Source organism: Bradyrhizobium sp. ma5 (assembly GCF_042258955.1).
Lineage (GTDB): Bacteria > Pseudomonadota > Alphaproteobacteria > Rhizobiales > Xanthobacteraceae > Bradyrhizobium.
Genome location: NZ_CP170156.1, coordinates 6,961,179 through 7,014,094, shown reverse-complemented (window position 1 = coordinate 7,014,094; position 52,916 = coordinate 6,961,179). Strand labels below are relative to the sequence as shown.

General features: G+C 64.4%; 61 protein-coding genes and 2 tRNA genes (2 of these 63 cut by a window edge). 30 read left to right on the top strand and 33 right to left on the bottom strand.

Features of this window, described 5'->3' with window-relative positions:
• Nucleotides 1–88 carry the 5' end (the start) of a hypothetical protein gene (locus ACE103_RS33095; protein ID WP_223969337.1) on the bottom strand. Its footprint begins 155 nt before the window's first position, so 88 of the gene's 243 nt are visible here — the first part of the coding sequence; the start codon lies at nucleotides 86–88; its stop codon lies beyond the left edge, outside the window.
• A gap of 273 nt (nucleotides 89–361) precedes the next feature.
• Between ACE103_RS33095 and ettA the strand changes: the two genes are divergently transcribed.
• Together ettA and ACE103_RS33085 are read left to right on the top strand one after the other, a co-directional pair.
• The gene (gene ettA, locus ACE103_RS33090; protein WP_223969335.1) at nucleotides 362–2,011 is read left to right on the top strand and encodes an energy-dependent translational throttle protein EttA; all 1,650 of its coding nucleotides are present in this window, start codon (nucleotides 362–364) and stop codon (nucleotides 2,009–2,011) included.
• A gap of 166 nt (nucleotides 2,012–2,177) precedes the next feature.
• Nucleotides 2,178–2,762 carry a TIGR00645 family protein gene (locus tag ACE103_RS33085; RefSeq protein ID WP_375776449.1) on the top strand — a complete coding sequence of 195 codons (585 nt, stop codon included), beginning with the start codon at nucleotides 2,178–2,180 and terminating at the stop codon, nucleotides 2,760–2,762.
• A gap of 30 nt (nucleotides 2,763–2,792) precedes the next feature.
• Here the strand turns inward: ACE103_RS33085 and ACE103_RS33080 are convergent, their stop codons facing one another.
• Nucleotides 2,793–3,884 (bottom strand): toll/interleukin-1 receptor domain-containing protein, encoded by a 1,092-nt coding sequence (locus tag ACE103_RS33080; RefSeq protein ID WP_375776448.1) that lies wholly within the window; start codon nucleotides 3,882–3,884, stop codon nucleotides 2,793–2,795.
• Nucleotides 3,885–3,966: 82 nt separating this feature from the next.
• On the opposite strand from ACE103_RS33080, the gene ACE103_RS33075 reads away from it, so the two are divergent.
• Nucleotides 3,967–5,199, top strand: coding sequence for a lytic murein transglycosylase (locus ACE103_RS33075; protein ID WP_375776447.1), 1,233 nt, complete (start codon nucleotides 3,967–3,969; stop codon nucleotides 5,197–5,199).
• Between the two features lie 82 nt (nucleotides 5,200–5,281).
• Here ACE103_RS33075 and ACE103_RS33070 read toward each other — a convergent pair whose 3' ends face one another.
• Both ACE103_RS33070 and ACE103_RS33065 read right to left on the bottom strand, forming a co-directional pair.
• Complete coding sequence (locus tag ACE103_RS33070) at nucleotides 5,282–5,566, bottom strand: hypothetical protein (RefSeq protein WP_212311628.1); 285 nt, start codon at nucleotides 5,564–5,566, stop codon at nucleotides 5,282–5,284.
• 236 nt (nucleotides 5,567–5,802) lie between these two features.
• Nucleotides 5,803–6,108: a hypothetical protein gene (locus ACE103_RS33065; RefSeq protein WP_050422015.1), complete on the bottom strand. Its 306-nt coding sequence runs from the start codon at nucleotides 6,106–6,108 to the stop codon at nucleotides 5,803–5,805.
• A 385-nt stretch (nucleotides 6,109–6,493) separates the two neighbouring features.
• Here ACE103_RS33065 and ACE103_RS33060 point away from each other — a divergent pair, with 385 nt between their 5' ends.
• Together ACE103_RS33060 and bfr are read left to right on the top strand one after the other, a co-directional pair.
• Nucleotides 6,494–6,766 (top strand): bacterioferritin-associated ferredoxin, encoded by a 273-nt coding sequence (locus ACE103_RS33060; protein ID WP_223969799.1) that lies wholly within the window; start codon nucleotides 6,494–6,496, stop codon nucleotides 6,764–6,766.
• A gap of 225 nt (nucleotides 6,767–6,991) precedes the next feature.
• Nucleotides 6,992–7,480 carry a bacterioferritin gene (bfr, locus tag ACE103_RS33055; protein WP_163155403.1) on the top strand — a complete coding sequence of 163 codons (489 nt, stop codon included), beginning with the start codon at nucleotides 6,992–6,994 and terminating at the stop codon, nucleotides 7,478–7,480.
• Nucleotides 7,481–7,576: 96 nt separating this feature from the next.
• Here the strand turns inward: bfr and ACE103_RS33050 are convergent, their stop codons facing one another.
• From ACE103_RS33050 to ACE103_RS33030, 5 genes are all read right to left on the bottom strand, one after another.
• On the bottom strand, nucleotides 7,577–7,987 hold the full coding sequence (locus ACE103_RS33050; RefSeq protein WP_375776446.1) for a hypothetical protein: 411 nt from the start codon (nucleotides 7,985–7,987) through the stop codon (nucleotides 7,577–7,579).
• Between the two features lie 147 nt (nucleotides 7,988–8,134).
• Complete coding sequence (locus ACE103_RS33045) at nucleotides 8,135–8,488, bottom strand: hypothetical protein (RefSeq protein ID WP_375776445.1); 354 nt, start codon at nucleotides 8,486–8,488, stop codon at nucleotides 8,135–8,137.
• Nucleotides 8,489–8,646: 158 nt separating this feature from the next.
• Nucleotides 8,647–8,994 (bottom strand): MmcQ/YjbR family DNA-binding protein, encoded by a 348-nt coding sequence (locus tag ACE103_RS33040; protein WP_375776444.1) that lies wholly within the window; start codon nucleotides 8,992–8,994, stop codon nucleotides 8,647–8,649.
• A 17-nt stretch (nucleotides 8,995–9,011) separates the two neighbouring features.
• On the bottom strand, nucleotides 9,012–10,073 hold the full coding sequence (locus tag ACE103_RS33035) for an alpha/beta fold hydrolase (protein WP_375781233.1): 1,062 nt from the start codon (nucleotides 10,071–10,073) through the stop codon (nucleotides 9,012–9,014).
• A 107-nt stretch (nucleotides 10,074–10,180) separates the two neighbouring features.
• Nucleotides 10,181–10,582 carry a nuclear transport factor 2 family protein gene (locus ACE103_RS33030; RefSeq protein ID WP_375776443.1) on the bottom strand — a complete coding sequence of 134 codons (402 nt, stop codon included), beginning with the start codon at nucleotides 10,580–10,582 and terminating at the stop codon, nucleotides 10,181–10,183.
• Between the two features lie 136 nt (nucleotides 10,583–10,718).
• Here ACE103_RS33030 and ACE103_RS33025 point away from each other — a divergent pair, with 136 nt between their 5' ends.
• A complete protein-coding gene (locus tag ACE103_RS33025; protein WP_375776442.1) occupies nucleotides 10,719–11,408 on the top strand; it encodes an ArsR/SmtB family transcription factor in 690 nt (229 codons plus the stop codon).
• 14 nt (nucleotides 11,409–11,422) lie between these two features.
• Here ACE103_RS33025 and ACE103_RS33020 read toward each other — a convergent pair whose 3' ends face one another.
• The gene (locus tag ACE103_RS33020; RefSeq protein ID WP_016840968.1) at nucleotides 11,423–11,668 is read right to left on the bottom strand and encodes a DUF2188 domain-containing protein; all 246 of its coding nucleotides are present in this window, start codon (nucleotides 11,666–11,668) and stop codon (nucleotides 11,423–11,425) included.
• 119 nt (nucleotides 11,669–11,787) lie between these two features.
• Between ACE103_RS33020 and ACE103_RS33015 the strand changes: the two genes are divergently transcribed.
• Entirely contained in the window at nucleotides 11,788–12,054 is a 267-nt protein-coding gene (locus ACE103_RS33015; RefSeq protein WP_375776441.1) for a DUF2277 domain-containing protein, read from the top strand.
• Between the two features lie 86 nt (nucleotides 12,055–12,140).
• On the top strand, nucleotides 12,141–12,368 hold the full coding sequence (locus tag ACE103_RS33010) for a hypothetical protein (protein ID WP_375776440.1): 228 nt from the start codon (nucleotides 12,141–12,143) through the stop codon (nucleotides 12,366–12,368).
• A gap of 72 nt (nucleotides 12,369–12,440) precedes the next feature.
• On the opposite strand, the gene ACE103_RS33005 is transcribed toward ACE103_RS33010, so the two are convergent.
• A complete protein-coding gene (locus tag ACE103_RS33005; RefSeq protein ID WP_375776439.1) occupies nucleotides 12,441–12,968 on the bottom strand; it encodes a collagen-like protein in 528 nt (175 codons plus the stop codon).
• A 129-nt stretch (nucleotides 12,969–13,097) separates the two neighbouring features.
• Between ACE103_RS33005 and ACE103_RS33000 the strand changes: the two genes are divergently transcribed.
• Nucleotides 13,098–14,084 (top strand): hypothetical protein, encoded by a 987-nt coding sequence (locus ACE103_RS33000; protein WP_375776438.1) that lies wholly within the window; start codon nucleotides 13,098–13,100, stop codon nucleotides 14,082–14,084.
• 3 nt (nucleotides 14,085–14,087) lie between these two features.
• Here the strand turns inward: ACE103_RS33000 and ACE103_RS32995 are convergent, their stop codons facing one another.
• Entirely contained in the window at nucleotides 14,088–14,348 is a 261-nt protein-coding gene (locus tag ACE103_RS32995) for a helix-turn-helix domain-containing protein (protein ID WP_021076090.1), read from the bottom strand.
• A 170-nt stretch (nucleotides 14,349–14,518) separates the two neighbouring features.
• On the bottom strand, nucleotides 14,519–15,286 hold the full coding sequence (locus tag ACE103_RS32990; RefSeq protein WP_223969313.1) for an SDR family NAD(P)-dependent oxidoreductase: 768 nt from the start codon (nucleotides 15,284–15,286) through the stop codon (nucleotides 14,519–14,521).
• A gap of 124 nt (nucleotides 15,287–15,410) precedes the next feature.
• Between ACE103_RS32990 and ACE103_RS32985 the strand changes: the two genes are divergently transcribed.
• On the top strand, nucleotides 15,411–15,884 hold the full coding sequence (locus ACE103_RS32985; protein WP_375776437.1) for a hypothetical protein: 474 nt from the start codon (nucleotides 15,411–15,413) through the stop codon (nucleotides 15,882–15,884).
• An 84-nt stretch (nucleotides 15,885–15,968) separates the two neighbouring features.
• Here the strand turns inward: ACE103_RS32985 and ACE103_RS32980 are convergent, their stop codons facing one another.
• Nucleotides 15,969–16,223: a hypothetical protein gene (locus ACE103_RS32980; RefSeq protein WP_097672846.1), complete on the bottom strand. Its 255-nt coding sequence runs from the start codon at nucleotides 16,221–16,223 to the stop codon at nucleotides 15,969–15,971.
• 258 nt (nucleotides 16,224–16,481) lie between these two features.
• Here ACE103_RS32980 and ACE103_RS32975 point away from each other — a divergent pair, with 258 nt between their 5' ends.
• Complete coding sequence (locus tag ACE103_RS32975) at nucleotides 16,482–16,922, top strand: hypothetical protein (RefSeq protein WP_375776436.1); 441 nt, start codon at nucleotides 16,482–16,484, stop codon at nucleotides 16,920–16,922.
• 388 nt (nucleotides 16,923–17,310) lie between these two features.
• Here ACE103_RS32975 and ACE103_RS32970 read toward each other — a convergent pair whose 3' ends face one another.
• The 4 genes from ACE103_RS32970 to ACE103_RS32955 form a co-directional block, all read right to left on the bottom strand.
• Entirely contained in the window at nucleotides 17,311–17,892 is a 582-nt protein-coding gene (locus ACE103_RS32970; protein ID WP_375776435.1) for a GDP-mannose pyrophosphatase, read from the bottom strand.
• A gap of 19 nt (nucleotides 17,893–17,911) precedes the next feature.
• On the bottom strand, nucleotides 17,912–18,352 hold the full coding sequence (locus ACE103_RS32965) for a GNAT family acetyltransferase (RefSeq protein ID WP_375776434.1): 441 nt from the start codon (nucleotides 18,350–18,352) through the stop codon (nucleotides 17,912–17,914).
• 14 nt (nucleotides 18,353–18,366) lie between these two features.
• Nucleotides 18,367–19,794: an FAD-binding oxidoreductase gene (locus ACE103_RS32960; RefSeq protein WP_375776433.1), complete on the bottom strand. Its 1,428-nt coding sequence runs from the start codon at nucleotides 19,792–19,794 to the stop codon at nucleotides 18,367–18,369.
• A gap of 110 nt (nucleotides 19,795–19,904) precedes the next feature.
• On the bottom strand, nucleotides 19,905–20,891 hold the full coding sequence (locus ACE103_RS32955) for an L-threonylcarbamoyladenylate synthase (protein ID WP_375776432.1): 987 nt from the start codon (nucleotides 20,889–20,891) through the stop codon (nucleotides 19,905–19,907).
• 78 nt (nucleotides 20,892–20,969) lie between these two features.
• Here ACE103_RS32955 and ACE103_RS32950 point away from each other — a divergent pair.
• A tRNA-Pro gene (locus tag ACE103_RS32950) sits at nucleotides 20,970–21,046 on the top strand.
• 308 nt (nucleotides 21,047–21,354) lie between these two features.
• Here ACE103_RS32950 and ACE103_RS32945 read toward each other — a convergent pair.
• On the bottom strand, nucleotides 21,355–22,611 hold the full coding sequence (locus tag ACE103_RS32945; RefSeq protein ID WP_375776431.1) for a hypothetical protein: 1,257 nt from the start codon (nucleotides 22,609–22,611) through the stop codon (nucleotides 21,355–21,357).
• Between the two features lie 1,047 nt (nucleotides 22,612–23,658).
• Here ACE103_RS32945 and ACE103_RS32940 point away from each other — a divergent pair.
• Both ACE103_RS32940 and ACE103_RS32935 read left to right on the top strand, forming a co-directional pair.
• Nucleotides 23,659–23,952 (top strand): multiprotein-bridging factor 1 family protein, encoded by a 294-nt coding sequence (locus ACE103_RS32940; protein WP_375776430.1) that lies wholly within the window; start codon nucleotides 23,659–23,661, stop codon nucleotides 23,950–23,952.
• Nucleotides 23,949–25,259 carry a type II toxin-antitoxin system HipA family toxin gene (locus ACE103_RS32935; RefSeq protein WP_375776429.1) on the top strand — a complete coding sequence of 437 codons (1,311 nt, stop codon included), beginning with the start codon at nucleotides 23,949–23,951 and terminating at the stop codon, nucleotides 25,257–25,259. Before ACE103_RS32940 ends, ACE103_RS32935 begins: the two co-directional genes overlap by 4 nt.
• Nucleotides 25,260–25,516: 257 nt before the next feature.
• Here ACE103_RS32935 and ACE103_RS32930 read toward each other — a convergent pair.
• The 3 genes from ACE103_RS32930 to ACE103_RS32920 form a co-directional block, all read right to left on the bottom strand.
• Nucleotides 25,517–25,591 (bottom strand) — tRNA-Val (locus ACE103_RS32930).
• 110 nt (nucleotides 25,592–25,701) lie between these two features.
• Complete coding sequence (locus tag ACE103_RS32925) at nucleotides 25,702–26,997, bottom strand: hypothetical protein (RefSeq protein ID WP_375776428.1); 1,296 nt, start codon at nucleotides 26,995–26,997, stop codon at nucleotides 25,702–25,704.
• 152 nt (nucleotides 26,998–27,149) lie between these two features.
• Nucleotides 27,150–27,755: a DUF1134 domain-containing protein gene (locus tag ACE103_RS32920; protein WP_223977581.1), complete on the bottom strand. Its 606-nt coding sequence runs from the start codon at nucleotides 27,753–27,755 to the stop codon at nucleotides 27,150–27,152.
• A 153-nt stretch (nucleotides 27,756–27,908) separates the two neighbouring features.
• On the opposite strand from ACE103_RS32920, the gene ACE103_RS32915 reads away from it, so the two are divergent.
• A complete protein-coding gene (locus ACE103_RS32915) occupies nucleotides 27,909–28,373 on the top strand; it encodes a YHS domain-containing (seleno)protein (protein WP_097677238.1) in 465 nt (154 codons plus the stop codon).
• Here the strand turns inward: ACE103_RS32915 and cysQ are convergent, their stop codons facing one another.
• Nucleotides 28,374–29,201, bottom strand: a complete 828-nt coding sequence (gene cysQ, locus ACE103_RS32910) for a 3'(2'),5'-bisphosphate nucleotidase CysQ (RefSeq protein ID WP_375776427.1) — start codon at nucleotides 29,199–29,201, stop codon at nucleotides 28,374–28,376.
• A gap of 240 nt (nucleotides 29,202–29,441) precedes the next feature.
• On the opposite strand from cysQ, the gene chpT reads away from it, so the two are divergent.
• The 6 genes from chpT to ACE103_RS32880 all read left to right on the top strand — a co-directional run bounded on the left by chpT (nucleotide 29,442) and on the right by ACE103_RS32880 (nucleotide 36,047).
• The gene (gene chpT / locus ACE103_RS32905) at nucleotides 29,442–30,089 is read left to right on the top strand and encodes a histidine phosphotransferase ChpT (RefSeq protein ID WP_223977585.1); all 648 of its coding nucleotides are present in this window, start codon (nucleotides 29,442–29,444) and stop codon (nucleotides 30,087–30,089) included.
• A 201-nt stretch (nucleotides 30,090–30,290) separates the two neighbouring features.
• Nucleotides 30,291–33,014, top strand: a complete 2,724-nt coding sequence (locus ACE103_RS32900) for a chemotaxis protein CheW (protein WP_375776426.1) — start codon at nucleotides 30,291–30,293, stop codon at nucleotides 33,012–33,014.
• 22 nt (nucleotides 33,015–33,036) lie between these two features.
• Nucleotides 33,037–33,507 (top strand): chemotaxis protein CheW, encoded by a 471-nt coding sequence (locus tag ACE103_RS32895; RefSeq protein ID WP_375776425.1) that lies wholly within the window; start codon nucleotides 33,037–33,039, stop codon nucleotides 33,505–33,507.
• Nucleotides 33,508–33,570: 63 nt separating this feature from the next.
• Nucleotides 33,571–33,936: a PleD family two-component system response regulator gene (locus ACE103_RS32890; RefSeq protein ID WP_018273268.1), complete on the top strand. Its 366-nt coding sequence runs from the start codon at nucleotides 33,571–33,573 to the stop codon at nucleotides 33,934–33,936.
• Nucleotides 33,937–34,011: 75 nt separating this feature from the next.
• The gene (locus ACE103_RS32885) at nucleotides 34,012–35,181 is read left to right on the top strand and encodes a chemotaxis response regulator protein-glutamate methylesterase (protein WP_375776424.1); all 1,170 of its coding nucleotides are present in this window, start codon (nucleotides 34,012–34,014) and stop codon (nucleotides 35,179–35,181) included.
• Nucleotides 35,178–36,047 (top strand): CheR family methyltransferase, encoded by an 870-nt coding sequence (locus ACE103_RS32880; protein ID WP_375776423.1) that lies wholly within the window; start codon nucleotides 35,178–35,180, stop codon nucleotides 36,045–36,047. Before ACE103_RS32885 ends, ACE103_RS32880 begins: the two co-directional genes overlap by 4 nt.
• Nucleotides 36,048–36,220: 173 nt before the next feature.
• On the opposite strand, the gene ACE103_RS32875 is transcribed toward ACE103_RS32880, so the two are convergent.
• The 4 genes from ACE103_RS32875 to ACE103_RS32860 form a co-directional block, all read right to left on the bottom strand.
• Nucleotides 36,221–37,378: a glutathionylspermidine synthase family protein gene (locus ACE103_RS32875; RefSeq protein ID WP_375776422.1), complete on the bottom strand. Its 1,158-nt coding sequence runs from the start codon at nucleotides 37,376–37,378 to the stop codon at nucleotides 36,221–36,223.
• 42 nt (nucleotides 37,379–37,420) lie between these two features.
• A complete protein-coding gene (locus ACE103_RS32870; protein WP_223976697.1) occupies nucleotides 37,421–37,630 on the bottom strand; it encodes a hypothetical protein in 210 nt (69 codons plus the stop codon).
• Between the two features lie 96 nt (nucleotides 37,631–37,726).
• Complete coding sequence (locus ACE103_RS32865) at nucleotides 37,727–38,146, bottom strand: hypothetical protein (RefSeq protein WP_223976699.1); 420 nt, start codon at nucleotides 38,144–38,146, stop codon at nucleotides 37,727–37,729.
• A 16-nt stretch (nucleotides 38,147–38,162) separates the two neighbouring features.
• The gene (locus ACE103_RS32860) at nucleotides 38,163–38,567 is read right to left on the bottom strand and encodes a DUF350 domain-containing protein (protein WP_024583958.1); all 405 of its coding nucleotides are present in this window, start codon (nucleotides 38,565–38,567) and stop codon (nucleotides 38,163–38,165) included.
• A gap of 217 nt (nucleotides 38,568–38,784) precedes the next feature.
• On the opposite strand from ACE103_RS32860, the gene ACE103_RS32855 reads away from it, so the two are divergent.
• Genes ACE103_RS32855 through ACE103_RS32845 form a run of 3 tightly spaced genes read left to right on the top strand, consistent with a single transcriptional unit; the run spans nucleotide 38,785 to nucleotide 41,859 of the window.
• Nucleotides 38,785–39,042, top strand: coding sequence for a hypothetical protein (locus ACE103_RS32855; protein WP_223976701.1), 258 nt, complete (start codon nucleotides 38,785–38,787; stop codon nucleotides 39,040–39,042).
• 32 nt (nucleotides 39,043–39,074) lie between these two features.
• Entirely contained in the window at nucleotides 39,075–40,262 is a 1,188-nt protein-coding gene (locus ACE103_RS32850; RefSeq protein WP_375776421.1) for a hypothetical protein, read from the top strand.
• Between the two features lie 10 nt (nucleotides 40,263–40,272).
• Complete coding sequence (locus tag ACE103_RS32845) at nucleotides 40,273–41,859, top strand: S8 family serine peptidase (protein WP_375776420.1); 1,587 nt, start codon at nucleotides 40,273–40,275, stop codon at nucleotides 41,857–41,859.
• A 64-nt stretch (nucleotides 41,860–41,923) separates the two neighbouring features.
• On the opposite strand, the gene ctrA is transcribed toward ACE103_RS32845, so the two are convergent.
• Entirely contained in the window at nucleotides 41,924–42,625 is a 702-nt protein-coding gene (ctrA, locus tag ACE103_RS32840) for a response regulator transcription factor CtrA (protein ID WP_016848562.1), read from the bottom strand.
• Nucleotides 42,626–42,990: 365 nt separating this feature from the next.
• On the opposite strand from ctrA, the gene fliI reads away from it, so the two are divergent.
• The 4 genes from fliI (at nucleotide 42,991) to ACE103_RS32820 (ending at nucleotide 46,573) form a co-directional block, all read left to right on the top strand.
• Nucleotides 42,991–44,316 carry a flagellar protein export ATPase FliI gene (gene fliI, locus ACE103_RS32835; protein ID WP_375776419.1) on the top strand — a complete coding sequence of 442 codons (1,326 nt, stop codon included), beginning with the start codon at nucleotides 42,991–42,993 and terminating at the stop codon, nucleotides 44,314–44,316.
• A gap of 108 nt (nucleotides 44,317–44,424) precedes the next feature.
• A complete protein-coding gene (fliJ, locus tag ACE103_RS32830) occupies nucleotides 44,425–44,844 on the top strand; it encodes a flagellar export protein FliJ (RefSeq protein ID WP_021081901.1) in 420 nt (139 codons plus the stop codon).
• Between the two features lie 205 nt (nucleotides 44,845–45,049).
• The gene (locus ACE103_RS32825) at nucleotides 45,050–45,595 is read left to right on the top strand and encodes a sigma-70 family RNA polymerase sigma factor (RefSeq protein ID WP_212316404.1); all 546 of its coding nucleotides are present in this window, start codon (nucleotides 45,050–45,052) and stop codon (nucleotides 45,593–45,595) included.
• 3 nt (nucleotides 45,596–45,598) lie between these two features.
• On the top strand, nucleotides 45,599–46,573 hold the full coding sequence (locus ACE103_RS32820) for an anti-sigma factor domain-containing protein (RefSeq protein WP_375776418.1): 975 nt from the start codon (nucleotides 45,599–45,601) through the stop codon (nucleotides 46,571–46,573).
• Nucleotides 46,574–46,855: 282 nt separating this feature from the next.
• Here the strand turns inward: ACE103_RS32820 and ACE103_RS32815 are convergent, their stop codons facing one another.
• The 4 genes from ACE103_RS32815 to ACE103_RS32800 form a co-directional block, all read right to left on the bottom strand.
• Nucleotides 46,856–47,056: a hypothetical protein gene (locus ACE103_RS32815; protein ID WP_375776417.1), complete on the bottom strand. Its 201-nt coding sequence runs from the start codon at nucleotides 47,054–47,056 to the stop codon at nucleotides 46,856–46,858.
• 404 nt (nucleotides 47,057–47,460) lie between these two features.
• Nucleotides 47,461–49,593 (bottom strand): flagellar biosynthesis protein FlhA, encoded by a 2,133-nt coding sequence (gene flhA / locus ACE103_RS32810; protein WP_223976712.1) that lies wholly within the window; start codon nucleotides 49,591–49,593, stop codon nucleotides 47,461–47,463.
• A 299-nt stretch (nucleotides 49,594–49,892) separates the two neighbouring features.
• Nucleotides 49,893–50,189, bottom strand: a complete 297-nt coding sequence (locus ACE103_RS32805; RefSeq protein WP_223976714.1) for a hypothetical protein — start codon at nucleotides 50,187–50,189, stop codon at nucleotides 49,893–49,895.
• Nucleotides 50,190–50,293: 104 nt separating this feature from the next.
• Nucleotides 50,294–50,503, bottom strand: a complete 210-nt coding sequence (locus tag ACE103_RS32800; RefSeq protein WP_223976716.1) for a hypothetical protein — start codon at nucleotides 50,501–50,503, stop codon at nucleotides 50,294–50,296.
• 293 nt (nucleotides 50,504–50,796) lie between these two features.
• On the opposite strand from ACE103_RS32800, the gene ACE103_RS32795 reads away from it, so the two are divergent.
• Complete coding sequence (locus ACE103_RS32795; protein WP_223976718.1) at nucleotides 50,797–51,216, top strand: hypothetical protein; 420 nt, start codon at nucleotides 50,797–50,799, stop codon at nucleotides 51,214–51,216.
• A gap of 145 nt (nucleotides 51,217–51,361) precedes the next feature.
• Nucleotides 51,362–52,561: an MFS transporter gene (locus tag ACE103_RS32790; protein ID WP_375776416.1), complete on the top strand. Its 1,200-nt coding sequence runs from the start codon at nucleotides 51,362–51,364 to the stop codon at nucleotides 52,559–52,561.
• Nucleotides 52,562–52,568: 7 nt separating this feature from the next.
• On the opposite strand, the gene ACE103_RS32785 is transcribed toward ACE103_RS32790, so the two are convergent.
• Nucleotides 52,569–52,916, bottom strand: partial view of a DUF4864 domain-containing protein gene (locus tag ACE103_RS32785; protein WP_375776415.1) — the 3' portion only. It continues 57 nt past the right edge of the window; only the last 348 of its 405 coding nucleotides appear in the window; its start codon lies off the right edge, out of view — the gene reads right to left on this strand; the stop codon is at nucleotides 52,569–52,571.

Here is a 52,916-nt window from a genome sequence, read left to right as displayed (position 1 = left end):
CCCGCCAGAAGGCGCTGAATTCGGCGAACAGCGTCGCCTCGCGTTTGGTCGTGGAGCGCGAAAGAGGTGCTGAAATGATGGTAGCCATGACGTGGCCTCAACTGTTTGGTCGCGGTTCTGCCGCGAAAATCGCCGTTTTTCGGCGTTGGAGACGAGTTTTGGCCTGATTTATTAAAAGATGGTTTCAATTGTCGTGATTCGGCGCGCACATGGTGTCGAACCCGTAATCACCCGTGGCGAATGGACGGAACGTGGTGAACGGATGGAAAACAACCGCCCTGCGGTTGCGCTTTCGGGGGCCGGCCGTTACATCGGCGGCAGCAAAATTTCCTTTAAATCGGATCAATTCCAGGGACAGCGGATGGCTCGCCAGTTCATCTATTTCATGCAGGGTCTGACCAAGGCGTATCCGACCCGCAAGGTGCTCGATAACATCCATCTGAGCTTCTATCCGGACGCCAAGATCGGCGTGCTCGGCGTCAACGGCTCGGGCAAGTCGACGCTGCTCAAGATCATGGCCGGCCTCGACAAGGAATATAACGGCGAGGCCTGGGTCGCCGAGGGCGCCCGCGTCGGCTATCTCGAGCAGGAGCCGCACCTTGATCCCGCACTCAACGTCCGTGAGAACGTCATGCTCGGCGTCGCCAAGCAGAAGGCGATCCTCGACCGCTACAACGAGCTTGCGGTCAACTATTCGGACGAGACGGCCGACGAGATGACCAAGCTGCAGGACGAGATCGAGGCGCAGGGCCTGTGGGATCTCGACAGCAAGGTCGACCAGGCGATGGACGCGTTGCGCTGCCCGCCGGACGATGCCGATGTCACAAAACTGTCGGGCGGTGAACGCCGCCGCGTCGCGCTGTGCCGCCTGTTGCTCGACCAGCCGGAATTGCTGCTGCTGGACGAACCGACCAACCATCTCGACGCTGAGTCGGTGTCATGGCTCGAAGGCCATCTGCGCAACTATCCCGGCGCGATCCTGATCGTCACCCACGATCGCTACTTCCTCGACAATGTCACGAGCTGGATCCTCGAGCTCGATCGCGGCCGCGGCATTCCTTACGAGGGCAACTACTCGTCCTGGCTGGTGCAGAAGCAGAAGCGGCTCGAGCAGGAGGGCCGCGAAGACGCCGCCCACCAGAAGACGCTGGCCCGCGAGCAGGAGTGGATTGCGTCGTCTCCGAAGGCACGCCAGGCCAAGTCGAAGGCGCGCTATCAGCGCTATGAGGACCTGCTGAAGCAGGCCAGCGAAAAGCAGACCCAGACCGCGCAGATCACGATTCCGGTCGCCGAGCGTCTCGGCCAGAACGTGGTGGACTTCGAAGGCCTCAGCAAGGGTTTTGGCGACCGCATGCTGATCGACGATCTCACCTTCAAGCTGCCGCCGGGCGGCATCGTCGGCGTGATCGGTGCCAACGGCGCCGGCAAGACCACGCTGTTCAGGATGATCACCAAGCAGGAGGAACCCGACAAGGGCTCCATCACCGTCGGCGAGAGCGTGCATCTTGGCTATGTCGACCAGTCGCGCGACGCGCTCGACGGCAAGAAGACGGTGTGGGAGGAGATCTCAGGCAACAACGAGCTGATCCTGCTCGGCAAGAAGGAAGTCAACTCGCGCGGCTATTGCTCGTCGTTCAACTTCAAGGGCGCCGACCAGCAGAAGAAGGTCGGCGCGCTGTCGGGCGGTGAACGCAACCGCGTGCATCTCGCCAAGATGCTGAAGTCGGGCGCCAACGTGCTGCTGCTCGACGAACCGACCAACGACCTCGACGTCGACACGCTGCGTGCGCTGGAAGAGGCGCTGGAGGATTTCGCCGGTTGCGCCGTCATCATCAGCCATGATCGCTGGTTCCTCGACCGCATCGCGACCCACATCCTGGCCTTCGAGGGCGACAGCCATGTCGAATGGTTCGAAGGCAACTTCCAGGATTACGAAAAGGACAAGATGCGCCGCCTCGGCCAGGACAGCATCATCCCGCACCGCGTGAAATACAAGAAGCTCACGCGCTGATAGGTCAAAGCAGTCGAACGCGGCCATCGCGCCGCGTTCGGCTGTTCCTCTTTGCAGGATCATGACGGCATCGCGGCGCAAATCTGCGGCCAGTTGTCGCTTTTCAAGCGCGCGGGATTGCGTAGATAGAGCGCTCCGCAATTCTCAATTCCGCGAGCACCCCGACATGTCCGCACTATCAGACGCGCCCGCCCGCTCCAAGGGCCGGTCGCTGCGTCCCGTTCCCATGCTGATCTTCGGATCGCGCTGGCTGCAATTGCCGCTCTATGTCGGCCTGATCATCGCCCAGGGCGTCTATGTCGTGCTGTTCCTGAAGGAGCTGTGGCACCTGTTCGCCCATGCCTTCGATTTCAGCGAGCAGCAGATCATGCTGGCCGTCCTCGGCCTGATCGACGTCGTCATGATCTCGAACCTGCTGGTGATGGTGATCGTCGGCGGCTATGAGACCTTCGTGTCGCGCCTCAATCTGCAGGGACATCCGGACGAGCCGGAATGGCTCAGCCACGTCAACGCCAGCGTGCTGAAGATCAAGCTGGCGATGGCGATCATCGGCATCTCCTCGATCCACCTGCTGCGCACCTTCATCGAGGCCGGCGCGCTGTCGTCCGGCAAGAGCACGTACACCGAGACCGGCGTGATGTGGCAGACCATCATCCACTGCGTCTTCATCCTGTCGGCCATCGGCATCGCCCTCGTCGACAAGCTGTCGAACGACTCGATCGAGGGCGCCAAGCAGCAGGGTGGGCACTAGCCGGGACAACGACTAATGGCTGGCGCGGCGTCATCGCGCGGCGCGCTGGCCAAACAATGCCGGCGCGGATCTGCCGAGCCATTCGGGGATCTGCGCCGCGCCGCGCGGAAATCCGCGGGCCATGGCAAGGATGAACGCGGTCTGCCAGACGCCGAACAGCACCAGCCAGCCCAGCAAGGTCGGCAGCCTGACGATTGCACCGTAAATGGTTCCGGCCGCGATGGCTGCGATCCAGGTCACCACGACGCTGTCGATCCGCCTAAACGCGGGGTTGGTCAGGAGCACGCCGAGAATGGTGATCGCTCCGCCCACCGCGCCGCCGATGCCGCCGATCAGATAACCCATCAATGGGTTGTTGCCGAGCGTCTCGGTGATCTGGGCCGGGCTCGCGGCATTGCCGTCGACCGGGACGGTCTTCGCGTACTGGCCGAGCGCCTGAAGCGTGACGGCGCTGGCATCATAGGCCGCGATCCATGCCGCGGTCGTGATGGCGACCACCAGCGCCAGCTGAAACCGGTCCTTGGCGCCGAACACGACATTGCAGGCGGCGATCGCCGCGCCGAAGATCACCCCTGGCAGGATCGTGATCCCGCCCGCGTCTGAGACGACGAACGAATATTGCAGAACGTTGAGCGCATAGGTCGCGACCAGGCTGCACACGACGGCGGACGCAAGCGCCAGCACGAGGAACGGCAAAATGGACCGGCCGCCCGACTGCGCGCGCTCCGCCGCCAGCATGCGGTCCACCGCGGCCCGCGTCTCGGCGGCAGCACTGCCCTGCGGCTCCAGGATCGTGACCGCCTTGAGATAGGCCGGGACCTGGTCGAGCGGGGTCGGCGCCATCATCACCGGCAGCACGCGGTTGCTCGGGTTCGGCCATCTGGCTCGGGCGAAGGCGAGCTCGCTCAAAGTGTAGCGTCCCTTGGTCACCGATTCCGGGCTGATCAGGAACACCATAAAATCGCTGCTTTCGATGGCTTTTTCGACGCGCGCATCGAAACTGTCGCCCGGCGGGAGATCGTCGTGCGAAAAGAAAACGTCATGGTCGCAATTGCGCAGGGACTGAGCGATGTTGTCAGCCTGCGATTCCAGTTCGGAGGGAAATGACAAAAATATGCGCATGGCAAAACTTACCACCCAGAATTGAATTCTGACATTGCCGAATCCACGTTGCAATGCCTGTTTCCGCAAGGTGAGACCGATCATGAAATGGCCTGCCACCATCGTCGCATGCGCGGTGCTGCTGTGTGCGCCGCTGCAACGGCCCGCATACGCCGCCGACGCCGCGTTCACCCAGTTCATCGCCTCGCTGTGGCCGGAAGCCAAGGCGGCCGGCGTGTCGCGCGAAACCTTCGATCGCGAGACGCGCGGGCTTGAACCGGACTACAAGCTGCCCGACCTGATTCTGCCGGGACGTCCGAAGACCGGCGCGCCGGCGCAGGCCGAGTTCGTGCAGGTGCCGGCCGACTACATCAAGGAAGCCTCGATCGCGCGGCTCGCCACCGAGGGGCAGCGGCTGTTGCAGAAGTATCGTCCGTCGCTCGACGCGATCGAGAAACGGTTCGGCGTTCCCCCCACCATCGTGCTGGCGATCTGGGGCCGCGAGACCGACTACGGCCGCTATTCGCTGCCCTACGACACACTGCGCGTGGTGGCGACGCAGGCCTATGTCGGCCGCCGCAAGGATCAGTACCGCACCGAGTTCATCCTCGCGCTGAAGATCCTCGGCGAGGGCGCCGTGACGCGCAAGGAGCTGCGCTCGTCGTGGGCGGGGGCGACCGGCTACACCCAGTTCCTGCCGTCGGAATATTACAAGCACGGCGTCGACCTCGACGGCGACGGCAAGGTGGACATCTGGCACTCGGTGCCCGACGCGCTCGCCTCCGCCGCGCAACAGCTCGTCAACAAGGGCTGGCAGCCGGGCGTGCGCTGGGCCTACGAGGTTGCGGCACCCGCCAATGCCGATTGCACGATCGGTGTGCCCGAAGTGACAAAACCGATCAGCCAGTGGTTGCGGGCAGGCTTCGTGCCGGTGCGCGGCGCGAGGCTCAGCGCCACCGAGCAGGCGCAGTCGGCCTCGCTGCTGCAGCCCGAAGGCATCTACGGTCCGGCCTTCCTGACCACGCCGAACTACTTCGTGATCAAGGAATACAATTTCTCCGATCTCTACGTGCTTTTCGTCGGCCATCTCGCCGACCGCATGACAAGCCCGCAGCCGTTCGCGACGCCATGGTCGGCGTCGAAGCAGCTGCGCTCCGCCGATGTCGAGGCGATGCAGCAGCAGCTCACGAAGATCGGGCTGTACAAGGACAAGCTCGACGGCAAGGCCGGGATGCAGACCCGTGCCGCGCTCGGCGCCTATCAGAAGCAGGCCGGGCTCAAGGTCGATTGCTGGCCGAGCGAGGCGGTGCTGCGCGCGATGAACGGGCAGCGCTGATTACCAAGCCTGCCTGGTGACGAAAACAAAAACCCGGCCGCAAGGCCGGGTTTTCGAGTGTGATGCTGATAGCGTCGATCGATCAGTCGCAAACCTGGATGCGACGGAAGCGCCAGCCGTAGCCGTCCCAGAAGCGCTCACGAACCCAGCGGCACGGAGCCTCTTCGACGTAGGTCGGGGCCGGTGCAACATAGACCGGGGCAGGACGGGCGCCTGCGATCGCGCCGCCGAGCAGGGCGCCGCCGATCAGGCCACCGGCAACGCCGGCCGCGATGGCCCCGCCGTCACCAGCCTTGGCAGCCGGAGCAACCGCCAGCGAACCGGCAAGCGTGGTAACGGCGACAAGGGCAGCTAAAGTCTTCTTCATGTCTTTGGCTCTCCTGGAAGGTGGTGGCGTCGTGGTTCGGCGCCGGGTTTTAGGTGACTCACACGCTGATCTCGAACTGCTGTCTTGCTAAACAGCGCAGAACAGTCAACCGAAAGTAAACGTCGGCAGGCTCATCGCGTAGAAAAGCGGTTTTTCTGGCCTTCTACAGCAGATGTCCCGGACAAACAGTCGGTTTTCCGGGACATCTGGTTCGAATTAATCGAGATGAACGGCGATCAATCGCAAACGCGGACTCGGCGAACGCGCCAGGTGTAGCCGTCCCAGAACCGCTGGCGCTGCCAGAAGCAATCGGGACCGTAACCGGGCTCGGCGACATAGGCCGGACCGGGCGCGTAGTAGCCATAGCCGGGACCGTAATAGCCGTTCTGCGATGCGATCGCGCCACCGACGATGGCGCCACCGATCAATCCGGCAGCGACGCCAGCGGCGACACCGCGTTGTGCCTGGGCGGGGGCGGGCACCGCCACAGCCGAAACCGCCAGAGTGGCGGCGGCGCAAAGCGCCAGCAATGTCTTCTTCATGACCTCACCTTTCTCACGGGAGCAGGGACAGCGTACGTGGGCGATCTGTCTCGCCCTGAGGGTTCCATATTCCGCTTGAATGATCAATGAACGACGCTGCCGTATTCGCGTCCAAATGCTTGCAGCTTTTGGCATATCTTGCAACGCACAAGCTCGTAGCCGCCGTGAACCAGTGCTTGTGGCGATGGAAGGCGGGATTGGCCCGGTAGACCGGCCTGACAGGTCTCTTATTCCCGAAAGGCGGGGCCAACCGATTTAGATTCATTCCAATATGAATCCCGCATCAGTTTGGAATTGCTACAAAAACGGCTTTTTCCTTTTGCATCCGGCCGGGGTCGACAATATCCATATTGGCGAGCATCACCCGTTGGACCCGCCTCATCTGATGATTGTCTGTTCCTGTAACGTCCTCAGCGACCACGATGTCCGCAATGCCGTCAATGGCGGCGAGTCTGTGACACGAAGCGCAAAGCAGGTTTATGGCTGCCTCGGCTGTAGCGCCGAATGCGGCCGCTGCGCGCGCACCATCAAGGCGATCATCGACGAGGCGCTTGGCCCCTGCGCCAAGGCCTGCTGCTCGGGTTGCCCCCACAGCGGCCATCCGCACGCCGCCAACGAAGACGCCGAGCCGGCCGAATTCGCGCTCGCGGCCTGCTAAGCCATTTCCGGTTCTGATCGACGCAGAACCGAAGCTTCCCGTTTCAACGCGTTTTCTTCATGCGATCCGGCTGCCACGCCGCCGGAAACGCTCTGCCTCCGCAAATCCCCGAATCCGGTTATCCACGCGCTGCTTCCGCGAAGGGTTGCTCTCACCGACAATCTGATTTAGAAGCGTTCTAAATTCAGTGCTGGCCGGTTTTGGCCGCGACAGGTGGAGTGGATCATGCAAGGCGACCCGAAGGTCATCGATTATCTGAACAAGGGGCTGCGCAGCGAACTGACCGCCATCAATCAGTATTGGCTGCACTACCGGATGCTCAACAATTGGGGCCTCCTGGAGATGGCCAAGGTCTGGCGCAAGGAGTCCATCGAGGAGATGGAGCACGCCGACAAATTCGTCGACCGCATCCTGTTCCTCGACGGCTTCCCGAACCTGCAGGTGCTCGATCCCCTGAAGATCGGCCAGGACGTCAAGGAGATCATCGAGTGTGACCTGGCCGCCGAGATCGGCGCCCGCACGCTCTACCAGGAAGCGGCGACCTACTGCCACGGCGTCAAGGACTATGTCAGCCGCGACCTGTTCGAGAGGCTGATGAAGGACGAGGAAGACCACATCGACTTCCTCGAGACCCAGCTCGACCTGATCAAGCGCATCGGTCTTGAGCTCTACACCCAGAAGCACGTCGGTCATCTGAAGGGCGAGGAGTCCTGATCGACGTCGCGCTGATTGAAGCGCGTCTGCAAAAATGCGAGAGGCCGTCCTTGCGGGCGGCCTCTTTCATTTTCGCGATCCGGATCGAGTGATCGGTCAGTAGCAGCGGATGATGTTGATGGTGCGATCGCCGTTGCGGCCGGGCACCGTCACGCTCTCGGTGGGGCAGCTCGACACATAGGGGCGATCCGACGGCACCACGGCAGGCGGATAGCGATGCGCCCAATCCCAGGGCACGTCCTGGGTGTAGGTGTAGCGAACGTCGTTCGACGCCGGGGCCGGGACCGCGGCGGCGAAGGGAACGTCCGCCGCGCCATCATAGTATCCACCCGTGTCCGGCAACACGATGCCGGGCGCGCGCACATGATGACGGAAGGCCGGATGGTGCGCGGAAAACGTGCCGCGCGGCGCCGTTCCGGATCTTGCAAAGGTCGCGGTCGAGGAAGCGAGCAGCACCGCTGCAACGCCAAGGGACGCCATCAGCGCCCCATATGTTCGATCAGTCATGGCCGGCACCAACTCGCGGTTACGGAGCATTGTGCAGACGCTAGGCCGCGGCTGAGGGCGCCCGCAAACTCATCCTTAATTATTGGTTAAAAAGTAAGGTTAACAGAAGGTATCTGTTTCAAATTGGCGCGACTGCGGGGCACGGCCTCAGACGGCGTCCGCCGGAACGAAGCAGCTGATGATGATGTTGCCGCGGTGGTGCACGTACCACACCACGGCCTCGCCGACCGGATTGCCGCGATCGCGGATGATCGCGCGCTCCGGCACCATCATCCATTCGCCCTCGATCGGCACCCAATAGGCGCCGCCCCGAACGTCATAGCTCGTGCGATGGCCGTCGGAGATATCGCAGCACGGCACGCCGTTCGGCGCGATCACGCTCTTGAACCAGGCGCGGATATCTGACGGCACGTTGTCGTATTGGCCGTTGTCGAACGCCAGCGCTGCGCCCGCCGTCATGGCGAGCCACGCAAGCATCGCGCCATGCGTGAGCCTTCGCATCGCATCCCTCCGCGACAACCTTGTGCGTGACACGCGCGCATCGTCTCGCGCGCGAATCCGATGTTGGTGCAATTAGGCACGAACCGCGCACGAGATGCATGCCCAAAGAATCAGCGAGACAGCGCTGTTGTCCGTGATGCAGTGCGGGATCGCCGCGCTCAGACGGGTTTCTTCGCGCGTGCCTTCTGGGCGGCCTTTGCCGCGATATTGTCGCGGGCCATTGTGAGCGCGCTGCGCAGCGTGACCTGATCGGCTTTGGCGAGCCGGACATTGGTGCTGCCGCTCTTGCCCCAGCCGCCCGGCACCGGCCGGAAGATATCCGGCTCGGCCTCGACCACCACCGCCTGCTGCTCCGGCGTCAGCTTCACCATGCCCCAATCCTTGTCGGGATAGCCGAGCGTTGCGAAGATGCGGTTGCCGACGCGGAAGTCGGTGGTGCCGTGATGCGCGCCCTCAATCACCTCGGGCAGGCTCAGCGCGACATTGCGGAAGCGACTTGCGGACATCGCCTGGATCCCGATCGCTACATCGTGTGTTGCGGCGCCGTCTGCAGCAGCTCCTGCAACTGCCTGGCATAAAACTTGGCATCGCCGGTCGTGAGGTGGCCGCGGGTCTCGCTGCTCGCCGGGATCAGGTCGATCTTGCCGTTCTTGATCCGCTTCACCGCCGCCTCGGTGACACCGGTCTCCGGCGGATTGCGCTCATCGTCGGCCGCGTTGATCGCAAGCAAGGTGGCCTCGATCTTCTCCAGTCCCGCCGACGGATCGTAGTCGTGCGAGGCTTCCCATTGATAGATGTAATCATTGGCGTCTGCGGTGACCGGCAATGCCAGCTGGTCGTCGACCATCTTGTCGGCTTGCGGCGCTGACGGCGCCAGCGTCTGATAGCCGAGCGTGCCGCCGGCGCTCGCGAAGCGATAGGCGGCGATGGCGTATTTCATCATCCGCGGCTGGCTGGTGTAGTTGCCGCCATTGTAATCGGGATCGTTGCGAATTGTTTCCAGCATCGTCCGGCGCAGGATCCAGTTGCGCGCCGCCATCGCAGTCGGTTGCGAAGCCATCGGCACCAGGGCGTCCATCATCTGTGGATAGCGCACGCCCCAGATCCAGGTGTGCATGCCGCCCATCGAGTTGCCGATCACGAGCCGCAGGTGCTTGATGCCGAGCCCTTCGGTGACCAGCCGGTACTGTGCATCCACCATGTCGTTGTAGTCGTATTTCGGAAAGCTCGTCCGCATCGCATCCGACGGCTTCGACGATTTGCCGTGCCCGATGCCGTCGGGGATGATGATGTAGTATTTCGCAGCATCAAGCGGCTGACCCGGGCCGAACAGCTGGCCGGCAAAGGTCGGCGTCAGCATGCTGGCCGCCGAGCCGCCGGAGCCGTGCAGCACCAGCACCGGCTGCCCGGTTGGCGCGCCGACCGTGGTGTAGTGCAGCCGTAGCTCCGGCATCACCTCGCCGCTGTGGAACTTGAAGTCCTTTGCGATCCACTCGCCATCCTGCGGCGCGGGATAATCTGCAGCCATGGCCGGTACCGACATCGAAACGAAAGCGGCCACAAGCGCCGCGCACCAACGGAACATCATGCTTCTTCCCATGCACGGCATGTTTGTCCAGCCGCTCAGGCGCAGGTCTAGCATGACGCAAAGCGTTGTCCGAGCGCTGCGCCGCGTGGCTGGCGAAGATGTGTTCAGCTCGCCCTCAGCACGTTCAGCGCATACCATCCCCAATAGACCCGGTGACGCTGGATCAGACCATCCTTGATCTCCATGACCTCGACGAGATCCATCTGATCGCCGTCCGGAGACTGGCGCGGATATTCCCAGGTGAGAATTCGGCCGTCGCTGAAGAAGCCTTGCTTGAAGCGCCGTCGCTGCGGCGGGTTGGTGCGGAACACGCGCGTGATGAACTCGCGCAGCGCCTCGCGGCCCCGCACGATCCCGTCCTTGGTCTGCATCAGGTGCTGGACCAGCGGGCTTTCGATCGAGGCATCGGGCGCATAAAGCGCCAACGCTGCCTCGAGGTCCTTGTTGCCGAGGGCCTCGTCCCAGAGTTTGTAGATGCGGTCCGCGTCGGTATTGTCGGCTGCCATGATTGTTCCCTGTTTCGTCCGATGGCGCCGATTTGATCGGAAGAGGCCGCCGCGACGTTTCAGGTAAAACTGAAATGAGTTTCACGGCACGGTGAATGCGGATAGGACGTTGTTGCGCGATCCGGAGGACGATGTGGTGAGATCATCCCAATCCGTGCAGACGGGATTTTCGCGGATCGCCGAGGCATTGGGCGATCCGGTGCGCGAGGCCATGGTCAGCGCGCTGGCTGACGGCAAGGCGCTGCCGGCAGGCGAGCTTGCCGCGTTGGCCGGCGTTTCGCCGCAAGGCGCCAGTGCGCATCTGCAGAAGCTGGTCGATGCGCGCGTGCTGTCGGTATGGGCCCAGGGCCGCTTCAGATATTACCGGATCAGGGACGATGACGTCGCGGCGCTGATCGAGAACCTGGTCGATCTTGCAGCGAGGGCCACTGTCGGGCGTAAGCGCGCGATGCCCGCCGAGCAGCTCAGGCGATCGCGCACCTGCTACCATCATCTGGCGGGCCAGCTCGGCGTGCTGCTGTCGAATGCGCTGGTGCGCCGCCGCCTCGTCATCATCGATGGCCGCGATGGTCGCGTGACCGAGCAGGGGCTGGCCTGGTGCCGCGCCGAAGAGATCGATTTCGATCCCACGCGGCAGCCGCATCTGCGGCTCTGCAATGACTGGACCGAGCGCGTGCCGCATCTCGCCGGTCCGTTCGCCAATGCCGTGCTGGCGCGGCTGGTCGCGATGCGCGGCGTCGCGCCGCATCGGATTCCGCGCGCGCTGCGGATCACGGACCAGGGGCGGGCGTTCTTCGACCGGCTCGGCGTGCAGGTTCCATTCTGAACCCGCGCACGGTGCTAGCGGCCGTCCTCGACCTCGGTCTCCGGGCGGTCATTGCCGGAGGCGGTTTCGGTCAGCCATTTGCCGTCCGACGTCTCGTACTGGATCGCCTCGGTGCGCCCGGGAACGCGCTGCTCATTGGCGGCGCGCCGGGCGGCGGCAAGCGCCGCGGCATGGGTTGGAAACGGTTCCGAGAACACTCCGTTGACGGTATAGGCCCAGCCGCCATCGTGCTGGACAACCTTGTAGATCACGTGGCTCATCCGGAACCTCGTTTCCATCGTGGACGATGAGGCTGCCAGAATAGACCACGATGTCGTATTTTGCAGCAGCCGATCGTCTTTGAGACGCAAGCCCCGAGATGCGGGCGAGGGAGACCGACATGTGCCGCAATATCAAGACACTGTTCAACTTCGAGCCGCCCGCCACCGAGGACGAGATCCACGCTTCCGCGCTGCAATTCGTGCGTAAATTGTCCGGCTTCAACAAGCCGTCGCAGGCCAATGAGGCCGCCTTCAACCTTGCCGTGACCGAGGTCTCGGACGCCGCGCGCAGGCTGCTGATCTCGTTGCAGACCACGTCGCCGGCGCGCGATCGCGAGATCGAGGCGGAGAAGGCGAGGGAGCGCTCGCGGCTGCGGTTCGGCTGAGGCGGGGCATTCCGTGATGCAGGTCACGGTGTGGCGCCTTGCCTCCAGGCATCATTGCCGTTCACCCCGGTCCCGGAGCAAACGCCATGAAGCCTGCCGCCCTGCTCACATTGTGCTCGGTTGCGTTCGCCGTGCTCTGGACCTGCGGCATGCTGTGGTCGAGCGGCACGATCGACCTCGCCAACGTGATCATTCTGTCGGCCTGCGGGGCGTTCGCCGGTGTTGCCTGGTACTACGCGATGCGCTGGGTCTTCCAGCTCATGCAACTCGCCCGGCCGTCCGATCCTCCGGCCAATCCGGGCACCGAGCGGTGAGCATCGAGCGCGCTGAGCATCGAGCGCGACACGGATTTCGCTGGCCGTGTCGCTGCGCGATGACAAGAAGGGTTACTTCTTGTCCTTCTTGCGGTGCTTCTTCTTTTTCTTGTGGTCGTCGTCCTCGTCGTCATCCTCAGCGAAATCGATCGCGTCGACGTCAAGGGCGATCGCCTCGGCTGCCGCGCGCTCGGCGGCATCGCGCTCGGCGAGTTCTGCGGCTTCGCGCTCCTTGGTGCGCTTGTAGTCTTCCCAGGCGTCGAAGATCATGTGCAGCCACGGCATCACTTGCTCGATCGACGGCAATTGGCCGGGCGGGCCGGCTTCACCACGCGAGCCGGCCGGACCCTGCGGGCCCTGTTGACCAGCCTCGCCGCGCGGACCCTGCACGCCAGCCTTGCCTTGCGCGCCCGGCTTGCCCTGGGGGCCAGCCTTTCCGACCACGCCGGCCTTGCCCTGCGGACCCGGCTTGCCGCGCGCACCTTCCGGCCCCGGCCGCCCCGGATGTCCCTGCGGTCCGGGCTTTCCCGGCTCGCCCTGACGGCCCTGCGGCCCCTGCGCCCCTCGTGACCCCTGGCGGGAAACTGTCTCGTCAGCCACTGCTATGCTCCGTCGCGATTTGAAGCCGCTTGTAACAGAGGTTGGAGCACGGCTTCAATTCTGCCCGCCGGCGCCGATGCAAGCGATCAACAGTCATAATTCCATGCGCATATGACAGCGGAGGGCGCGTTGCGGGTTCTGGACGGCATGTACCGCGAAGCCGCGGGCGAACCGCAACCGCTCGACATCGTCGTGACGCGGCACGATGTGCTTGACGAAGCGGCCTTTCGCAGCACGGGTGTGCTCGAGCTCTATGAAGAGCTGTTTCCTGCGAGTGAGCGCGACAGCGCGGACGACATCGTGCGCTGGCTGTTGTCGGATGATGTCGGCGAACGGCGTCACTTCAGCGTCGGCGGCCACGAGATGTCCTATCGCCTCGACTCGCGCTGCTTCATTCTGCGCGCCGGCGCCACGCGTGCGGTCGGGCTCGGCTTCTTCACCTACGATCACGCAAGCGAGCTGATCTTCTGCAACCACGTCGGCGTCGCGACGGCGTGGCGCGGCGGCGGCTTGGCGCGCGCGTTCTATCGCGAGATGGTCGCCATGCTGGATGCGCTGTTTCCGCGCAACATTGGCGTGGTGCTCGAGGTCGAGCCATTCGATCGCGATCGTCTTGAAGCGATGATCGCCGATCTCGAGCGGACCGGCAGGCGGCAGCTCGCGGCGGATGAGCAGGACGGGATCCGCCGCTTGCTGCGCGTCGGCTGGTACGACAAGCTCGACTACTCGGTGTTCTGCGACGCGCGCACAATGCGGCCACTCGCGTGCCGCTCGCCATGTCTCGATCCGTCGCTGCCGTCAGCGGATTGGGCCGGCGGAGAGGAGAGCTACTGGCTGATGTGGCAGGCGCGGACCGGCGCGCCCTCGGTGGAGATCCGCGCAGGTCGGCTCTGGCATAGTGCTGTCAGGGCGATCCATGTCGAGATCCTCGCAAAATCCCTGGTCGCGCTGGATCCGAACGGCCGGCGCGGCTATTGGGACTATGCGACCGCACTGGTGGGCCAGACGCTGCAACGGACTGCGACGACCGACGTGCATCTCGCACCCTGCCTCGGCGAGGACGACAGAGTGTTATTGTCGCGCTGGCGGCGTCTTGCGATCGATCTGCCGATCTGATCCCTACGCCGCGGCGTGCTCGCTGTGCGGCACGTCGATGCCGTCGGCCGAATATTCGCGGATCTTGTTCCGCAAGGTCCGGACCGACAGTCCGAGCACGCGCGCGGCACGCGTGCGGTTGCCGTCGCAGCGTGCGAGCGTTTGCAGCACCAATTCCCGCTCGACTTCATCAACGGTCGCGCCGATCAGCAATGGGACGATTTCATTTGGAGCCAGCGACGGCAGCAGTGCTTCCGGCGACGGTACGGTGGACGCGTAAGACATGAACTCCTCCCGATCAACGCCCGCCTCGTCGATGAGGCGGAGACATCGAGAAACCAACTACCCCGTAGATCCACGGTGTGCCGGTTTGGTTAACAATTCCTTAACGCGCGGCTAACTCCCTGCTTTGTAAGCAAAATACCCAGAAATCGCCACGATTGCGGTTCCATCGGTCACAGTGTCCGGTAGCCGCCATCGACCATCACGATCGACCCCGAGACATAGGCCGAGAGGTCCGAGGCGAGGAAGATCGCGGGACCGACGATGTCCTCCGGCTTGCCGGCGCGGCCGAGCGGGGTGTGGTCCATGAAGACTTTCACGAGGTCGGGATTGGAGGCGCGCACCTTCTCGTTCAGCGGCGTCTCGATGAAGCCGGGCCCGATCGCGTTGACGCGCACGCCGTCCTTGCCGAGCTCGGCGGCCAATGCCTTGGTGAAGCCGAGCACGCCGTGCTTGGAGGCGGTGTAGGCCGGCGAGCTCGGCGTGCGCAGATGCACGAAGGACTGGATCGAACCGATATTGACGATGCGTCCCTTATTCTTGCGCAGCGGGGCGAGGAACGAATGCGTCACGTTGAAGACGCCGGTGAGATTGATCGAGATGATGTCTTCCCAATCCTTGATCACGGCCTCGTCGGCGCCGAGCATGCCGTTGCGGCGCGCGATGCCGGCATTGTTGACCAGGATCGAGACGGGTCCCACCTTGTCGGCGATTTGCTTCGCCATCGCGATACAGGCGTCGAGATTGGTCACGTCGAGCGCAAAGCTCTCCGCGTTGCCGCCGGCGTCGCGGATCTCCTTGGCCGCTTCCGCCGCCGCATCGCCGTTCATGTCGAGCAGCACCACGCGCGCACCCTCGCGGCCGTAGCCCGCGGCGATGGCACGGCCGATGCCCGAGCCTGCACCCGTGATGACGGCGATGTGATTGTCGAGAAGGGCCATGGTGTTTCCTCGTTCTGATTTATGAGCGTTGCCGACAACACTATTCAAAACTGCGCCAACCGAAACGCCAAGCCGCGTTTGCGCGTTGCTGTTATCCGGATTCGGATGACAGTACGGACCGATCATGGACCCGAATATCAGACACTGGAAAGGTGCGATCGAGCGCTTCTGCGCTGCGCCTGATCCCGACTATCGCGAAATGGCCAGGATGATCGCCGAGATCGCCACGACCGAGATCGACGACACGCTGCGGCATGCGGCCGCACAGGTGCTGCCGATCCTGCGCCAGGCGGCGCTGAAATCGGCCGACCGTCGCACCAGATCGATGGCGCTGCGCCGTCTCGGCATCGTCAGCGATGCGCTGCACATGCTGTCCGCGCCGCAATTCGGCCGGCGCGGCCTGACGCCGAAGGCGCTGACGCAGGAAGAGCGCTACCGGCAATTGCTTGGCCTGCCGTTCGGCCGCCGCCTCGCCGCGACCGAGGTCCATCAGGCGTTCAAGCGCGCCGCCAAGACGGTGCATCCCGACGGTGGCGGCAACGGCCCCGCATTCCTCGAACTCGCCGCCGCGCGTGATGCGCTGATCAAGCACCACTGACGCGCGATCGCGTGCGGCTGACAGCACGAGGGCGGACGCCGCGCTGTTGTCGCGTGTCCGCCCTGTGCGTGGTCGGGGAGGCGCTCAGAACGAGCAGGTGCCGTTGTTGAGGAGGCCGGTCTTGTAGCTGAACGCGGCGTCGAAGGTCGGCAGCTCCTCGCTGACGACGGCGAAGTTCGCGGGCCACGGCGTGGTCGGAACGCTCTGGTCCCAGATCTGGCAGAAGCCGGTGTCCTGCCAACGGATCAGATGATAGGGCGTGGCGCTGGCCGGGCTTGCCGCAGCAAGCACGGACACAGTGGCGGCCATGGCGGCACAGGCAATCGCAAGACGACGCATGGGAAATCTCCGGTTTGAAAAGTGAATGCTCCGCGGGGAAATCCTGGAGCTCAGGGGCCGATCGCCCCGGACATGCAGTGAGTGTTGCAACCCCGGGAACAGGTTCAACGCGGTTCCCGCGGGCATTCCCGTCACCAATGGACGCCTGCTGTGCCAAATTGCGCCTGACGACGCGCTTGCTACAGTCGGCGCATTGCGATTCGCGCTGGCGTCGCGACGTGAGCAGATCGACGTGAGCAAATCCCGGGGAGACCGCACATGAAACTTTCATCCACCCTTCGCGCCGCGCTGGTCGCACTGATGGCCTTCACGGGCCTCGCGTTCTCCACTGCCGCGCGTGCCGACAGCGGCTTCGTGACGCTCACGATCTACAAGGCCGGATGGTTCATCGGCGGCTCCGGCGGCAGCGGCGTGCTGACGTTCCGCGGCCGCTCCTATCGGCTCTCCACCGGCGGCCTCGACTACGGTCTGGTGTTCGGCGGCTCCAAGACCGTGCTGCGCGGCCGCGTCAGCAACATCAATCGTCCGTCCGACGTTGCCGGCGTCTACGGCGCGGCGGGTGCCGGGCTTGCCGTCGGCCGCGGCGCGCGCGCGATCGTGCTGACCAATCAGAAAGGCGCGGTGCTCGAATTGACCGGCCACCAGGTCGGCCTGATGGCCAACGCCGATCTGAGCGGGCTTGCGATCACGATGCGGTAGAGTTGACGGTGTGGAGCGGCGCGAGCGACAGCTGATCGTCGAGCCGGATTCAGACCATCCCCGTCATCCTGAGGAGGCCGCAACGCGGCCGTCTCAAAGGATGAATCGGCCACCAGCGGGGCCGTCGATCCTTCGAGGCTCGCTTCGCTCGCACCTCAGGATGACGGGGGCTTGAGCGCTATCGCCCCGTCCGATTCCATCGGAATGCAAATGGCTCTACGGCCAGCGCGACTGCGCAATTTCGGAATATTGGAAGCGTATCCGTGAGTTGCCCGACGTGTCAAGTCGGGCGCCGGTCACCGCCGGCTACTTTGCATGGGGTTGTTTTCGATATTTTGTCTAGCTGATGGCGCGAGCCGCCTCGGTCCAGGCCGGGACGGCGCAGCATTCACCTGAACAGATGCAGCGCTGCGTATTGCAGCAGCATGATGGTCTTGCCGTCGACGATGCGGCCGTCGCTGACCATGGCGAGCGCGTCGTCGATCGCAAGCTCCAGCACCTCGATGTCCTCGCCCTCGTCGGCGAGCCCGCCGCCATCGCTGACGCGCATCGCGGCGTCGTATTCGGCGACGAAGAAGTGCAGCTTCTCGGTCACCGCACCCGGTGTCATGAAGGCTTCGAACACCTTGCGCACATGTGCGAGCCGGTAGCCGATCTCTTCCTCCGCCTCGGCGCGAATGCGTGCCTCCGGCGCGGCGTCGTCGAGCATGCCGGCGGCGACCTCGATCAGGAGATCGTCATAGCCGTTGGCGAAAGCGGGATAGCGGAACTGGCGCACCAGCACCACGGTGCGGGTCTTGAGATTGTAGGGCAACAGCGCCGCGCCATTGCCGCGGTCATAGACCTCGCGCACCTGGGTCTGCCATTCGCCGTTGCTGCGGCGGTAGTCGAATGTCGCGCTCTTCAGCTCGTAGCGGCGCTTCGACAGTAGCTGGACGTCCTTGACGCGGACGCGGTCGGCGATGCTCATGCGTAACCCTTTAATTCCGTCACGACGTCGCTTCTCGGCCGTCGAGCCATTTGGCCAGCATCACCGAGGTCGATTCCTCATAGCCGAGCGATTGGTAGAATGCGCCGGCCTTGGCGTTCTCCCGGCGCACCAGCAATTGCAGCTTCGGCACGCCGGCATTGCGCAGCCAGTCCTCGGCCGCCGCCATCATGGTGCGGCCAAGCCCCTTGCCCTGGCTGCTCGGATCGACGGCAACGTAATAGACCCAGCCGCGATGGCCGTCGTGACCGACCATCGCGGTCGCCACGATCGAGTCCGGGCTGCGGCCGACAAGGATGGCGGAGCTCGGTCCGCGCCGTGCCAGCGCGATGTCGGCAGCCGGATCGTTCCACGGCCGCGTCAGGCCGCACGCCTGCCACAGCGCGACGACAGCGGTGACGTCGGCGTCGGTGATCTCTGCAATGACGAGAGAGGAGGGCATTGTCGTCTGCACGGTCACAGCACCTTGCCCGGATTCATGATGCCGAGCGGATCGAGCATCGCCTTGACCTGCCGCATCAGCTCGATCGCGACCTTGTCCTTGACGTCGGGCAGCTCGTCGCGCTTGAGCACGCCGATGCCGTGCTCGGCCGAGATCGAGCCGCCCATCCGCAGCACGATCTCGAACACGACGGCGTTGACGTCGTGCCAACGCGCCAGGAAGTCGGCCGCATTGGCGCCGACCGGCTGGCTGACATTGTAGTGGATGTTGCCGTCGCCGAGATGGCCGAACGGCACCGGCCGCGCGCCCGGGATCAGCTTCACGACGGCCGCATTGGCCTCCGCGATGAAGGCGGGCACGGCTGCGACCGGCACCGAGATGTCGTGCTTGATCGAGCCGCCCTCCGGCTTCTGCGCCGCCGACATCTCGTCGCGCAGCTTCCAGAACGCCTGGCGCTGGCTCAAATTGGTGGCGATGACCGCGTCGTCGACGATGCCGTCTTCCATGCCCTGGGCGAGGATCGCCTCGAGCGCGTCGCGGGCATCATCGCGCGACGACGACAGTTCCATCAGCACGTACCAGGGGTGCTTGCTCTCAAGCGGATCGCGGATATCGATGCCGTGGCGGATCGAGAAATCGACCGCGATGTCGGCGAGCAATTCGAAGCTCGTCAGGCTGCCGGCCGCTTCGTTGCGCGAGATCGACAGCAGCTTCAATGCCGCCGCCGGCGATTTCAGGCCGACATAGGCGGTCTCGACCGCGCGCGGCTTCGGAAACAATTTCAACGTTGCGGCGGTGATGATGCCGAGCGTGCCTTCGGCGCCGATGAAGAGGTTGCGCAGGTCGTAGCCGGTGTTGTCCTTCTTCAGCTTGGACAAAGCGTTGAGCACGCGGCCATCCGCGAGCACGACCTCGACGCCGAGCGCCATCTCGCGCGCCACGCCATAGGCGAGCGCTCCGGTACCGCCGGCATTGGTCGAGAGGTTGCCGCCGATGGTGCAACTGCCCTCGGCGCCGAGCGACAGCGGAAACAGCCGGTCGACGTCGGCTGCCTTCTGCTGCGCGATCTGCAGCACCACGCCGGCCTCGCAGGTCATGGTGTTGGATTCGACATCGATGTCGCGGATCTTGTCGAGGCGCCGCAGCGACACCACGACCTCGCCATTGTGCGGGGTCTGGCCGCCGACGAGGCCGGTGTTGCCGCCCTGCGGCACCAGCGCGATCCGGTGCTCGCTCGCAAGCTTGCAGATCGCGGCGACTTCGGCGGTCGAGCCGGGACGCAGCACCAGCGGCGAGCGGCCGTGAAACAGGTCGCGCTCCTCGGTGACGTAAGGCTCGATGTCGGCGGCGTCGGTCACGGCATATTTGTCGCCGACGATGGCGCGGAATTTCGCAAGCAATTTGGGCGGGAGCGGCGGCACCGCTGATTGGACGATGTTCATTTCTTCTTGGTCTTTCACTCAATCGGGATCTTTATTCGGGCATGACCTCTGCGCAAACGCTTCGCGTCTGTCGCGGGGAAAACCGGCTCGCACTCTTCCGGGTCATGCTGTTACCGTCCAACCGCTGCGCGGCGCAGCCGGTCATTGATGGCTTCGCCCAACCCGTCGTCGGGTATGGGCATCACTGCGATAGCATCTGCGTTTCTTGTGTCGAGCGTGCGAAGGTAGCCGAACAGGTTGGCGGCAGCTTCGGCGAGATCGCCGCGCTCGGACAGGTTCATTTCCACTGAGGCGCATTCGCGCCGCCCGACCTTGACCGGCCCGAACGCCAGCAAGGCTTCGCCGACATGGACGTCGCTGGCATTGAGCCGCACCGGGGTCCGCGGCGCATAATGCGAGGCGAGCATGCCCGGGGCGATCGGCTGAGCGTCTCCTTCCGTATCGGGCGGCGGCGATTGCAAGGGATGGCCGAGCACGCGCTCGATCTCGGCGCGCGTCAGCCCGCCCGGCCGCAGCAGCACCGGATCGGAGAAGCAGCCGACGATGGTGGATTCGACGCCGACCTCGACCGGGCCGCCATCGACGATCATGTCGATCCGGCCCGCCAGATCGCCGTTCACATGCTCGGCCGTGGTGGGCGAAACATGGCCGGAAAGATTGGCCGATGGCGCTACCACAGCACCGCCGAAGGCCTTGATGATGTCGCGCGCCACCTTGTGGGCCGGAATGCGGATCGCGACCGTATCGAGCCCGGCGGTCGCGAGTTCGGCGACCGGGCAGGAGAGCGCCTTCGGCAGCACCAGGGTCAGGGGACCGGGCCAGAACGCTTCCGCCAGCCGCAACGCCTGCCCGTCGAACAGGGCGATCCGGCGCGCGGCGCCGAGATCGGCGACATGGGCAATCAGCGGATTGAAGGCCGGCCGGCCCTTCGCCTGGTAGAGCCGGGCGATCGCGGCGGCGTTGCCGGCGTCGGCGCCGAGGCCATAAACCGTCTCGGTTGGAAACGCTACCAGGCCGCCCTCGGCCAGAACCCCGGCCGCGGTCGCCGTGGCGGCGGCGCCGGCGGGCAAAACGTGCGTTTTCAGGCCTGTATCCACTGTGACTCAATTCCTCAATTGGTTGCCTGTGGTCCCTTGCGGTCCCCGAAACGCGACGCTATAAGCCGGCCTCTTAGTCGGAGTGTGGCTCAGCCCGGTAGAGCACTGCGTTCGGGACGCAGGGGTCGCAGGTTCGAATCCTGCCACTCCGACCATCTTTCCAAGCACTTATAGTTTCTGCGTTTTTTGTGCGCAATGAAATGCGCAACGATTTGAGGCGCGGCAGCCATGTTGGTCGAGTTTCGGACCCAAGTCCTTGAGGTCGGCGAACCGTGAAACAGGGCCGCTAGGACTTTGCGCTGCTCGGAACCGGACACGGGGCAATTGGGGAGTGCAAGGGAAACGGCCCCTGGCGCGACGTTGCGCGGGACATCGCCAAGCACTACACGTCCTCCCTTCGGACCTTGAGCGGATTATCAGCCGCCATCAAAGCACGAATAACTCGCGGCGAGTAGTGCTCAGCTCAGCGCCTTCCCCCGAACGCTTCCGCCGCCTCTTCCTGAAAATCCGGGTGGTGATGGCCGTAGTTGGCCTCTAATTGCTCAACTGTCATTCCGAGCCAGCCGGCAGCCTCCCACATGTCAACGCCCGCCTGCATCAGCCACGTCGCTGCTGTGTGACGCAATGAGTGCCGAACGACATCATCGCCCAGCCCGGCATCCTCCAGAATACCTTCCCAAGCCGATCTGATCTTTCCGGCAAGCGGCTGGCCGTCGTGCATGCGATTCACGACAAACCGTATCTGCTCACCGTCTCTTATCACCCCTGAGGCGCGGAGTTCTGCAGACCGAGCCTGGTCGATCCTGTACCAACGAACCAAGTGGGGACGTAGGCGGTTCGCGATCCTTGCTGGCGGTCGCCGCTTCTTGGTCGATCGCTCCCGTGCTCCCTTACCCTGATAGACCATTGCGTCCAGGTTCATCCACGGATGGGTCGTTGTTGGCAGCCACTGAGTGCGCCGGATAGTCTCTTCTCGACGAGCGCTGTAGATGCCAATCAAACAGAAGCGCACCGCGGGATAGCGACGACGAATGATCCACCGTTCTCGGCGCACGAGTGTGCCATCGTCTCTGCGCTTCCACCTCTCCTGCTCGGTATCCCAAACGTAACCGATTGCTGCTCCGAGCAGGCGTGCGGCCTCGTTACGAGTCAGCCAGCGATGTCGTCCTTCAGCTTTGGGAGGAAGAGTGATTTTTGGAACGACGCTGAGCGTGTGTTCGGCGTGGTAGGCGTTCACCGCAGCGCGTAGATCTTCGAGCCGGCGCCGTGCGGTTTGATCGGAGACGACTGCGTTCCGTGGCGAGATGCCGGCTCTCCTATTGTTGTCGTTCGCAGTGCCGGTAGACCAATCGACAAAATCGCGACAAAGCTGTGCTTTGAGCTCACTGACAGTTCTATCTCCAAAGAAGCTATTGAGATCGAGCAGGCGAATGAGAAGGAGGTCATGTTGCGCCCATGGGCGTTCGTCGCCCTCGTCCTTGGGCCGCTTTGAGATTTCGTAGGCTGTAAGAACGTCGGCTATCGCGAGGACACTCGGATCAGTGGCCCCAATAGTGCTGGTATGTCGCTCGCTGATGTAGGTCTCGAGCGCCTTCGCCGCTCCATCAACGTTGTCGCGGCTGCAGCCTGTGCGGATTTGCCGACCACGATCGAGGATGATCCAGGTTGCATCGTCCTCTCTAAACCAGAGTCGTGGCGGCTTGGCTTTGCGGCCCGGCATGACGGCTTCACTAATTTGCGGATTGCGCGAGGTGTCGTCAGATCCTTGCCCGCCACTTTGACGATTTCAAGAGTCCCCACGGCCGCAGCCCTGCGCAGCGATGACAATGTCAGCGGACCGTGCGGAAAAAACACAGCGGTAGCCTCAAAAAGGGTCATTGCTTCGTCCTCATCCCATTGGGCGGGATGGGGCCGCGCCTTCGCGCGGGCGAGCTTGTCGATCTTGCGCTTTGACATGTGTTGGGCAAGGTACTCATGAGTTGGCGAGGCCTTCGGCTCGGCCGCAAGGTCCAGGGTATGCGAAATCTATTCTCGGAAAGCTTCACTGTTTGGCTAGCGCGGCAATCGGCGGCTGCGGAGTACAAATCGGACTGTTTGAGCCGCTTAATCAGTGAGTCACAGGAGTACCGACCGGCGGAGCGTCGCTGTGTCCCATGCCCGGCGGATCGGGGCGATCACGTGCAATCAGGAAGCGAGCAGGGGAATCGGAATTGGTGCGACGAGGACGGAAAGCCGTGCAGCAGCAGTGGTTTCACCGGATCTCCGGCCTCGCGGTAGGATATCTTCCTCCCGCGACGTCGGCATATCGGTACGACACTTGGCCGGCCGTCGCTGCGGTCGCGAACGACCAAAGAGCGAACGAAACGAAGACCGTCCGTGTCTTGAGTGGGATCGACATCGACATCTGCGGCCTCGCATCATCCGGGGGCTTGGCGAGCCTGGTATTCCGCAACGCGTCCGCGGCCGGTCACCGCACGGTAGTTATCGTCGACGGATAAGTGATATTCGGATCGAGGATGTGTTCGCCGGCAAAATCGGCGTTGCTCGGCGGCTGTGAGGAGACGGTCAAGTCACGATGCAAACGTCTCCGCCGATCGGCCACCCAGTCTTTTTCGCCATACCGGGTAAGGACACCATTAGACGGCTGGGTTCCGGTATTAGTTTTAAGACATATTTTGAGTTTGTGGGGTAAAACTAATATTCGCGCGATATTGCGTATAACTCATACTTCGCATATATCTTCTAAAACTCATAAAGGAGGGGTCCCATGATTTTGAAGACAGTCAACGATTTGGGACTGGCCATGAGACAGGTCCGTCAGGATCGGAACCTGACCCAGAAGCAGCTCGCCGCCAAGCTCGGAACCAATCAGGAATGGATCTCCCAGTTCGAAACGGGCCGCCTTGAGAATCCAAGCCTCGGGACGGTGCTCAAGGCGATGGCCATTCTGGGGGTGGATCTGAGCATGGACAGCTTTCCAAAGTCCGTTCGAGACGAGCCCTTGGACACCGGTGACCTCGCGCTCGACGAGCCAAGCTTCCTCAAAGGACCCGGCCGATGAGCAAATTCCTGAATGTCCTGATGGGCGGCGTCCCAATCGGTCGCCTTGAGCAGATGGATAGCGGCGTACTCGGCCTCGAGTATGCCGACCGCTGGCTCGTGGCGGATAGGATCCAAATTCCGCTCTCTATGTCCCTGCCTCTCGCCGCCAAGAAGCACTCAGGCGCCAAGGTGGCCAACCATCTCTGGAATCTGCTTCCGGACAATGACCAGACTCTGCAGAAGTGGGGGCAGATCTACGGCGTATCGCCGAACAGCGCGTTCGCTCTACTGTCCAAGGTCGGAGAGGACTGCGCGGGCGCGATCCAGATCGTTACCGACGAATGGATGGCTGCCAATGCCGACTCCGCCGGTGAGGTCCAGTGGATCGACGAAGCGGAGGTCGGAAACCGCCTCAAGCGCCTGCGCGAGGAGAGGACGTGGACGGGACGCCGCGACAGCGACCGGGGGCACTTTAGTCTCGCCGGCGCGCAGCCAAAGATGGCCTTGCTGTTCGACGGAAAGAGGTGGGGTGTACCGAGCGGCCGCCGCGCGACCACGCACATCCTCAAGCCGCCCATGCCTCATCTCCGAGGCACGACCGAGAACGAATACGCATGCCTGCGTCTGGCGAGCAGCGTAGGAATCATGTCAGCCGAAGTGAAGGTCGGAAAATTCGGTGAAGAGGTCGCGGTTGTCGTCACCAGATACGACCGCGAGATCGGCACCGACGGCGTGGTCCGACGATTTCACCAGGAAGACATGTGCCAGGCGCTCGGTGTGCATCCCGCCACGAAGTACCAGAGCGATGGCGGTCCCTCGATCGAGCAGATCTCCAACGAAGTGCTGCGTTATGCCACCGATCCCGAGGCGGACAAGGCGAAGTTCGCCGAGATGATCGCGTTCAACTTCTTGGTGCTCGGTACCGACGCCCACGCGAAGAACTTCTCGGTCGTCCATCTTCCGGGGCGGAGGATGTATCTCGCGCCGATGTACGACGTCCTGAGCTTCGTACCCTACGACGACAACGAACATGAGCGGCGCAGGCTGCGGATGGCGATGAAGATCGGTGGTTACTACAAGTTTTCCGAAATCGAGCCGCGGCATTGGGAGCGCCAGGCGAAGCTTATGCAAATGGATCCCGACGAGATGATCGCGCGGTTGGTCGCACTCGCCGAGCAGATACCGGACGCGCTGAGCGACGTCGTGAAGGAAGCGCGGGACGGCGGACTGAAGGAACCGGTGCTCGATGCGATGCTGCACGGCATTTCGGTACGCTGCGAGGCAATCGTGAAACAATACGGAGCGACCGCCGCGCCGGCACCGTGACCTGCGTTGCTCTTTTGCGGTTGCCGCCCGAAGTCCCCGATGGGCGAGGCGCCCTCTTCGAGGCCATTGTCGCCGTCGTCCGGCACCAGGATATCGCAGGTCCTTAGCCAAGCCAAAGACCGTCCGGAGTCATCAAGATCACGGCAGAGTGATCGGCGGACAAGGGTTATTTTTTGTGTGCCCCTATTGTGCCCCAGCTATTTCGGGGCACCCGCGAAGGGAGCTGCGTCGATAACCGCTTGATTTATTTAGATTAATGGTGGACGCACAAGGGATCGAACCTTGGACCTCTCCCGTGTGAAGGGAACGCTCTCCCGCTGAGCTATGCGTCCGGGATCTGACGTACCAAGGGCCGTTGCCGGCCGATCGAAAATGGGCGCTTCGTCAGAGCGTGCGATTTACGAAGTGCCGGGTAGGGGTGTCAAGCCAAACCCTGCGGGAATCAGGCGCCTTGCTGACGGGCGCGGGAGGCGTGTGACTGCAATGCCCGGATGCGCTCGGCGAGCGTGCCGCCGCCTTCGGGCATCCCGCTGCCCGGCGGGACGCCATTTGCGACACCGTTGGCGGGCTTGGCGGCCGCCTTGGCCGGCACGGTCGGCTCCGCCGCCAGCATCGCCTCGATCGCCGAATTGGGGCCCTCGAGCTGGATCGCGAGCTTGGCCACCTCCGCGGCGATGTCGTTGATGCGCTCGCGCAGCAGTGCGTTCTCCATCCGCTCGGTCGCCCAGGAGCTCTCGGCCTGCTGCTGGATCGCGTTGATGTCGCGCTGCAGCTTGCCGCGATCGTCGCGGGCGATGCGCAGCTGCTCCTCGACGGCGGCCTTCTCCTGGCGCAGCTTCTCGAGCACGGACGATTTGCCGCCGCTTGTCGCAGCGACCTCCTCGCGCAGCTCCTGCAGCGTCCGCTCGGCGGCGGCGTTGGCCTGCTTGAGCTGGCCGTTCTCGAACTCGCGCTCGGCGAGCAGTTTGCCCTGGGTCGCAAGCCGGGTCTCGAGGTCGGTGACGCGGTTGCCGAGCATCTCGGCTTCCTTGACCTGGGCGATCAGCTGGCGGTCGAGATCGGTGACCCGCTGGCTCAGATTCTCGACCCGTCCGCGCGCGTCGGTGAGATCGCGCGTTGCGATCTCCGACTGGCTGCGCTCCTGGGCGAGGCGGGCCTCGGTTGCCGCGAACTCCCTGGCGGCATCGCCGACACGGTTCTTCAACTCCTCGACCTGGGTCCGCACCGCGACCAGTTCGACCTGGCGGCTGTCCGCCGTCATCGCGCGATCGCTGAGCTCGGCGTTGATCTTGCCAAGCTCGCTTTGCTTGTCGGTCAGCGCCTGCTCGGCGTTGCGCAACAGCTCGGTCTTGGCGGAAAACTCTTCCTCGGTGGCGCGAAGCTGCTCCTTCATCGCCTTCTCGCGCGCTTCCTGTGCGAAGATCGCGGCGTTCTTCTCGCCCAACTCGATCTTCATGCGGTTGATCGCATCGGTCTTCTTGCCGAGCTCGGCGAGCTGGCTCGTGGTCTTGCTCTTGAGCTGGTCGACGCTCATCTCGAGCCGGCGGGCCGACATAGCGAACTCGGCGCGGAGCTGGTCCTTGTCGGCCTGGATCTCGGCCATCGACAGCGGGGTCGCCGCCTCCATGCGGCGCGTGGTCAGTCGCACCGCCCGGTTATGCACCAGCGGAACGATCATCAGGCCACACAGCATCGAGATCAGGAAACCGATCGCCGCGTACATGATCGGCTCGATCATGAAGGGTCACTCCAAAGAAAGCAGAAGGAAAGAAGGATTTGTTAATCACAATGCCACGGCGGGCCGGCCAAAGGCCAGCCCGTTCGCCGCGTTAACCTGAATCGCTAACCGTCCCGGAGCGCCCGGCGCAATCACCCGATCGGCGCGGCGACCTAGAACGGGTTCCAGGTCGCGCGCGGGGTGAATTTGAGATAGCCGACGCTGGCACCGAGCCGCAGGCCGATGCCCGAGCGAATCGGGACCAGCACGATGTTGTTGGCGGTCAGCGCCGTCATGCCGAAGCCGCCGACGATGTAGGCCGAGCCGTCGATGCCGACGAAGCGCTGATAGATCGCCTGCGTCGAGGGCAGGTTGTAGACCAGCGTCATGGTGCGGGCGCCGTCGCCGCCCCAGTCGAATCCGACCGAAGGCCCCTGCCAATAGACCCGGAGGTCGCCGGCGTTCTTGGTGTAGAGCGTGCCTTCGCCATAGCGCAGCCCGGCCACGAAAGCACCGGAGCCTTCCTCGCCGAGCACATAGCCGTTGGGCAGGCCCCATTGGCTCACCGCGCGCTCGATCACCGAGGCGAGCCCGCGCGAGACATTGCCGAAGAACTTGTGTCCGGCGCCGACCAACTCGTCTGGCCCGTAAGTATACGGTGTCGGTTCACGCTGCGGCGGCGGATATTGCGGTGGTGGGCCCTGCTGCGCGGACGCCCCTGCGCTCCAGCACATCAGCGCGGCGAACGCGACCGCGGCAAGGCGTGATGCGAAAGTCATAAAGAACCCCTGCTATCGAAATCCGGGCGTTGCCCTTTAACCTGATGCCAACAGGCACGGCTCTAGGTTGCGCCCAGTGTCCCCTCGACTCGGATGTTATCGGTATCAACTATGACGGCACAACGGCAGGAAAGATATGGATCGTGCCGGGGCATGGCCTTTTTCGGCCTGTTGGCGGGCATTTTGACGGCCATCGGGCCCTCTTTGCCGGTTCAGGCCACGACGACCGAGCGCGTGGTGACGAACCGCTACTCGGGCCTTGCGATCGAGGGATTCGATCCCGTCGCCTATTTCACCGATGCCGCCGCCACCCAGGGGCGGCCGGAATACGAGGCCGCCGACAGCGGCGCGGTCTGGCGCTTCCGCAACGAGGGCAACCGCGCTTCGTTCGTCGCGCATCCTGAAATCTATGGCCCGCAGTTTGGCGGCTACGATCCGACCGATCTGGTGCGCGGCGTGACCTGCGCCGGCAATCCGCGATTCTGGGCCGTCGTCGGCAACAGGCTTTATCTGTTCAACCGGGAACATAGCCGTGATGCCTTCGCCGCCGATCCCGCGCGCTTCCTGAAGGAAGCCGCGGCGCGGTGGCCGGAGCTGGAAGAAAGTCTCGCGCAGTAATCACGCCGCTGCGGCCGGGTCGCCCCACGCGATGAATTCCAGCACCAGAAAGTCTTCGCGGCCCAACCCAAAATGCAATGGGCGCCCGTTCGAATCGGTCACCTTGCCGCCGGCGGCAACGACGACCGCGTGACCGGCCGCCACATCCCATTCTGATGTCGGCGAGAGGCGGGGATAGATATCGACCTCGCCCTCTGCGACACGGCCGAACTTGACGGCCGAGCCCAGCACGGCGCGGACCGCGCCGCCGCGTTCGTCGATGAAGGCTTCGGTGCGCGCATCGCCATGTGAGCGGCTGACCGCAACGGTCCAGGGCGCGCCGCGTGGCGGGCAGGGACGACTCTTGATCGGCACCGCCTGCGAAACCGCGCCATTCTGCAGCGTCAATCGCTCCGCGCCCTTGCCGACGATGCCGCGCCAGATCAGCCCCAGCGCGGGCGCACCGACGATGCCGAGCAGTGGCACACCCTGCGTGACCAGCGCCACATTGACGGTGAACTCGTTGCGGCCGGCAACGAACTCCTTGGTGCCGTCGAGCGGATCGATTAGGAAGAAACTGTCCTTGTAGGGCGGCGTCGCCAGATGGACGCGCTCCTCCGACAGCAGCGACACATGCGGCGTCAGCCGCGTCAGCCCTTCGACGATGATGTGGTCGGCGGCGAGATCGGCCTCGGTGACCGGCGATCCGTCGCTCTTGCCGGTGACGTTCATGCCGGATCGGTTGACCGCAAGGATAGCCTCGCCGGCCTGGATCACCAGTTCGGTCAGCGATTCGAGCAGCGTGGCGGCAGCTTCGCAGCCGATCAGGGACGGCTGTGCCTTATTCATGGGCGGGTCTCATATCCTGTTTGTATTCTCTGAGATCACGATGCGATGCAAGGCATCGCATCGCGATCTCATCCCCTTGTTTGAGCATGATCTTTTCGGAAAACCGGTTTCCGCTGTTCCGGATCATGCTTTATCAGTCCCGCCGCAAGCTGGCAGCATCCGTCTGAGCGGTGTATCAAGCCCACAGGCATGCGTGATTCGCACTCCTCCCGCGGCGTGCGGCTTTCCAGGAAACAATTGATGTCTGGCACTTCGTCTCCCGGTCCCGCTCCCGATGCACTCGAACTCGCGGCGCTGTTGTGCTCGCGGGTCTGTCACGATCTCATCAGCCCGGTCGGCGCGATCGTCAATGGACTTGAGGTCCTTGACGACAATCCCAAGCCCGAAGACCGCGAGTTCGCGCTCGATCTGATCCGCAAGAGCGCCAAGACCGCTTCGGCGCGGCTGCAGTTCTGCCGGCTGGCGTTCGGTGCCGCGGGTTCCTCCGGCGCGCAGATCGACCTCGGCGATGCCCAGAACATGGCGAAGGGGCATATCGAGGACGGCAAGGTGACGCTGACCTGGAATTTGCCGCGGCTGCTGCTGCCCAAGAACCGGGTCAAGCTGCTGTTGAACATGCTGGTCATCGCGCAGCAGACCATCCCGCGCGGCGGCACGCTCACCATCGATCCGGTTGGCGAGGGTGAGACGATGAGCTTCCGCATCCTGGCCGCGGGCCTCCATGCGCGGGTGCCGCAGAACATCGTCGACCTGCTCAATGCAAGCTCGTCGAACACGGTCGATGCACATGCCGTGCAGCCGCATTACACGCGGCTCTTGGCTGATGCCTGCGGGTTGAAAGTGACGCTCGCGCTCGACGGCGACAAGGTCATTATCCTGGCGTCCTGAACGCGGCCGCGGGAACATCATTAAGCAAAGGTTACGACCGGCCGCGCGATTCGATCGTGCGGTCTTATCTCTTTGTTGATCCCGTTCTTTTCCAATTACTCAACCAAACTTAAACGCTTTGCGGAGAAGCTGACCTAAGTTCCGGCCGGCGCGTCGATGTCGCGCGCCGCAGCGTTTCGGCGTTTTTCGAAGGTTGGTTTCATGGACGATCTGTTGCGCGAGTTCCTGACGGAGAGCAGCGAGAGCCTGGATACGGTCGACAACCAGCTGGTGCAGTTCGAGCAGGATCCGAACAACGCGAAGATCCTGGACAACATTTTCCGGCTTGTGCACACCATCAAGGGCACCTGCGGCTTCCTCGGGCTGCCGCGGCTGGAAGCGCTTGCGCATGCCGGCGAGACTCTGATGGGCAAGTTCCGCGACGGCATGCCGGTGAAGGCGGAAGCCGTGACGCTGATCCTGTCCTCGATCGACCGCATCAAGGAGATCCTTGGCGGGCTCGAGGCGACCGAGGCCGAGCCTGAAGGCAACGACCGCGACCTGATCGATCAGCTCGAGGCGATGGTCGAGCACGGCATGGCCGCGATGGCTGCCGGCGAGACTGCTGCTGAAGATATGCCTGTCGTTGAATCTCCATCCGTGCAGGCGGCAATGACCGAAGGCACGCTGGTGGTGCAGACGCTGGAGCGTCCGCTGCGTCCGGGCGAGGTCTCGCTCGACGAGCTCGAGCGCGCCTTCCGCGAGACCGAGATTGAAGCCGCCGCGCCCGTACCCGTTGCCAAGCCCGCTGCTGCTGCTGCGCCCGCAGCCGAGCCGGCCGAGGCTGCAAAGAAGCCGGCCCGCAAGGCCGCCGCCGAGGATGTTGTCCAGGAAGGCGACAAGATCGCCAACCAGTCGATCCGGGTCAATGTCGATACCCTCGAACACCTCATGACCATGGTCTCCGAGCTGGTGCTGACCCGCAACCAGCTGCTCGAGATATCCAGGCGCAACGAGGACACCGAGTTCAAGGTGCCGCTGCAGCGGCTCTCCAACGTCACCGCCGAGCTGCAGGAAGGCGTCATGAAGACGCGCATGCAGCCGATCGGCAATGCCTGGCAGAAGCTGCCGCGCATCGTCCGCGACCTCTCCGGCGAACTCGGCAAGCAGATCGAGCTGGAGATGCACGGCGCCGACACCGAGCTCGACCGCCAGGTGCTCGACCTGATCAAGGATCCGTTGACGCACATGGTGCGCAACTCCGCCGATCATGGCCTGGAGACCACCGCCGAGCGGGTTGCCAGCGGCAAGCCCGAGCAGGGCACCATTCGCCTCTCCGCCTATCACGAAGGCGGCCACATCATCATTTGCATCGCCGACAATGGCCGCGGGCTCAACACCGAGCGGATCAAGGCCAAGGCGCTCCAGAACGGTCTCGTCACCGAGGCTGAACTGGAGAAGATGACCGAGGCCCAGATCCACAAGTTCATCTTCGCGCCGGGCTTCTCGACCGCAGCGCAAGTGACCTCGGTGTCCGGCCGCGGCGTCGGCATGGACGTGGTGCGCACCAATATCGACCAGATCGGCGGCACCATCGACATCAAGAGCGTGGCCGGCGAGGGCGCCTCGGTCACCATCAAGATCCCGCTGACCCTTGCGATCGTCTCCGCCTTGATCGTGGAAGCCGGCGGCGACCGCTTTGCGATCCCCCAATTGTCCGTGGTCGAGCTGGTGCGGGCCCGCGCCAACTCCGAGCACCGCATCGAGCGGATCAAGGACACCGCGGTCTTGCGGCTGCGCAACAAGCTGCTGCCGCTGATCCATCTCAAGAAGCTGCTCAAGATCGACGACGGCGCGACCTCGGATGCCGAGAACAGCTTCATCGTGGTGACGCAGGTCGGCAGCCAGACCTTCGGCATCGTGGTCGACGGCGTGTTCCACACCGAGGAGATCGTGGTCAAACCGATGTCGACCAAGCTGCGGCACATCGACATGTTCTCCGGCAACACCATCCTGGGCGATGGCGCGGTCATCATGATCATCGACCCCAACGGCATTGCAAAAGCGCTCGGCGCTTCCGGCTCCTCGGCCCATGACATGGCCGACGACAATGCCGCGGCGCATGCCTCGAGCGGCGAGCAGCTGACCTCGCTTTTGGTGTTCCGCGCCGGTTCCTCGCAGCCCAAGGCGGTGCCGCTCGGCCTCGTCACGCGGCTCGAGGAGATCGCAACCGACAAGATCGAGCTCTCGAACGGCCGCTACATGGTGCAGTACCGCGAGCAGCTGATGCCGCTGGTGCAGATGATAGGCGTCGAGGTGCAGACCCAGGGCGCGCAGCCGATCCTGGTGTTCGCCGACGACGGCCGCTCGATGGGGCTCGTGGTCGACGAGATCATCGACATCGTCGAGGAGCGGCTCAACATCGAGGTCGCGGGCAGCCAGGACGGCATTCTGGGTTCGGCCGTGATCAAGGGCCAGGCCACCGAGGTGATCGACGTCGGCCACTTCCTGCCGATGGCGTTCGCCGACTGGTTCTCGCGCAAGGAGATGCGGCCGTCGGCCTCGGCGCAGTCGGTGCTGCTGGTCGACGACAGCGCGTTCTTCCGCAACATGCTGGCGCCGGTGCTCAAGGCCGCCGGCTACAAGGTGCGGACCGCGCCGAATGCGCAGGAAGGGCTCGCCGCGCTGCGTTCCGGTCAGGCCTTCGACGTCGTGCTGACCGACATCGAGATGCCCGAGATGAACGGCTTTGAGTTCGCCGAGAACATCCGCAGTGACCACAACCTCGTCGGACTGCCGATCATCGCGCTGTCGGCGATGGTGTCGCCGGCGGCGATCGAGCGCGGCCGGCAGGCCGGCTTCCACGACTACGTTGCCAAGTTCGACCGTCCCGGGCTGATCGCGGCGCTGAAAGAGCAGACCGCCGAACTGCGCCGCGCCGCGTGACCGGATCCAAGGAAACGAATTGATGACCAGCAAGACCGAGACCAGTGAAGGCGCGATGGCCGAATACGTCACCGCCGTGATCGGCGGAGAGCTGTTCGGCCTGCCGATCTCGCGGGTGCAGGACGTGTTCATGCCGGAGCGGCTGACGCGGGTGCCGCTGGCCTCCAGCGAGATCGCCGGCGTGCTCAATCTGCGCGGCCGCATCGTCACCGTGGTCGACATGCGCGCCCGGCTCGGCCTGCCGAAGGCCGACGACGGCAAGCCGCCGATGGCAGTCGGCGTCGACCAGCGCGGCGAATCCTATGGCCTCTTGATCGACCAGATCGGCGAGGTGTTGCGGCTGTCCGACGACAGCCGCCAGGACAACCCGGTCAACCTCGATCCCCGCATGGCCCGGCTCGCCGGCGGCGTTCACCGCCTCGACGGACAGCTCATGGTCGTCCTCGATGTCGATCGCGTGCTCGAACTGGTGCCTGATGCCAAAGCGGCCTGAGACGGGCCGACAGAATCGAAGAACTGAAACATCCCACCGGGGATGAGGAAGTAGAGGTCGCAAATGAGAACGTGTCTTGTTGTCGATGACTCAAGCGTCATTCGCAAAGTCGCCCGCCGTATCCTGGAAGGGCTCGATTTCCAGATCGTCGAGGCCGAGGACGGCGCCAAGGCGCTCGAGGCCTGCAAGCGCGCGATGCCCGAGGCCGTGCTGCTCGACTGGAACATGCCTGTCATGGACGGCTACGAGTTCCTCGGCAATCTCCGCCGCATGCCCGGCGGCGATCAGCCCAAGGTCGTGTTCTGCACCACCGAGAATGACGTCGCGCATATCGCACGCGCGCTGCATGCCGGTGCCAACGAATACATCATGAAGCCGTTCGACCGGGACATCGTCACCGCGAAGTTCCAGGAAGTCGGTTTGATCTAACTCTACGTTCGATCCGGCGGCAGAAGCCTTCGGCTCAACGGTTGTTGTGCGTCGTGTTGCGTTGCTGGTGAAGTCATGAGTGTTGCGTTGACAAGTGCTGCGGTCCCGACATCGACCCGTTCCGACAAGGTGCGGGTGATGGTCGTCGACGATTCCGTGGTCATCCGAGGGATGATCTCGCGCTGGATCGGCGCCGAGCCCGACATGGAGGTCGTGGCCTCGCTGCGCACCGGCCTCGACGCCGTCAACCAGCTCGAGCGCTTCAACCCCGATGTTGCGGTGCTCGATATCGAGATGCCCGACCTCGACGGCATCTCGGCGCTGCCGCAGCTCTTGGCGAAGAAACGCGACCTCGTCATCATCATGGCCTCGACGCTGACCCGCCGCAACGCGGAGATCAGCCTGAAGGCGTTGTCGCTCGGCGCGTCCGACTACATTCCGAAGCCGGAGAGCACGCGCGAGCCGACCGCCGCGGAAACCTTCCGCCACGACCTGATCCAGAAGATCCGTCATCTCGGCGCCAAGGCGCGGCGCAGCCCGGTGCATACGACGACGAGCCCGCCGCTCGCGCCCGGGCACGACAAGCCGCGCACGGGGCTGGCCCCCGCAGCAGCGCCCGCGGCGCCCGCCCAGATCACGCGCCGTTCGTTCGGCCTGCTGCAGCCGAAGGTGCTGCTGATCGGCTCCTCCACCGGTGGCCCGCAGGCGTTGATGTCGCTGGTCGCAGAGATCGGCCCGGTGATCGATCGCGTCCCGGTGCTGATCACCCAGCACATGCCGCCGACCTTCACCACCATTCTCGCCGAGCATCTGGCGCGCACCAGCAAGCGGCCGGCGCATGAGGGGATCGACGGCGAGAGCATCAGGCCGGGTCAGATCTATCTGGCGCCGGGCGGACGCCACATGCGGATCGTCCGCCACGGCATCGATGCCACGATCGCGCTCGACGACGGGCCGCCGGTCAATTTCTGCAAGCCCGCGGTGGATCCGATGTTCACCTCCGCGATCGACGTCTGGCAGGGCAGCATCATGTCGGTGATCCTGACCGGCATGGGCTCCGACGGCATGCGCGGCGGCAAGGACATCGTCGCCGCCGGCGGCAGCGTGATCGCCCAGGACGAAGCGAGCAGCGTGGTGTGGGGCATGCCTGGTGCTGCGGTCAATGCCGGCATCTGCGCCGCCGTACTGCCGCTCAACCAGATCGCATCGAAGCTTGTTCGCGTGTTTGCGGGAGACCGTTCGTGACGCCGCTGGACTACGAGTATCTGCGTAAGCTGCTGAAGGAACGTTCCGGCCTCGATCTGTCGGCCGACAAGCAATATCTCGTCGAGAGCCGCCTGCTGCCCCTGGCGCGCCGGTCGAACCTCGCCGGCATTCCCGAGCTCGTCCAGAAGATGAAGGGCGGCGCCGAGATGCTGACGTCGGAGGTGGTCGAGGCGATGACCACCAACGAGACCTTCTTCTTTCGCGACAAGATCCCGTTCGATCATCTGAAGGACGCGGTGCTGCCGGCGCTGGCGCAGGCGCGCGCCGCGCGCCGCAGCCTGCGCGTCTGGTGCGCGGCCTCGTCGACCGGGCAGGAGCCCTATTCGATCGCGATGCTGCTGAAGGAAATGACCGCGCTGTTCACCGGCTGGCGCATCGAGATCATCGCCACCGACCTGTCGCAGGCAGTACTGGAAAAGTCCAAGGCCGGCCTGTTCAGCCAGTTCGAGGTGCAGCGCGGCCTGCCGATCCAGCTGCTGGTCAAGCACTTCGTGCAGAAGGGCGAGCTCTGGCAGCTCAACGCCGATATCCGCGGCATGGTGCAGCACCGCCAGCTCAATCTGCTGCAGGACATTTCGCATCTCGGCACCTTCGACGTGATCTTCTGCCGCAACGTGCTGATCTATTTCGATCAGCAGACCAAGGCAGGCATCTTCGGCAAGATCTCCCGGATGCTCGAGCCCGACGGCGTGCTGGCGCTTGGTGCGGCGGAATCCGTGGTCGGCATCACCAATCTGTTCAGGCCCTATCCCGACCGCCGCGGGCTCTATCAGCCCAGCACCGCGCCAGTCGCGCGCGCCGGCGCCGCGCATGTGCTGAAGGCGGTCGCGTCCGCTGCGCGGTGAGCTGGATTTTCCGACATACCAGCGCGATGCTGCCAATACCGTCATCCTGAGGAGCGCGTAGCGCGTCTCGAAGGATGAACGGCCACCGGCCGGGCCGTCGATCCTTCGAGACGCCGCTGCGCGGCTCCTCAGGATGACGGGACGAGGGCTGTGATCGTCTCGACGACTCTGAGTTACAAAATCGCGTGCGGCAGGAAGCGCGATGTGTTGCTGGTGATCGGGTTCTCGTCCTCGCGGATCGACAGCCCGCACGGCGTGCCGTCGACCAGCCAGCTGCCGAGCACGGGGTACTGCCCGGAGAAATTCGGCAGCGGTGCGAGGGCCTGCCGGATGAAGCCCTCGGCGCCGTAGGGACCTTCTTCCGCGACCAGCGTGATGCCGGCGCTGACCAGTTCGACATTGGCGCCCTCGCGCGAATAGATCGGCTTGCGGACGAACGAGGTGCCGAGCTGCGCGGCCTGCGGGTCGTCCTCGAAATAGGCCGGCAGCAAATTGGGGTGGTTCGGGAACAGCTCCCACAACAGCGGCAGGATGCCCTTGTTGGACAGGATCGCCTTCCAGGGCGGCTCGATCCATTGCGTCGGCGCCGTCGCGAGGTTTTTGCCGAACGCGTCGTGAAACATCCACTCCCATGGATAGAGCTTGAACGCGAGCGCGATCGGGCTTTCGTCGAGGTCGACGAACTGGCCGTCGCTGCGCAGCCCGATCTGTTCGATGTCGAGCAGCGTGGTCTTCAGCCCGGCCTGCGCCGCGGTGTCCTCGAGATAGGCGAGCGTGCCGGCGTCCTCGGCATTGCCGGTCAGCCCGGTGAGATGCAGCGGCTGGGTCGCGCCGATCGTCTTCCAGGCTTCGATCAGCGCCTCGTGGATCGAGTTGAACTGGTCGGCGCGTTTCGGGATGATGTTGCGTTCGATCGCCTGTTCGAGCCAGGTCCATTGAAATACCGCCGCCTCGAAGATCGAGGTCGGCGTGTCGGCATTGTATTCGAGCAGCTTGGCCGGGCCGCTGCCGCTGAATTTGAGGTCGAGCCGGCCGTAGAGGCTCGGCTCCTTGCGGCGCCAGCTCGCCGCGATCAGGTCCCAGAACGCTTCCGGTATCTTCAGCCGGCGCAGATATTGTTCATCCTTGAGCACGCGCCCGGCGAGCTCGAGGCACATCGCGTCGATCTCGCCGGTCGGCGCCTCGATATCGCGCTCGATCTCGTCGAGCGTGAAGGCGTAATAGGCGCGCTCGTCCCAGTAGCGTTCGCCGTCGATGGTGTGGAAAGTGAATCCGGCGCTTTCGGCGGTTGCCTGCCAATCGTCGCGCTCGGAACATGCGATGCGTTGCATGAAGGGGTCCGTGATCTTCAGACGATGCGTGTCAGCTCGGTGTCAGCCGCCGCTATGTGCGTTGTCGTAGCGGGCAATGGTGCGTGGCGTGCCGCCGAAGCCACCGGAGGGTGATAACTGCTCGGGCTTCCGCTTGGCTTTGTGCCCGGCATGGTGATGACTGCGGGCCTGGCTTGGCGACAGGCCCATCGAGGCTGCGCCGATCGCGACGCTTCCCATCATTTTCAGCCAGACCCGTCGCGAGCGTTTCATGGACGCGATCCTTGCCTTCTGCGTAGCCGCGCCGAGTGTCCATCAGCGCCGATCGCCGGGCAAGCGAAAGCGCATGACGACACGGCAAAGTGCGTGTCAGCCACCGCCGAAGCCGAACGCATGCGCGAACGAGCCGAAGCCGCCGCGGCTGACCGACGAGCTTGACGATGAACTCGACGAGGATGAAGAGCCGCCGGACGAGGAGCTACTGCTGTAGAAGCTGCTGCGCGACGAGCCGCCGCCACCGCCGCCGCCCGACCCCGACGACGAACCGCGCGGCGCGCAATCGGCGCCGGGTTGCAGGGGGGCCGGCGCGGTCACGCCCGGAGGCGGTGGCGGGACGGGCTGGCAATTCTGCCGCGGCATCACCGCGTAGGCGCCGCCGCCGACCGCGAGCGTGCCCATCATCAGCAGCGCGACATGATTGGAGCGCTTGGAAGGCGGCTCCGGCCGCGTCGCCACCGCCGGCACGCTTGGCCGCCGCTTGCCGAATTCCGGGTTTGGTTTGCGCGCCATGGTTCGGCTCAATGGCTCAGTAGATCATGCAAGCTGCGTTCAGCGCGCCTGCGGCCAGCGAGGACAGCCCGAGCCAGATCGCGGCCGCCATTTCACCGGAGGCGATCCGCGCCGACAGGTTCGGCACCGGGATCTTGACGATGTAATAGACGATGATCTGCACGATCAGCGCGATGATGCTCCAGATCAGGCAGTCCACCACATTGGCGGAATGGGCGATGGCGCTGACCACCGGCAGCACGAAGCCGAGCAGGCTCAAGCCGAGCGCGATCGCCGCCGCCGGATCGTTGTCGCGGATCAGCTGGAATTCGTCGTGCGGGGTGACGCGGGTGTAGACGAAGAGGTAGGCGACCACGGCGATCAGCGCCGTGCAGAAATAGACCAAGAACGCCGGCAGGCCGGCGAGGGATTGCAGGATCATGTGATGCGCCCGAACAGCCCTAGATCGTCATCCTATAGCTGATTGGTCGCGGTTCGCGAAGCTTCGGTTCGATCTGAGCTGTGGGCTCCGGTGGCCGCGGACGGCCGGTGGAAAATTGCTGCGCGGCGGTGTGAGCCGCTTCACAGCGGCCTTCGCGATAGCCGTCTATACGGTATGCAACCAGAAGTGCATGTCGCGAATGGGTTCGATGATCCCGATGACGACCAGTTTTGGCAACGACATCCTGCCGATGTTTCGACCGGGCGACGTCGCCTGCATGACCCCAAAGGGCGTTCGGCTCGGCGACGCCGACTGGATCTGCGACCCGGCCGGCAATGACGACTTTGCCGATCACGCCAACGCACGCCGCGTCTTCGCTGCGCTGTCATCCGGCTTCATGCCACCCGGTCACCGATGGTCGCAGGACGCGCTCGATACCTATGCGAGCTGGATGGGGGACGGATTCCAACCTTGAACCCCAACCTTGAACCCGATGTGGAGAGCAAGATGAGAAGGTCGATCGACACGCTGCTCGTCTGTGGTCTGCTTGTGCTTCCCGCGCTTCCGGCCGCGGCGCAATCGCCGCTGAATCCGGCGATGACCGCGCCCGATCAGGTCGCCTGGCAGCTCTTCATTCAGGCCAACACCCGCGCCGGCGGCAGCAATTCGACGTTCGAGACCTGGGCGAGCGATACCGATCTGTTCCAGCCCAATCCGCAGTTCCCGGCGGCTCCGACGCCGCCGTCGTTGCGCCCGCCGATCCTGCCGCAGGTGGCACGGGAAGGCGTGCAGCAGAGCGGCGGATTGCTGCCGGCGCTGCCACCGGGCGCCGCGCAGGGGCAGATGGAGGAGACGCGTCACAACAAGCCGACGTTTGATTTCATCGTCCAGAACAACCTCTACAAGCTGTCGGGCGTGAAAGCCGCCTTCGGCAAGGCGCTGTCGTTCCCGGTCGATTCCATCGAGGTGAAGGGGAATTGGCTGCCGGTCAGCGACATTCCGCAATTCACCAACAACAAGGTGACGCTGGCGCAGGTGCCGCAACTTTATCACGTCAACAGCGCGGCCGGTGTGCAGTACGCCCTGGTCTCGATGCATGTGATCAGCAAGCAGGTGCCGAACTGGACCTGGGCGACATTCGAGCACCGGTTCAATCCGGGCCGTTGCGACATCATCGGCTGCCGCGATAATTTCGGCGCGCAGACCGCGTTCGTGCCGTCGAACCGGACCGCCGGCCAGGGCTATCCGGATTGCGTGAAGACGGCTGCGCTGACGACGATGCTGTCGAGCGCGGACATCGATCCGGTCTACAACAATTACTGCCTGAAAGGGTCCCAGGTGGATTTCGTCGACAATGTCGGGCTCGACATCAGGGTCGGCAATTCCGTCACCGAGGACGGCTTCGTCGCGACGTCGTCCTGCATTACCTGCCACGGCCGCGCGGCCTTCAAGGCGGACGGCACGCCGGCGTCGCAGGCGGGATTCCTGTCGTTCGGTCCGAACGGCCCGGTTGCTCCGCTCGGGCCGCTGCTGCCCGAATGGTACTGGAAGTTCGCGGGCCAGCCGCCGATCTTCGAAGGCAAGCCCGGTCTCACCCGCATCGCGACCTCGGCCGACTTCGTGTGGTCGATCCCGTTCTGCGCCTACGACGATACACAGAATCCGGCGCAGCCGAGCCCATGCGCCGGAAAGTGAGACCGCACTGATGGCGGGCACCTCCGAGCGCAGGGTTCCGCTTGCCGGCAGCAACCGCGCCGCGCCTGTTGGCGCGACGCTGGTCGGCGACGTCGATCCTGACGAGCGGATCCCCATCGTGGTCTATGTGAAGCGGCGCACCCCCGACAAGTTTGCGCCGGGCAGCGCCGGTGATTTGGCTCGGCTCGCCGCGCCGATCACGCGGCACCAGCTCGCGACCCAGCGCCATCGCAGCCATGCCCGCGCCATCGCCCGCGTGGTGCGGCTGGCGGCGGAGCGGGGCTTGACCGTCGGCCGTAGCGATCCCGTCGCGCGCACAGTCGAGCTGGCAGGCACCGCGCGGCAGATGGCCGAGATCTTCGGCGCGACGCTTCGCACCTACCGCGACGGCGCGCGTGCGTTTCGCGCCCGCGTCGGCGGCTTGACGGTGCCGGCCGAGATCGCGCCATGGACCCGCGCCATTCTCGGCTTCGATCAGCGGCCGCTGCGGCCCAGGACGCCGCTGGTGCAGGCCCAGGCTGAGCCGGGCGATGGCAATGGGCTGTGGCCGACCGACATCGCGGCGCTCTACGGTATTCCGCTGGATCGCGACGTGTCGTCGATCTGCGTCGGCATCATCGCGCTCGGCGGCGGCTATCTCGCCAGCGATCTCGCCATGGCGGTCGCCGGCATGAACCGGCCGCCGCCGGTTGTCGTCAACGTGCCGCCGACCGGCAATGATGGCAGCTTCGGCAGCAACGATGTCGCCGATCAGGAGATCGCGCTCGATCTCCAGGTGCTCGCCGGTCTGCTGCCGAAGGGCAAGATCGTGGTCTACTTTGCCGAGAACTCCGCCGCCGGTCTGACCGACGCGATCCATCAGGCGGTGTTCGATGAAGAGCATGCGCCGCAGGTGGTCTCCGTCAGCTGGGGCAGCGCCGAGAAATACTGGACCGAGCCGGGCCGCGACGCGATGCAGGCGGTGCTGGCCGATGCCGCGCGGCTACGCGTCAGCGTGCTGTTCGCCTCTGGCGATCAGCTCGCGACGAGCGGCCTGACCGACGGCAATCTCCATGTCTGGTTTCCCGCCTCGAGCCCTTATGCGACGAGCTGCGGCGGCACCCAGCCCGTGCTTGCTGCGGGGAATGGGTCGGCTGCAGCGGAGGCGGTGTGGAACGCCGGCGCGATCGGCACCGGCGGCGGTATCAGCGACGCGTTTCCGGTCCCCGATTATCAGTCGCATTTGACGCTGCCGAAGTCGCAGAACGACGGCGCTATCAGGCGCGGTGTCCCTGACGTCGCCTGCGCGGCCGCGGCGAGCCCGGGCTACCGCATCATCGTCAACGGAGAGGCGATGGCGATGAGCGGGACCAGTGCCGCGACGCCGCTATGGGCCGCTCTGGTCGCGATTGCGATCGCCGCGCGCGGCGAGCAGATCGGCTTGCTCAACGCCGCGCTTTATTCCAACCCCGGCGCTTTCCGTGTGGTCGTGCAGGGCAACAACCGCGTCGGCGGCAAGGGCTACGATGCGGGCCCGGGCTGGAGCGCCTGCACCGGGCTCGGCGTTCCGAAGGGCGCGGATCTGCTCGCCGCTTTGACCGCGATCCCGGTGGCGTAACTTCCCAAACAAAAACCCCGCCATTTGCGGCGGGGTCCAGGAGGTTAGCTGCAGAAGCGAAGCGTCAGGCGGGAATGCGTTCGTCGGCCTCGTGCGGCTCGCGCAGCACGTAGCCACGGCCCCACACGGTCTCGATGAAATTGCGGCCTTCGGAGGCGTTGGCGAGCTTCTTGCGGAGCTTGCAGATGAAGACGTCGATAATCTTCAGCTCCGGCTCATCCATGCCGCCGTAGAGATGGTTGAGGAACATTTCCTTGGTGAGCGTGGTGCCCTTGCGGAGCGAGAGCAGCTCCAGCATCTGGTATTCCTTGCCGGTGAGGTGCACGCGCTGACCGCCGACCTCAACCGTCTTGGTGTCCAGATTGACCACGAGATCGCCGGTCTGGATGACCGACTGGGCGTGACCCTTGGAGCGGCGCACGATCGCGTGGATGCGGGCGACCAGCTCGTCCTTGTGGAAGGGTTTGGTCATGTAGTCGTCGGCGCCGACGCCGAGACCCTTGACCTTGTCCTCGATGCCGGCGAGGCCGGAGAGGATCAGAATGGGAGTCTTGATCTTCGAAACCCGGAGCTGCTTGAGCACGTCGTAGCCGGACATGTCGGGCAGGTTCAGGTCGAGCAGGATGATGTCGTAGTCGTAAAGCTTGCCGAGATCGACGCCTTCTTCACCGAGATCCGTCGTATAGACGTTGAAACTCTCGGATTTGAGCATCAATTCGATCGACTGCGCGACGGCGCTATCATCTTCAATCAGCAAAACGCGCATGCCAGTCCCCTATAGTCGCCGCTCCGGGCGTCAGGTCGGCCGCACTTGCGGCACTCAAAACGCCTTTGAACAACTGATTCGGATCCTGACGAGATATGGTTAACAAAAACTGATTCATCGACGCAAGCTCTAACCGTGCAATTTTTGTCGAATCGCCCTAAGATATTGCGTAGAAGAAGCTTTTCCTAACCGCGCTCGTTCAGTTTCCACATTAAGAGCCGGGCCTAACCGACTCTCGCGACTCGCCCTTCTTCTGATGGGCGAGCGACCTCAGTCACCAAAGACAGTGACGCAATGATTAATGATGCGGGTAAACACGAAGTTAAGCGGCCGGCGCAAAATTGCCGAAACTTAAGGTTTTCGCAATGAAGGCGCTCGCGGAGCAGATCGGGGACATCGACGGCGTCAATATTTATGGCCGTGTGGTCGGCGTCCGCGGGCTCATGGTCGAGATCGCCGGCCCGATTCACGCGATGTCGGTCGGCGCCCGCATCGTGATCGACGTCGGCGCCGGCCGCTTCATCCCGGCCGAGGTGATCGGCTTCTCCGGCGAGAACGCGGTGGTGATGCCGTTCGGCGGGCTCGAGGGCGTCCGGCGCGGGTGCCGCGCGGTGATCGCCAATGCGGCAAGCCAGGTGCGGCCGTCGCCGGCCTGGCTCGGCCGCGTCGTCAACGCGATGGGCGAACCGATCGACGGCAAGGGGCCGCTGCAGCAGGGCGCCTCGCCGATGTCTTACCGCAACTCGCCGCCGCCGGCGCATTCGCGCAAGCGGGTCGGTGCGCCGCTCGACCTCGGTGTGCGCGGTCTCAATACCTTCCTGACCTGCTGCCGCGGCCAACGGCTCGGCATCTTCGCCGGTTCCGGCGTCGGCAAGTCGGTGCTGCTGTCGATGCTGGCGCGCAATGTCGATGCCGCGATCTCGGTGATCGGGCTGATCGGCGAACGCGGCCGCGAGGTGCAGGAATTCCTCCAGGAGGATCTCGGCGAGGAGGGGCTGGCGCGCTCGGTCGTGGTGGTCGCCACATCGGACGAGCCGGCGCTGATGCGGCGCCAGGCGGCCTATCTGACGCTCGCCATCGCCGAGTATTTCCGCGACGAGGACCGGGACGTGCTGTGCCTGATGGACTCGGTGACGCGCTTTGCGATGGCGCAGCGCGAGATCGGCCTCTCGGCAGGCGAGCCGCCGACCGCCAAGGGCTACACGCCGACCGTGTTCACCGAATTGCCGAAGCTGTTGGAACGGGCAGGGCCGGGCACCAGCGTCGGCACCATCACCGCGATCTTCACCGTGCTGGTCGATGGCGACGATCACAATGAGCCGATCGCGGACGCGGTGCGCGGCATCCTCGATGGCCATATTGTGATGCAGCGTGCGATCGCCGAGCGCGGCCGCTATCCCGCGGTCAACATCCTCAAATCGGTCTCGCGCACCATGCCGCGGTCCGCCGACCCCGACTTCCTGCCCTTCATCAACAAGGCGCGGCAGGTGATGGCGACCTATGCCGACATGGAGGAACTGATCCGGCTCGGCGCCTACCGGCCGGGTTCCAGCCCGGAGGTCGACGAGGCGATCCGGCTGCACGAGCCCTTGGAAAGCTTCCTGCGCCAGGCCAAGGACGAGGCCACGAGCCTGGGCGACGGCTACCGCCAACTCGCTCAAATCCTGTCGGGTTTGGAAACGGAACGCTAACTTTGTCAGGCCATCATCCCCGGCACACCATAGCTATGCCGGCGGGGCCCAGGGGGGAGCCGGTTCTGTCCCGCGTTCAGAATTGGGACTTCTGGGGAGTATGAGTCGATGAAGTCACGTGAAACGCTGATCCGCCTGAAGAAGTTTCAGGTCGATGAAAAGCGCCGTCGGGTTACCCAGATCGAGGGCATGATCGCGGACTTCCAGCGCATGTCCGTCGAGCTCGAGCGCGAGATCCAGACCGAGCAGGAGCGCGCCGGGATCAATGATCCCTCGCACTTCGCCTATCCGACCTACGCCAAGGCCGCGATCCAGCGCCGCGAAAACCTGACCCGTTCGGCCGACGAGCTGCGTGCCCAGCTCGACGACGCCAAGGCGTTGCTGTCGGAAGCATTCGAGGAACTGAAGAAGGTCGAGCTGCTCGACGAGCGCGACCAGGCGCGCGAACGCGCGGAGGAGAGCGCCCGCGAGCAAGCCGACATGGATTCGATCGGCCTGATGCGGGCCCGTCTCGGCGTCATCGCCTGATACTTCGCTCCCTCCGCTGACCAGATTGAGAGCCCGGGCCGATCGCCCGGGCTTTTTGTTGAGCGCTGTCCACAAGCCGGCCGCTCGTCGGCCACTTGGCGGATCGTGCTGTCCCAAAATATGCTACCACCGGTGCAGACCAGATGATGATCGGCGGCGCGGTGGCAATGGGGCGATTGGGGGATGCAGGCTTGGAGGGCGCTGAATGCTGACGCCGGCTGAGCTCGTCTGGCTGATCGCCGCCGTCGCGAAGGGGGATCAGGCCGCCTTTGAGCGGCTGTACGCCGCGACCCGCTCGAAACTCTTTGGCGTCGTACTCCGTATCTTGCGGCGTCAGGACCTCGCCGAGGAGGTCATTCAGGAGGCTTACGTCAAGATCTGGAACAGCGCGGGGCAGTTCAACCCGGCCCTGTCGTCCCCGATCACGTGGATGGCGTCGATCGCGCGCAACCGCGCCATCGATGTCGTGCGCAAGCGAGGCGAAACCTCGCTGGAAGATGAGCCTGCGGCGATGGAAGTCGCCGCCGACTCGCCCGATCCGCTGGCGCGGCGGGAAATGACGGAAGAGTTGAAGCGGTTGCTGGAGTGCGTCGGTCGTCTGGAGCCCGATCGTCAGAAGCTCGTGCTGCTCGCCTATTACAACGGCTGGAGCCGCGAGCAGCTCGCCGCAAAGTTCGAGACGCCGGTGAACACGGTGAAGACCTGGCTGCGCCGCAGCCTGATGGATATCCGGGAGTGTCTTGGACTCTGATTGATGGCCTATAGCGAAGACCATATCGCGCTCGCCGCGGAATATGCGCTCGGTACGCTCGATGCCGACGAGCGCACGCAGGTCGAGACCATGATGGCCGTGGACACCGAGTTCGCCGCGCTCGTGCAAGCCTGGGAGTTCAGGCTCGGGCCGCTGAACCAGATGGTCGGCCTGGTCGAGCCGCGCCCCGTGGTCTGGGAAAACATCAAGGCGGCGATCGGCCATGCCGGCGCGCCGCAGGCGCCGCTGGTGCTCCCCGAGACGCCGGCAGCGACCTTGGCACCGCCGATAACCGACGATCCGCAATTCGGCTCGGCCTTCGATCCGGAGCCGTCGCAGCCATCAGAAATCCCACAGCCGGCCGAGATTCGGCGGCCACCAATCCAGCCACGTTTTGGCGTCACCGACAGCACCAACATGATCGCGCTTGCGGGCCGCGTGAAGCGCTGGCGCGGCATTGCGTCGGCCGCGACCGCGATCGCAGCCGCGCTGCTGGTCACGCTCGGCCTGCAGATTTACCGGCCCGACGCCTTGCCGAATGCGATCCGTCCGAAGCCGCGCATCCAGACCGTCGAAGTGAAGACGCCGGCGCCGGCGCTCGCGCCGTCGGCGCAATATGTCGCGCTGCTGCAGGGACAGAATGGCGGGCCGGCCTTCATCATGACCATCGACGGCGCGACCAAGAATTTCACCGTGCGCAAGGTCGGCGCTCCGTCCGAGCCCGGCAAGAGCTTTGAGCTCTGGCTGATCTCCGACAGGCTGCCGCAGCCGCGTTCGCTCGGCGTGATCGGCGCCGATGATTTCACCGCGCGTCCGGTGCTGTCGGGCTACGATCCCGACGTGATCAACGGCGCGACCTACGCGGTGACGGTCGAGCAGGCCGGCGGTTCGCCGAACGGCCAGCCGACTTCGGCGCCGATCTTCACCGGCAAGCTGATCGAGACCGTGCCGCCCGCGTCGGGCTCGACGCCACGATAGACTGCGCCTACGAGAGGTCGCAAATGGTTGCGGCCCCGTCATTGCGAGCGAAGCGAAGCAATCCATCTTTCCGCGTGCTCGGTGACAATGGATTGCTTCGCTTCGCTCGCAATGACGTGGATAGAGCTATGGCGCCGCCCCACCATCCGCACAAAAAGAAAACGCCCGTGGGGAGCGGGCGTTTTCGATAGTCAACTTGGGGGTAGTTGGGGGTCTTAAATATCCACGCAGCGACTTTGGGGGGCTGTAAAGAACACTACGTGAATTCGTGAAACTCTCCTGTTAGCGGACCAGCGAGTTGTTCGTGCTCGTGATCGCGACCGGCTTGCCGGCCTTCATGACACGTGCCGTCTGGGTGTAACCCTCGTCCGACGAATTGTGTGCCGCGATGCCGAAGCCCGCGACCAGTATACCGGCGAACAACGCCACAACCACAATCTTCAGGTGCGTCATACGATCGGCGCTGTAGATCGAGTGGTTCATGGAAGTCTCCTGCCGCCTTCCTGCTCTCAGTAATCTGTCGGTTTGGTCTCTTGCCCGGTTCAACGTCTCGTGCCCCACCAACGTAGGATTTGCCGATTCCGTTCCCTAGAGGCCATCACAAGGGCGTGATGAGACGTGATCGGGCGCGATCAAAAACCGCCTCCGGCTCCCGAAATCTACATTAACTTGGCGTAATATCAGTTACTTGCGTGAAATCCGGATCATGTTACCCGAGATAGGGCCGTTCCGGACTGTTCCACACAAATCAGTTGCCTGTGGCGAGAAAGCACAGACGAAAACGCAAATGATTTGCGGCGGCTAGAGCGTTTTCAACCGAAGCCTGTCCCGCACCCGATGCGGGATGGACGCCGGTTCGCGTGAAGAAAACGTCCAAACAAGAAGCTCTACACGCTGCCGACGGTCTTCAGCCGGGCCCGCGGATGGATCTCGGCCTGCGACAAGACGGTGGTTTGTGAGCGGAACCGTTCCACCAGCGAGCGAACGAATGGCCGGATCGCGGCCGAGGTCACCAGCACCGGCGCCTCGCCTTCGCGCGCCGCCTGTTCGAAGGCGTTGCGCACGGCGGTCATGAATTCCGACAGCTTGGAGGGCTGCATCGCCAGGCTGCGATCGTCGCCCTGGCCGACGATCGATTCGGCAAACGCCTGCTCCCAGCGCGCCGACAGCGCGATCAGCGGCAGATAGCCGTTCGGCGAGGTGTTCTGGGCGCAGATCTGCCGCGCCAGCCGGGCGCGGACATGCTCGACCATGGTGGCCGGATTGCGCGAGAACGCCAGCGCGTCGGCGATGCCCTCGAGAATGGTGGAGAGATCGCGGATCGAGATGCGCTCGGCGAGCAGCAATTGCAGCACGCGCTGGATACCCGACACCGTGACCTGGCTCGGCACGATGTCCTTGATCAGCTCGCCCTGCTCCTTCGGCAGGTCCTTCAAGAGCTTCTGCACCTCGCCATAGGACAGCAAGTCCGACATGTTGGTCTTGAGCAGCTCGGTCAGGTGCGTCGACAGCACGGTCGCGGCATCGACCACGGTGTAGCCCTTCAGCGCGGCCTCTTCCTTCAGGCCGGCATCGACCCAGGTCGCGGGCAGGCCGAAGGTCGGTTCGATGGTGTGGATGCCGGGGAGCTGCACCTGGTTGCCGGCGGGATCCATGACCATGAACTGGCTCGGCCAGATCTTCCCGGTGCCGGCGTCGACTTCCTTGATCTTGATGGCGTAGCTGTTGGCCTCGAGCTGGACATTGTCGAGGATACGCACCGCCGGCATCACGAAGCCCATCTCGATCGCGAGCGAGCGGCGCAGCGCCTTGATCTGCTCGGTGAGGCGGTCGGTGCCGTCAGGGCCGTTGACCAGCGGCAGCAGCGCGTAGCCGAGCTCGATCTTGAGGTCGTCGATCTTCAGCGCGGCGGCGATCGGCTCTTCCGCGGCGGCAGCGGCCGCGGCCGCGGCTGCAGCGGGGGCGGCAGCGGCGGCGGCCTCGGCGGCGTTGGCGACCCGCTTCTTCTTGCGCGCGTTCCAGGCCAGCGCCGCGGCGCCGGAGCCCAGCGCCATGAACGGCAGCGTCGGAATGCCCGGCAGCAGCGCCAGCACCAGCATGACGCCGGCCGACATGCCGAGCGCCTGCGGATAGCCGGAGAGCTGGCGCATCAGCGCCTTGTCGGCGGCGCCGGTGATGCCGGCCTTGGAAACCAGGAGGCCGGCGGCGGTCGAGACGATCAGCGCGGGCACCTGGGTGACGAGGCCGTCGCCGACCGTCAGCACGGTGTAGGTGCGGGCGGCTTCGCCGAAGGAGAGGCCCTGCTGGGCGACGCCGATGATGATGCCGCCGACGATGTTGATGCCGACGATCAGGAGGCCGGCGATGGCGTCGCCGCGGACGAACTTCGAGGCGCCGTCCATCGCGCCGAAGAAGCCGCTTTCGTCTTCCAGCGCCTTGCGGCGCTCCTTGGCGGCCTTCTCGTCGATCAGGCCGGCGGACAGGTCGGCGTCGATCGCCATCTGCTTGCCGGGCATCGAGTCCAGTTGGAAGCGCGCCGCGACTTCGGCGATACGGCCCGAACCCTTGGTGATGACCACGAAGTTCACGATCACCAGGATCGCGAACACGATGATGCCGATCACGAAGTTGCCGCCCATCACGAAGTTGCCGAACGCCTCGATGACATGGCCGGCAGCAGCCGTGCCCTCGTGGCCGTGGCTCAGGATCAGCCGGGTCGAGGCCATGTTCAGCGACAGCCGCATCATGGTCGAGATCAGCAGGATGGTCGGAAACGACGAGAATTCCAGCGGCGCCTGGATGAACAGCGAGGTCATCAGGATCAGGATCGAGATCGTGATCGAGACCGCCAGAAAGAGGTCGAGCACGATCGAGGGCAGCGGCAGGATCAGCACCACCAGGATGGTGAGGACGCCGAGCGCCAGCGCGAGATCGCCGCGCTTGAGGATGTCGCCGATCTCGCCGAGACCAGGCAATCCGCCCTTGCCCGCCGTGCCCTGACCCGCCGTGACGTCGACCATGGTAGCCGCTCTCCCCCGCGACTGGCGGCTACGGCCGCCAAGCGTCTGCGCGACGGCCGCAGGGCCGCCGTTCCGAAAGTGAGGCACCGCGCTGGCGTCCACGGGGATCTCCACCCGCTATACGCGTTCGACGACACTCGACTTCACTCGGCAATTCTTGCCGGGTGTATAGTTAGCAAAGGGTTAACAGGTGCGTTTTGCGGGGTGCGCGGGTCGTCGCAGGCGCCGGGCATGGGGCATCCCGGCCGGGGCGGGCGGGTCGGAGCGCCCGGCTGTGCTTCGGGGCGGGTTCGCGGCCTCTATCTCAGCGCGCCGAGCACGGCGCCCGATGCGGCGATGAGGCCGAGCGTGATGACGCTGGCGCGCCACAGCAATTGCTGTCGGGCAGCGCGCCGGTCGTGGAAGGCCAGCCAGTCGTGGACAAAGCCCGTGGGGATGTCGAACACCACGGCAGGCTCGTCGCGATAGTGCGTCTCATGCTCGCAGTACATCGTCCGGACCGCAGGCACACCCAGCCGCTCGAGCTCGCAATGCCACTCCCAGGCATGCCGGCCGTTGGTCCAGCGATTTTCGAAGGGGATCACGTGTGATTCCATGACGAGCCTCCTGGCCCACCCTTGAACCTCACGTGGCAAGTCTAGCTCAATATTCCGACCGGCGCGAGATCGGCGTCGGCTGCCCGAGACCGATCATGGCGGCGTCAATTGGTTGAGAGCATCCATTTGCGCCAATGCGTCGGCTGGATGTCGAGATGCCTGCTGCCGGCATGGTCGATCCATTCGGCACCGTCCCGGTGGCACGGGAACATCAGCGCGTGCACCATGCCGTCATAGTCGAGGACACAGACCTCGAGCTCCCGGTCCGACGGCGCTGACGCAACGGGTAACCACTCTGCTGACGACGAATGCATGGCGATCCTCCGACGATGTGCGCTTCGATCCTTTAACCTTGCGAGCTGCGCGCCATCCGGGCGGGATGATAGGTCCGGACGGCGAGCCGCCAATGTGAACCGGCTCGCATTGTAGCAGTTTTTCTCATCAGCATGGATCACGGCTCGACGGACGATATTCCCGCTCGATCGGTCCGCTGCGATCGCTGCGGTGCACGATGCTGATTGAACTTTCGCGGCCCGGCCTTCGACCAAACGGCAGCAACGCCACTCAGCCACTCGAGGCATCGATGTCGAACCGGGCAGGTCGAACCATGACAGCAGGGCTTGCTGCCGCGATCGCGCTGCTGTCTGTGCCGGCGTCCGCCGTGACGCTGCCGGACGACCGGGCCTGGATGATCCGCATGATCGCCTGCAAGGGTAACGGTGTCCTGATGGAGGTCTACCTGCCGCAATCCGTCGTCTTCGCGCCGCATGGCGGCATGGCCGCGGGCAAGACTGCGGACGGCTACTACACGCTCGATCTGACCGAGCTCAACAAGGGCAAGGACCTGGAGCCGGTGCATGTGACGATGAGTGCGGACAAGAAGTCCGTCACCGTCGACCAGTACACACGCGGCTTGCCGCCGACCCGCATACCGGTCAGCGGCGGCACCGTGGATTTCGATCAGCGCTTCGGCATCGGTGCGAAGTGCGGTCCGTTCCAGGCGCAGGATCCGAACTACGGCAATTGAGCCGCCTCACGCGCCGGTGAAGGCAGTGCGTCCCCCTTGCTGACGCATGCCTAATCTCTCGGCAATGTGGCTTGACCCGGAGGCAAATGCCGACGAAGTTCCGCGTGCCGTGGTAATTTCTTCTGAATTTTCCCCTGAAGCCGCAGTGTTCATTCCCGACTCGCGCCGGGCATGGCTGCGCCTTGCGATAGCCGTGGTGATCGGCTCGCTCGGTAGCGTCGGCATGTGGTCGGTCGTGGTGGCGTTGCCGGCGGTGCAGACCGACTTCGGCGCGACCCGCGGAACGGCGTCGCTTGCCTTCACCATGGTGATGCTCGGCTTCGGCCTCGGGCAGGTCGTGACCGGCAAGATCAGCGATCGCTACGGCATCGTCACGGCAATCGGCGCCGGGATCGGTATTCTCGGCCTCGGCTATATCTGCGCCGGCTACGCGACGTCGATCTGGGCCTTCATCCTGGTGCATTTCGCGATCGGCCTGTCGTCGGCCGCGACCTTCGGCCCCCTGATGGCGGAGGCCTCGCACTGGTTCGAGCGCTACCGCGGCCTGGCGGTCGCGATCGCCGCCAGCGGCAATTATGTCGGCGGCACGGTGTGGCCGCCGCTGGTCAATTTCGGGATGCAGAGCGTCGGCTGGCGCACCACCCATATCGCGATCGGCATCTTCACTGCGATCGCGATGGTGCTTGCGCTTCTGGTGCTGCGTCTGCTGATGGGGGCGGCGACCCGGCGCAACCATTTCAATGCGGCGCCGCCGCGGGTCGACATGCGGCTCTCCACCAATGCGCTGACCGCGATCCTGTCGCTGGCGTCGATCTCCTGCTGCGTGGCGATGTCGATGCCGCAGGTTCACATCGTCGCCTATTGCGGCGATCTCGGCTACGGCGTGGCGCGCGGCGCCGAGATGCTGTCGCTGATGCTGGGCTTCGGCATCATCAGCCGGATCGGCTCCGGCTTCCTCGCCGACCGGATCGGCGGCATCCGCACGCTGCTGATCGGCTCGATCGCGCAGGGCGCGGCGCTCTTGTTCTACCTGTTCTTCGACAGCCTGACCTCGCTCTACGTCATCTCGGCGATGTTCGGCCTGTTCCAGGGCGGCATCGTGCCGAGCTACGCCATCATCGTGCGCGAGGCGATGCCGGCCGCCGAGGCCGCGACCCGGATCGGCATCGTGATCTTCGCCTCGGTGTTCGGCATGTCGTTCGGCGGCTGGATCTCGGGCGTGATCTTCGACGCCACCGGCTCCTATGCCGCAGCCTTCGCCAATGGCCTGGCCTGGAACCTGCTCAATGTCAGCATCATCCTGCTGCTCATGATGCGGTCGCGGCAGCGGCTGGCGATCGCGTAACTCTCGCTCACACCGATTGACCGGCCTTCAGCAACGAGCAGCCGGTGATCTTCAAACTGCCGTCGGCCTGTCGCTCCAGCGTGTAGAGCGCCTCCCACGCCTCGCCATTGGCGTCGACGATCTGAACGCGCTGCGCGATCCGATCGCCTGCGCTCTGCGCCGCGCCGAACTCGAAGCTCCTGTGGCGATAGACCGGCGCGTATTGGTTCTGCACCATCGACATGAAGATATCGGCCTGCGGAAAGATCTGCCGGATCGCGGGTGCGGCATAGGAATAGGCCGCCGCGGCGTCGTCGCGACCGAACGCCTGCTCCTGGGCGCGGATCACGCCTTGCGCCGTTGTGACGTCATCGGC

What these genes read in the sequence shown, in the direction of transcription:
- ACE103_RS32940 (WP_375776430.1), top strand. Translation starts at nt 23,659, where the DNA reads ATGATTTTGAAGACAGTCAACGATTTGGGACTGGCCATGAGACAGGTC.
- ACE103_RS33075 (WP_375776447.1), top strand. Translation starts at nt 3,967, where the DNA reads ATGAAATGGCCTGCCACCATCGTCGCATGCGCGGTGCTGCTGTGTGCG.
- chpT (WP_223977585.1), top strand. Translation starts at nt 29,442, where the DNA reads ATGTCTGGCACTTCGTCTCCCGGTCCCGCTCCCGATGCACTCGAACTC.
- ACE103_RS32850 (WP_375776421.1), top strand. Translation starts at nt 39,075, where the DNA reads ATGAGAAGGTCGATCGACACGCTGCTCGTCTGTGGTCTGCTTGTGCTT.
- bfr (WP_163155403.1), top strand. Translation starts at nt 6,992, where the DNA reads ATGCAAGGCGACCCGAAGGTCATCGATTATCTGAACAAGGGGCTGCGC.
- fliI (WP_375776419.1), top strand. Translation starts at nt 42,991, where the DNA reads ATGAAGGCGCTCGCGGAGCAGATCGGGGACATCGACGGCGTCAATATT.
- ACE103_RS33040 (WP_375776444.1), bottom strand. Translation starts at nt 8,994, where the DNA reads ATGTCCGCAAGTCGCTTCCGCAATGTCGCGCTGAGCCTGCCCGAGGTG.
- ACE103_RS32885 (WP_375776424.1), top strand. Translation starts at nt 34,012, where the DNA reads ATGAGTGTTGCGTTGACAAGTGCTGCGGTCCCGACATCGACCCGTTCC.
- ACE103_RS32975 (WP_375776436.1), top strand. Translation starts at nt 16,482, where the DNA reads ATGAAACTTTCATCCACCCTTCGCGCCGCGCTGGTCGCACTGATGGCC.
- ACE103_RS32985 (WP_375776437.1), top strand. Translation starts at nt 15,411, where the DNA reads ATGGACCCGAATATCAGACACTGGAAAGGTGCGATCGAGCGCTTCTGC.
- ACE103_RS32865 (WP_223976699.1), bottom strand. Translation starts at nt 38,146, where the DNA reads ATGGCGCGCAAACCAAACCCGGAATTCGGCAAGCGGCGGCCAAGCGTG.
- ACE103_RS32815 (WP_375776417.1), bottom strand. Translation starts at nt 47,056, where the DNA reads ATGAACCACTCGATCTACAGCGCCGATCGTATGACGCACCTGAAGATT.
- ACE103_RS33045 (WP_375776445.1), bottom strand. Translation starts at nt 8,488, where the DNA reads ATGCGAAGGCTCACGCATGGCGCGATGCTTGCGTGGCTCGCCATGACG.
- ACE103_RS32875 (WP_375776422.1), bottom strand. Translation starts at nt 37,378, where the DNA reads ATGCAACGCATCGCATGTTCCGAGCGCGACGATTGGCAGGCAACCGCC.
- ACE103_RS32800 (WP_223976716.1), bottom strand. Translation starts at nt 50,503, where the DNA reads ATGCATTCGTCGTCAGCAGAGTGGTTACCCGTTGCGTCAGCGCCGTCG.
- ACE103_RS33035 (WP_375781233.1), bottom strand. Translation starts at nt 10,073, where the DNA reads ATGTTCCGTTGGTGCGCGGCGCTTGTGGCCGCTTTCGTTTCGATGTCG.
- fliJ (WP_021081901.1), top strand. Translation starts at nt 44,425, where the DNA reads ATGAAGTCACGTGAAACGCTGATCCGCCTGAAGAAGTTTCAGGTCGAT.
- ACE103_RS32990 (WP_223969313.1), bottom strand. Translation starts at nt 15,286, where the DNA reads ATGGCCCTTCTCGACAATCACATCGCCGTCATCACGGGTGCAGGCTCG.
- ACE103_RS32920 (WP_223977581.1), bottom strand. Translation starts at nt 27,755, where the DNA reads ATGACTTTCGCATCACGCCTTGCCGCGGTCGCGTTCGCCGCGCTGATG.
- ACE103_RS32935 (WP_375776429.1), top strand. Translation starts at nt 23,949, where the DNA reads ATGAGCAAATTCCTGAATGTCCTGATGGGCGGCGTCCCAATCGGTCGC.
- ACE103_RS32945 (WP_375776431.1), bottom strand. Translation starts at nt 22,611, where the DNA reads ATGCCGGGCCGCAAAGCCAAGCCGCCACGACTCTGGTTTAGAGAGGAC.
- ACE103_RS32965 (WP_375776434.1), bottom strand. Translation starts at nt 18,352, where the DNA reads ATGCCCTCCTCTCTCGTCATTGCAGAGATCACCGACGCCGACGTCACC.
- ACE103_RS32795 (WP_223976718.1), top strand. Translation starts at nt 50,797, where the DNA reads ATGACAGCAGGGCTTGCTGCCGCGATCGCGCTGCTGTCTGTGCCGGCG.
- ACE103_RS32970 (WP_375776435.1), bottom strand. Translation starts at nt 17,892, where the DNA reads ATGAGCATCGCCGACCGCGTCCGCGTCAAGGACGTCCAGCTACTGTCG.
- ACE103_RS33015 (WP_375776441.1), top strand. Translation starts at nt 11,788, where the DNA reads ATGTGCCGCAATATCAAGACACTGTTCAACTTCGAGCCGCCCGCCACC.
- ACE103_RS32895 (WP_375776425.1), top strand. Translation starts at nt 33,037, where the DNA reads ATGACCAGCAAGACCGAGACCAGTGAAGGCGCGATGGCCGAATACGTC.
- ACE103_RS33030 (WP_375776443.1), bottom strand. Translation starts at nt 10,582, where the DNA reads ATGGCAGCCGACAATACCGACGCGGACCGCATCTACAAACTCTGGGAC.
- ACE103_RS32870 (WP_223976697.1), bottom strand. Translation starts at nt 37,630, where the DNA reads ATGAAACGCTCGCGACGGGTCTGGCTGAAAATGATGGGAAGCGTCGCG.
- ACE103_RS32805 (WP_223976714.1), bottom strand. Translation starts at nt 50,189, where the DNA reads ATGGAATCACACGTGATCCCCTTCGAAAATCGCTGGACCAACGGCCGG.
- ACE103_RS32860 (WP_024583958.1), bottom strand. Translation starts at nt 38,567, where the DNA reads ATGATCCTGCAATCCCTCGCCGGCCTGCCGGCGTTCTTGGTCTATTTC.
- ACE103_RS32995 (WP_021076090.1), bottom strand. Translation starts at nt 14,348, where the DNA reads ATGTCTTACGCGTCCACCGTACCGTCGCCGGAAGCACTGCTGCCGTCG.
- ACE103_RS32855 (WP_223976701.1), top strand. Translation starts at nt 38,785, where the DNA reads ATGACGACCAGTTTTGGCAACGACATCCTGCCGATGTTTCGACCGGGC.
- cysQ (WP_375776427.1), bottom strand. Translation starts at nt 29,201, where the DNA reads ATGAATAAGGCACAGCCGTCCCTGATCGGCTGCGAAGCTGCCGCCACG.
- ACE103_RS33065 (WP_050422015.1), bottom strand. Translation starts at nt 6,108, where the DNA reads ATGAAGAAGACATTGCTGGCGCTTTGCGCCGCCGCCACTCTGGCGGTT.
- ACE103_RS33080 (WP_375776448.1), bottom strand. Translation starts at nt 3,884, where the DNA reads ATGCGCATATTTTTGTCATTTCCCTCCGAACTGGAATCGCAGGCTGAC.
- ACE103_RS32960 (WP_375776433.1), bottom strand. Translation starts at nt 19,794, where the DNA reads ATGAACATCGTCCAATCAGCGGTGCCGCCGCTCCCGCCCAAATTGCTT.
- ACE103_RS33020 (WP_016840968.1), bottom strand. Translation starts at nt 11,668, where the DNA reads ATGAGCCACGTGATCTACAAGGTTGTCCAGCACGATGGCGGCTGGGCC.
- ACE103_RS32845 (WP_375776420.1), top strand. Translation starts at nt 40,273, where the DNA reads ATGGCGGGCACCTCCGAGCGCAGGGTTCCGCTTGCCGGCAGCAACCGC.
- ACE103_RS33060 (WP_223969799.1), top strand. Translation starts at nt 6,494, where the DNA reads ATGATTGTCTGTTCCTGTAACGTCCTCAGCGACCACGATGTCCGCAAT.
- ACE103_RS33050 (WP_375776446.1), bottom strand. Translation starts at nt 7,987, where the DNA reads ATGACTGATCGAACATATGGGGCGCTGATGGCGTCCCTTGGCGTTGCA.
- ACE103_RS32915 (WP_097677238.1), top strand. Translation starts at nt 27,909, where the DNA reads ATGGCCTTTTTCGGCCTGTTGGCGGGCATTTTGACGGCCATCGGGCCC.
- ACE103_RS33085 (WP_375776449.1), top strand. Translation starts at nt 2,178, where the DNA reads ATGTCCGCACTATCAGACGCGCCCGCCCGCTCCAAGGGCCGGTCGCTG.
- ACE103_RS32900 (WP_375776426.1), top strand. Translation starts at nt 30,291, where the DNA reads ATGGACGATCTGTTGCGCGAGTTCCTGACGGAGAGCAGCGAGAGCCTG.
- ACE103_RS33070 (WP_212311628.1), bottom strand. Translation starts at nt 5,566, where the DNA reads ATGAAGAAGACTTTAGCTGCCCTTGTCGCCGTTACCACGCTTGCCGGT.
- ACE103_RS32820 (WP_375776418.1), top strand. Translation starts at nt 45,599, where the DNA reads ATGGCCTATAGCGAAGACCATATCGCGCTCGCCGCGGAATATGCGCTC.
- ACE103_RS32825 (WP_212316404.1), top strand. Translation starts at nt 45,050, where the DNA reads ATGCTGACGCCGGCTGAGCTCGTCTGGCTGATCGCCGCCGTCGCGAAG.
- ACE103_RS33010 (WP_375776440.1), top strand. Translation starts at nt 12,141, where the DNA reads ATGAAGCCTGCCGCCCTGCTCACATTGTGCTCGGTTGCGTTCGCCGTG.
- ctrA (WP_016848562.1), bottom strand. Translation starts at nt 42,625, where the DNA reads ATGCGCGTTTTGCTGATTGAAGATGATAGCGCCGTCGCGCAGTCGATC.
- ACE103_RS32980 (WP_097672846.1), bottom strand. Translation starts at nt 16,223, where the DNA reads ATGCGTCGTCTTGCGATTGCCTGTGCCGCCATGGCCGCCACTGTGTCC.
- ACE103_RS32925 (WP_375776428.1), bottom strand. Translation starts at nt 26,997, where the DNA reads ATGATCGAGCCGATCATGTACGCGGCGATCGGTTTCCTGATCTCGATG.
- ettA (WP_223969335.1), top strand. Translation starts at nt 362, where the DNA reads ATGGCTCGCCAGTTCATCTATTTCATGCAGGGTCTGACCAAGGCGTAT.
- ACE103_RS32890 (WP_018273268.1), top strand. Translation starts at nt 33,571, where the DNA reads ATGAGAACGTGTCTTGTTGTCGATGACTCAAGCGTCATTCGCAAAGTC.
- flhA (WP_223976712.1), bottom strand. Translation starts at nt 49,593, where the DNA reads ATGGTCGACGTCACGGCGGGTCAGGGCACGGCGGGCAAGGGCGGATTG.